At 59.1% G+C, this 55,095-nt stretch carries 55 protein-coding genes, 2 tRNA genes and 1 pseudogene (2 of these 58 running past the window's edge); 23 read left to right on the top strand and 35 right to left on the bottom strand.

Annotated elements, in window-relative coordinates:
* Positions 1–367 carry the 3' portion of a peptidoglycan-binding protein LysM gene (gene lysM / locus HU762_RS16875; protein WP_186638930.1) on the top strand. Its footprint begins 74 nt before the window's first position, so only the last 367 of its 441 coding nucleotides appear in the window; the start codon falls outside the window, past its left edge; the stop codon is at positions 365–367.
* Between the two features lie 47 nt (positions 368–414).
* Here lysM and yrfG read toward each other — a convergent pair whose 3' ends face one another.
* Positions 415–1,077, bottom strand: coding sequence for a GMP/IMP nucleotidase (gene yrfG, locus HU762_RS16870; protein ID WP_186638928.1), 663 nt, complete (start codon positions 1,075–1,077; stop codon positions 415–417).
* Between the two features lie 88 nt (positions 1,078–1,165).
* Between yrfG and nudE the strand changes: the two genes are divergently transcribed.
* Positions 1,166–1,732 (top strand): ADP compounds hydrolase NudE, encoded by a 567-nt coding sequence (gene nudE / locus HU762_RS16865; protein WP_186612611.1) that lies wholly within the window; start codon positions 1,166–1,168, stop codon positions 1,730–1,732.
* Complete coding sequence (gene cysQ / locus HU762_RS16860; RefSeq protein WP_186638926.1) at positions 1,729–2,556, top strand: 3'(2'),5'-bisphosphate nucleotidase CysQ; 828 nt, start codon at positions 1,729–1,731, stop codon at positions 2,554–2,556. The genes nudE and cysQ overlap by 4 nt, the downstream gene beginning before the upstream one ends.
* A gap of 51 nt (positions 2,557–2,607) precedes the next feature.
* Here cysQ and HU762_RS16855 read toward each other — a convergent pair whose 3' ends face one another.
* From HU762_RS16855 to rfbB, 7 genes are read right to left on the bottom strand one after another with little or no spacing between them, the layout of a single operon-like run.
* Positions 2,608–3,063: a YiiD C-terminal domain-containing protein gene (locus HU762_RS16855; protein ID WP_186638924.1), complete on the bottom strand. Its 456-nt coding sequence runs from the start codon at positions 3,061–3,063 to the stop codon at positions 2,608–2,610.
* Between the two features lie 36 nt (positions 3,064–3,099).
* Positions 3,100–4,491, bottom strand: a complete 1,392-nt coding sequence (locus HU762_RS16850; RefSeq protein WP_186638922.1) for a sigma-54 dependent transcriptional regulator — start codon at positions 4,489–4,491, stop codon at positions 3,100–3,102.
* On the bottom strand, positions 4,488–6,296 hold the full coding sequence (locus HU762_RS16845; RefSeq protein WP_186638920.1) for a cache domain-containing protein: 1,809 nt from the start codon (positions 6,294–6,296) through the stop codon (positions 4,488–4,490). The genes HU762_RS16850 and HU762_RS16845 overlap by 4 nt, the downstream gene beginning before the upstream one ends.
* A 36-nt stretch (positions 6,297–6,332) precedes the next feature.
* A complete protein-coding gene (rfbD, locus tag HU762_RS16840) occupies positions 6,333–7,214 on the bottom strand; it encodes a dTDP-4-dehydrorhamnose reductase (protein WP_186638918.1) in 882 nt (293 codons plus the stop codon).
* Positions 7,211–7,756 (bottom strand): dTDP-4-dehydrorhamnose 3,5-epimerase, encoded by a 546-nt coding sequence (rfbC, locus tag HU762_RS16835; protein ID WP_186638916.1) that lies wholly within the window; start codon positions 7,754–7,756, stop codon positions 7,211–7,213. Before rfbC ends, rfbD begins: the two co-directional genes overlap by 4 nt.
* Complete coding sequence (gene rfbA, locus HU762_RS16830) at positions 7,753–8,628, bottom strand: glucose-1-phosphate thymidylyltransferase RfbA (RefSeq protein ID WP_186638914.1); 876 nt, start codon at positions 8,626–8,628, stop codon at positions 7,753–7,755. The genes rfbC and rfbA overlap by 4 nt, the downstream gene beginning before the upstream one ends.
* The gene (gene rfbB, locus HU762_RS16825; protein WP_186638913.1) at positions 8,625–9,707 is read right to left on the bottom strand and encodes a dTDP-glucose 4,6-dehydratase; all 1,083 of its coding nucleotides are present in this window, start codon (positions 9,705–9,707) and stop codon (positions 8,625–8,627) included. Before rfbB ends, rfbA begins: the two co-directional genes overlap by 4 nt.
* A gap of 166 nt (positions 9,708–9,873) precedes the next feature.
* Between rfbB and HU762_RS16820 the strand changes: the two genes are divergently transcribed.
* Positions 9,874–12,786, top strand: coding sequence for an aminotransferase (locus HU762_RS16820; protein ID WP_186638911.1), 2,913 nt, complete (start codon positions 9,874–9,876; stop codon positions 12,784–12,786).
* Positions 12,787–12,803: 17 nt separating this feature from the next.
* Here the strand turns inward: HU762_RS16820 and HU762_RS16815 are convergent, their stop codons facing one another.
* On the bottom strand, positions 12,804–12,965 hold the full coding sequence (locus tag HU762_RS16815) for a hypothetical protein (protein ID WP_186638910.1): 162 nt from the start codon (positions 12,963–12,965) through the stop codon (positions 12,804–12,806).
* Between HU762_RS16815 and aguB the strand changes: the two genes are divergently transcribed.
* The 6 genes from aguB (at position 12,964) to HU762_RS16785 (ending at position 18,211) form a co-directional block, all read left to right on the top strand.
* On the top strand, positions 12,964–13,842 hold the full coding sequence (aguB, locus tag HU762_RS16810) for an N-carbamoylputrescine amidase (protein ID WP_186638908.1): 879 nt from the start codon (positions 12,964–12,966) through the stop codon (positions 13,840–13,842). The two genes, HU762_RS16815 and aguB, sit on opposite strands and share 2 nt — an antisense overlap.
* Positions 13,843–13,845: 3 nt before the next feature.
* Complete coding sequence (gene aguA, locus HU762_RS16805; RefSeq protein WP_186638906.1) at positions 13,846–14,952, top strand: agmatine deiminase; 1,107 nt, start codon at positions 13,846–13,848, stop codon at positions 14,950–14,952.
* 240 nt (positions 14,953–15,192) lie between these two features.
* Complete coding sequence (locus HU762_RS16800; protein ID WP_186612636.1) at positions 15,193–15,393, top strand: hypothetical protein; 201 nt, start codon at positions 15,193–15,195, stop codon at positions 15,391–15,393.
* Between the two features lie 194 nt (positions 15,394–15,587).
* Positions 15,588–16,262 carry a DsbA family protein gene (locus HU762_RS16795; RefSeq protein ID WP_186638904.1) on the top strand — a complete coding sequence of 225 codons (675 nt, stop codon included), beginning with the start codon at positions 15,588–15,590 and terminating at the stop codon, positions 16,260–16,262.
* 18 nt (positions 16,263–16,280) lie between these two features.
* Positions 16,281–16,676, top strand: a complete 396-nt coding sequence (locus HU762_RS16790) for a nuclear transport factor 2 family protein (protein WP_186638902.1) — start codon at positions 16,281–16,283, stop codon at positions 16,674–16,676.
* A gap of 248 nt (positions 16,677–16,924) precedes the next feature.
* Entirely contained in the window at positions 16,925–18,211 is a 1,287-nt protein-coding gene (locus HU762_RS16785) for an OprD family porin (RefSeq protein ID WP_186638900.1), read from the top strand.
* Positions 18,212–18,361: 150 nt separating this feature from the next.
* Here HU762_RS16785 and HU762_RS16780 read toward each other — a convergent pair whose 3' ends face one another.
* From HU762_RS16780 to HU762_RS16770, 3 genes are read right to left on the bottom strand one after another with little or no spacing between them, the layout of a single operon-like run.
* A complete protein-coding gene (locus tag HU762_RS16780) occupies positions 18,362–18,760 on the bottom strand; it encodes an Imm50 family immunity protein (protein ID WP_186638898.1) in 399 nt (132 codons plus the stop codon).
* 3 nt (positions 18,761–18,763) lie between these two features.
* On the bottom strand, positions 18,764–23,464 hold the full coding sequence (locus tag HU762_RS16775) for an RHS repeat-associated core domain-containing protein (RefSeq protein WP_186638896.1): 4,701 nt from the start codon (positions 23,462–23,464) through the stop codon (positions 18,764–18,766).
* Positions 23,464–24,210, bottom strand: a complete 747-nt coding sequence (locus tag HU762_RS16770; protein WP_186638894.1) for a DUF4123 domain-containing protein — start codon at positions 24,208–24,210, stop codon at positions 23,464–23,466. The genes HU762_RS16775 and HU762_RS16770 overlap by 1 nt, the downstream gene beginning before the upstream one ends.
* A 399-nt stretch (positions 24,211–24,609) precedes the next feature.
* Between HU762_RS16770 and HU762_RS16765 the strand changes: the two genes are divergently transcribed.
* From HU762_RS16765 to HU762_RS16750, 4 genes are read left to right on the top strand one after another with little or no spacing between them, the layout of a single operon-like run.
* A complete protein-coding gene (locus HU762_RS16765) occupies positions 24,610–25,356 on the top strand; it encodes a 2OG-Fe dioxygenase family protein (RefSeq protein ID WP_186613164.1) in 747 nt (248 codons plus the stop codon).
* Between the two features lie 13 nt (positions 25,357–25,369).
* Entirely contained in the window at positions 25,370–25,807 is a 438-nt protein-coding gene (locus HU762_RS16760) for a GNAT family N-acetyltransferase (RefSeq protein ID WP_186639053.1), read from the top strand.
* Positions 25,804–26,517 (top strand): AzlC family ABC transporter permease, encoded by a 714-nt coding sequence (locus tag HU762_RS16755; RefSeq protein ID WP_186638892.1) that lies wholly within the window; start codon positions 25,804–25,806, stop codon positions 26,515–26,517. The genes HU762_RS16760 and HU762_RS16755 overlap by 4 nt, the downstream gene beginning before the upstream one ends.
* Positions 26,496–26,813, top strand: coding sequence for an AzlD domain-containing protein (locus HU762_RS16750; protein ID WP_186613168.1), 318 nt, complete (start codon positions 26,496–26,498; stop codon positions 26,811–26,813). Before HU762_RS16755 ends, HU762_RS16750 begins: the two co-directional genes overlap by 22 nt.
* Here HU762_RS16750 and HU762_RS16745 read toward each other — a convergent pair.
* A complete protein-coding gene (locus tag HU762_RS16745) occupies positions 26,730–27,653 on the bottom strand; it encodes a LysR family transcriptional regulator (protein WP_186638890.1) in 924 nt (307 codons plus the stop codon). The two genes, HU762_RS16750 and HU762_RS16745, sit on opposite strands and share 84 nt — an antisense overlap.
* 339 nt (positions 27,654–27,992) lie before the next feature.
* On the opposite strand from HU762_RS16745, the gene HU762_RS16740 reads away from it, so the two are divergent.
* Positions 27,993–28,403, top strand: a complete 411-nt coding sequence (locus HU762_RS16740) for an MbcA/ParS/Xre antitoxin family protein (RefSeq protein ID WP_186613172.1) — start codon at positions 27,993–27,995, stop codon at positions 28,401–28,403.
* The gene (locus HU762_RS16735) at positions 28,403–29,080 is read left to right on the top strand and encodes an RES family NAD+ phosphorylase (RefSeq protein WP_186638888.1); all 678 of its coding nucleotides are present in this window, start codon (positions 28,403–28,405) and stop codon (positions 29,078–29,080) included. The genes HU762_RS16740 and HU762_RS16735 overlap by 1 nt, the downstream gene beginning before the upstream one ends.
* Before the next feature lie 39 nt (positions 29,081–29,119).
* Here the strand turns inward: HU762_RS16735 and HU762_RS16730 are convergent, their stop codons facing one another.
* The 5 genes from HU762_RS16730 to HU762_RS16710 form a co-directional block, all read right to left on the bottom strand.
* Positions 29,120–30,277: an AAA family ATPase gene (locus HU762_RS16730; protein WP_186638886.1), complete on the bottom strand. Its 1,158-nt coding sequence runs from the start codon at positions 30,275–30,277 to the stop codon at positions 29,120–29,122.
* A 171-nt stretch (positions 30,278–30,448) separates the two neighbouring features.
* Complete coding sequence (locus HU762_RS16725) at positions 30,449–32,056, bottom strand: methyl-accepting chemotaxis protein (RefSeq protein ID WP_186638884.1); 1,608 nt, start codon at positions 32,054–32,056, stop codon at positions 30,449–30,451.
* A 255-nt stretch (positions 32,057–32,311) separates the two neighbouring features.
* A complete protein-coding gene (locus HU762_RS16720) occupies positions 32,312–32,590 on the bottom strand; it encodes a DUF3077 domain-containing protein (protein ID WP_186638882.1) in 279 nt (92 codons plus the stop codon).
* A gap of 411 nt (positions 32,591–33,001) precedes the next feature.
* The gene (locus tag HU762_RS16715; RefSeq protein ID WP_186638880.1) at positions 33,002–33,148 is read right to left on the bottom strand and encodes a hypothetical protein; all 147 of its coding nucleotides are present in this window, start codon (positions 33,146–33,148) and stop codon (positions 33,002–33,004) included.
* Between the two features lie 235 nt (positions 33,149–33,383).
* Positions 33,384–34,166 carry a hypothetical protein gene (locus HU762_RS16710; RefSeq protein WP_186638878.1) on the bottom strand — a complete coding sequence of 261 codons (783 nt, stop codon included), beginning with the start codon at positions 34,164–34,166 and terminating at the stop codon, positions 33,384–33,386.
* Positions 34,167–34,618: 452 nt separating this feature from the next.
* Between HU762_RS16710 and HU762_RS16705 the strand changes: the two genes are divergently transcribed.
* Entirely contained in the window at positions 34,619–35,260 is a 642-nt protein-coding gene (locus tag HU762_RS16705; protein ID WP_186638876.1) for a BRCT domain-containing protein, read from the top strand.
* Positions 35,261–35,432: 172 nt separating this feature from the next.
* Here the strand turns inward: HU762_RS16705 and HU762_RS16700 are convergent.
* The 6 genes from HU762_RS16700 to HU762_RS16675 form a co-directional block, all read right to left on the bottom strand.
* Positions 35,433–35,508, bottom strand: a tRNA-Thr gene (locus HU762_RS16700).
* A gap of 384 nt (positions 35,509–35,892) precedes the next feature.
* Positions 35,893–37,146, bottom strand: coding sequence for a methyltransferase (locus tag HU762_RS16695; RefSeq protein ID WP_186638874.1), 1,254 nt, complete (start codon positions 37,144–37,146; stop codon positions 35,893–35,895).
* Positions 37,127–37,816 carry an ABC transporter permease gene (locus tag HU762_RS16690; RefSeq protein ID WP_186638872.1) on the bottom strand — a complete coding sequence of 230 codons (690 nt, stop codon included), beginning with the start codon at positions 37,814–37,816 and terminating at the stop codon, positions 37,127–37,129. Before HU762_RS16690 ends, HU762_RS16695 begins: the two co-directional genes overlap by 20 nt.
* Positions 37,813–38,508 (bottom strand): ABC transporter permease, encoded by a 696-nt coding sequence (locus HU762_RS16685; protein WP_186638870.1) that lies wholly within the window; start codon positions 38,506–38,508, stop codon positions 37,813–37,815. Before HU762_RS16685 ends, HU762_RS16690 begins: the two co-directional genes overlap by 4 nt.
* A 78-nt stretch (positions 38,509–38,586) precedes the next feature.
* Complete coding sequence (locus HU762_RS16680) at positions 38,587–39,339, bottom strand: ABC transporter substrate-binding protein (protein WP_186638868.1); 753 nt, start codon at positions 39,337–39,339, stop codon at positions 38,587–38,589.
* A gap of 13 nt (positions 39,340–39,352) precedes the next feature.
* Entirely contained in the window at positions 39,353–40,126 is a 774-nt protein-coding gene (locus tag HU762_RS16675; protein ID WP_186638866.1) for an ABC transporter ATP-binding protein, read from the bottom strand.
* A 371-nt stretch (positions 40,127–40,497) separates the two neighbouring features.
* Here HU762_RS16675 and HU762_RS16670 point away from each other — a divergent pair, with 371 nt between their 5' ends.
* On the top strand, positions 40,498–40,935 hold the full coding sequence (locus HU762_RS16670; RefSeq protein ID WP_186638864.1) for a carboxypeptidase regulatory-like domain-containing protein: 438 nt from the start codon (positions 40,498–40,500) through the stop codon (positions 40,933–40,935).
* Positions 40,936–40,944: 9 nt separating this feature from the next.
* Here HU762_RS16670 and HU762_RS16665 read toward each other — a convergent pair whose 3' ends face one another.
* The 11 genes and pseudogenes from HU762_RS16665 to panM form a co-directional block, all read right to left on the bottom strand.
* Entirely contained in the window at positions 40,945–41,391 is a 447-nt protein-coding gene (locus tag HU762_RS16665; RefSeq protein WP_186638862.1) for a hypothetical protein, read from the bottom strand.
* A gap of 40 nt (positions 41,392–41,431) precedes the next feature.
* On the bottom strand, positions 41,432–43,666 hold the full coding sequence (locus HU762_RS16660; protein WP_186638860.1) for an ATP-binding protein: 2,235 nt from the start codon (positions 43,664–43,666) through the stop codon (positions 41,432–41,434).
* Positions 43,663–44,271 (bottom strand): biliverdin-producing heme oxygenase, encoded by a 609-nt coding sequence (locus tag HU762_RS16655; RefSeq protein ID WP_186638858.1) that lies wholly within the window; start codon positions 44,269–44,271, stop codon positions 43,663–43,665. Before HU762_RS16655 ends, HU762_RS16660 begins: the two co-directional genes overlap by 4 nt.
* A 51-nt stretch (positions 44,272–44,322) precedes the next feature.
* The gene (locus tag HU762_RS16650) at positions 44,323–45,420 is read right to left on the bottom strand and encodes a PDDEXK nuclease domain-containing protein (RefSeq protein WP_186639051.1); all 1,098 of its coding nucleotides are present in this window, start codon (positions 45,418–45,420) and stop codon (positions 44,323–44,325) included.
* Positions 45,421–45,624: 204 nt separating this feature from the next.
* Positions 45,625–46,026: a hypothetical protein gene (locus HU762_RS16645; protein WP_186638856.1), complete on the bottom strand. Its 402-nt coding sequence runs from the start codon at positions 46,024–46,026 to the stop codon at positions 45,625–45,627.
* A 64-nt stretch (positions 46,027–46,090) separates the two neighbouring features.
* Positions 46,091–46,420 (bottom strand): DHCW motif cupin fold protein, encoded by a 330-nt coding sequence (locus tag HU762_RS16640; protein WP_186638854.1) that lies wholly within the window; start codon positions 46,418–46,420, stop codon positions 46,091–46,093.
* Positions 46,421–46,536: 116 nt separating this feature from the next.
* Positions 46,537–46,612, bottom strand: a tRNA-Phe gene (locus tag HU762_RS16635).
* A gap of 102 nt (positions 46,613–46,714) precedes the next feature.
* On the bottom strand, positions 46,715–46,987 hold the full coding sequence (locus tag HU762_RS16630; protein ID WP_030141485.1) for an oxidative damage protection protein: 273 nt from the start codon (positions 46,985–46,987) through the stop codon (positions 46,715–46,717).
* On the bottom strand, positions 46,984–48,051 hold the full coding sequence (gene mutY / locus HU762_RS16625; protein WP_186638852.1) for an A/G-specific adenine glycosylase: 1,068 nt from the start codon (positions 48,049–48,051) through the stop codon (positions 46,984–46,986). The genes HU762_RS16630 and mutY overlap by 4 nt, the downstream gene beginning before the upstream one ends.
* Positions 48,048–50,273 carry an AsmA family protein gene (locus tag HU762_RS16620; RefSeq protein WP_186638850.1) on the bottom strand — a complete coding sequence of 742 codons (2,226 nt, stop codon included), beginning with the start codon at positions 50,271–50,273 and terminating at the stop codon, positions 48,048–48,050. The genes mutY and HU762_RS16620 overlap by 4 nt, the downstream gene beginning before the upstream one ends.
* A 116-nt stretch (positions 50,274–50,389) precedes the next feature.
* Positions 50,390–50,782: pseudogene (gene panM, locus HU762_RS16615) on the bottom strand (aspartate 1-decarboxylase autocleavage activator PanM); the annotation flags it as partial.
* Between the two features lie 261 nt (positions 50,783–51,043).
* Here panM and HU762_RS16610 point away from each other — a divergent pair.
* From HU762_RS16610 to hisA, 5 genes are all read left to right on the top strand, one after another.
* Positions 51,044–52,705 carry an OFA family MFS transporter gene (locus HU762_RS16610; protein ID WP_186638839.1) on the top strand — a complete coding sequence of 554 codons (1,662 nt, stop codon included), beginning with the start codon at positions 51,044–51,046 and terminating at the stop codon, positions 52,703–52,705.
* A 276-nt stretch (positions 52,706–52,981) separates the two neighbouring features.
* On the top strand, positions 52,982–53,575 hold the full coding sequence (gene hisB, locus HU762_RS16605; protein ID WP_003186751.1) for an imidazoleglycerol-phosphate dehydratase HisB: 594 nt from the start codon (positions 52,982–52,984) through the stop codon (positions 53,573–53,575).
* Positions 53,575–54,213, top strand: coding sequence for an imidazole glycerol phosphate synthase subunit HisH (hisH, locus tag HU762_RS16600; RefSeq protein WP_186638837.1), 639 nt, complete (start codon positions 53,575–53,577; stop codon positions 54,211–54,213). The genes hisB and hisH overlap by 1 nt, the downstream gene beginning before the upstream one ends.
* Positions 54,213–54,467 (top strand): DUF2164 domain-containing protein, encoded by a 255-nt coding sequence (locus HU762_RS16595; protein WP_030141479.1) that lies wholly within the window; start codon positions 54,213–54,215, stop codon positions 54,465–54,467. Before hisH ends, HU762_RS16595 begins: the two co-directional genes overlap by 1 nt.
* Before the next feature lie 99 nt (positions 54,468–54,566).
* Positions 54,567–55,095, top strand: the 5' portion of a protein-coding gene (gene hisA / locus HU762_RS16590; protein WP_014336098.1) for a 1-(5-phosphoribosyl)-5-[(5-phosphoribosylamino)methylideneamino]imidazole-4-carboxamide isomerase. 209 nt of this gene lie beyond the right edge of the window; the window shows 529 of its 738 coding nt (coding positions 1–529); its start codon is at positions 54,567–54,569; the stop codon falls past the right edge of the window.

Genomic DNA, 55,095 nt, shown 5'->3' with positions numbered 1-55,095 from the left:
CAGCGAGCAGTTGAAGGAACACATCAGCAAGGTCGGGCTGGGCAATCCGAATGTGCAAGCGACGATAGACGGAGACAAAGTCACCCTGACCGGTGAAGTCGGTAGCCAGGAGGAGAAAGAAAAGATCCTGTTGACCGCGGGCAACATCGTCGGTGTCGGCAGCGTGGATGACCAGATCACCGTGACTGGGCCGGTGGCAAAGGCCGCGCGTTTCGTGACGGTGAAAAAAGGTGACACGCTCAGCGCCATATCCAAGGCCGAGTATGGTGACGCGAGCCAGTACAACAAGATTTTCGAAGCCAACAAACCGATGTTGTCGCATCCAGACAAGATCTACCCCGGGCAGTCACTGCGTATCCCTGAGTAACCCGTACCCCCGTGGCGAGGGAGTAAGTCCCTCGCCAAAGGCTTGCACTAGAGCCCTTGGATCAGCGTCCGATAATCCGTTACCGCGTCGAACTCCCCCGTATCCTTCGGCCCCTTGCGGCTGTCCGGCTCGCTGACCGCCAGCAGGTGCGCCACGCCGAAGTCCCGGGCGCTGCGCAGCACCGGCAAGGTGTCGTCGATAAACAGGCTGCGGGCTGGGTCGAAGCTCAGGTCGGCTTGCAGCGCGTCCCAAAACTGCGGGCTCTCCTTGGGGAAACCGTAGTCGTGGGAGCTGATCAAGCGTTCGAAGTAGGGTGCCAGTTCGATGCGTTCCAGCTTCAGCGACAGCGAATCCCGGTGGGCATTGGTAATCATCACGACCCGTTTTCCTGCGCGCTGGATGGCCGCGAGGAATGTATCCGCGTCTGGGCGCAGGGCAATCAAGTGGGCGGTTTCAAGTTTCAGTTCACGCACCGGCAGCTTCAGCTCGGCGCTCCAGAAATCCAGGCAGTACCACTGCAACTGACCGGCGTTGCGCTCGAACAGCGGCTGCAACTCCATCTCGGCCATCGCGCGGCTGACCCCATGCAGTTCGGCATAACGCTGGGGCAGGTGCTCCAGCCAGAAGTGGTTGTCGTAATGCAGGTCCAGCAGGGTGCCGTCCATGTCCAGCAGAACCGTATCGATCTCATGCCAGGGCAACAAGGCCATAAAACTTCTCCAGCGGTAAGCAGATATCCGACACAAACAATCAGAATAGGCCGGGTATAGTAGCCCGCTATCGCCCAGGGAGCCGTTTATGCGCCAGAAACCCACCATACTCGACCGACGGATCGTCGCCACCAGCCGCCTGTTTTGCGTGGAGGAACTGAAACTGCGCTTTTCCAACGGTGTTGAGCGCACCTACGAACGCCTGGCGGGCAAGGGCGCAGGCTACGGCGCGGTGATGATCGTCGCGATGCTTGATGCCGACCATGCCGTGCTGGTGGAAGAATATTGCGGCGGCACCGATGCCTACGAGCTCTCGCTGCCCAAGGGGCTGATCGAGCCGGGCGAAGATGTGCTGGCGGCGGCCGAGCGCGAGCTCAAGGAAGAGGCCGGTTTTGGCGCGCGTCAACTGGAGCATCTGACCGAACTGTCGTTGTCTCCCGGCTACATGAGCCAGAAGATCCAAGTGGTGCTGGCGACCGACCTGTATGAAGAGCGGCTGGAGGGCGACGAGCCCGAACCGATGCGTGTGGACAAGGTCAACCTGGGCGAATTGTCGGCCCTGGCCCAGAATCCCCAATTCACCGAAGGCCGAGCGTTGGCGGCGTTGTATCTGGCGCGTGACCTGCTGACCCAGCGCGGAGCCTACCTGCCATGAAATTCCCCCATCCCCTGATGGCGCCCGTCATCGAGCTGGCGCTTGAAGCTGGTGCGGCGATCCTGCCGTTCTGGCGAGCCAACGTAGAAGTTGCGCACAAAGCTGACGAATCACCAGTGACCGCTGCGGATATGGCTGCCCACGATGTCATCGTGGCTGGGCTGACCGCGCTGGCACCGGATATCCCGATCCTCTCGGAGGAGGACGCCAATATTGCCCGAAGCGTTCGCGCCGAATGGAAACGCTGGTGGTTGGTGGACCCGCTCGATGGGACCAAGGAATTCATTTCCGGCAGTGAGGAATTCACCGTCAACATTGCGTTGATCGAGGACGGTCGCGTGGTGTTCGGCGTGGTCTCGATGCCCACCAGTGGCCGCTTTTATGTTGGCGGAGCGGGACTGGGCGCCTGGCGTGCCGACAAGGACGCCGAGCCTTCGCCTATCGCAGCACGGCACGCGATGGCGCCCGGTGACGTGTTTACCGTAGTCGCCAGCCGTCGCCACACCAGCCCGGAGCAGGAGCGCCTGTTGAGCGGGTTAAGCGAAAGCCTGGGCCCCTTGCAGTTGACCAACATTGGCAGTTCGTTGAAGTTTTGCCTGCTGGCCGAGGGCGCGGCTGATTGTTATCCGCGGTTGGCGCCAACGTCCCAGTGGGATACCGCCGCCGCCCAGGGCGTATTGGAAGGCGCGGGTGGCGAAGTGTTGGACTTGAGCGGCCAGCCATTTTGTTATCCGGCGCGGGAGTCACTGTTGAACACTTCGTTCCTGGCGCTGCCGGCCAAAGCGGCATGGCGTGGAAAGTTGCTGGAGCTTGCTCGTTCTTAAACCCTGATCTTTGGCCAGGAAGCTTTTGTGGCGAGGGAGCTGTTGCGCCAATTAACGGTGCAACACGTACTGCCCCTCGAATTGCACCGCCACCTCTTCGCTGCCTGCATTCATCACTCGCGTCTGCAACGCCAGCCGCGCCCGGCCATAACGCCGATAGGTGGCCAGGAAGCGTTTCCAGGGTTTTTCCTCCGGTGCGTCACAAATGACAGTCGCATCGCCAGTGACGGGCAGCGGATAAGTGATCTGCCCTTCCTGAATCACGATGTGTCCATCCTCGATGCCTTCCTCGCGCAAGGCCAGGTGCAGCCAGCCCCAGCCGCCAAGTACCGCGCCGCAATACAGGCTGCCGCCGAACATGGTGCTTTTATGATTGACGTTGGCCGCAAGCGGCAGGAACAGGCGCAGTTGTCGCGCCTGCCAATCGAGCACTCTCAGGCCCATGTCCTGGGTCAACGGGATGTCCCGGTGCAGGGTCGTTTCCAGGTAACGGCTGTCGCGGTTCATGCAGGCCCTCTTGTTTGAAGGTGAGTTGGCAGGCGCTCAATCGGACTCATCGGCAGAGCCAGGGTTGCTGTCGCCAAATGTAAGCCCGTGCTTGCGCAGTTTGTCGTGCAAGGTCTTGCGCGGAATGCCCAACGCTTCGGCGAGGCTGCGTACCGAGCCGTGGGGGCGGGCCAGCTCGGCGGCAATCAGGGTCTTTTCGAAATTCTCCACCTGCTCGCTCAGGCCGCCGCTGATGATTTCCACCGGCGCGCCGGGGCCAGTGTCGGGTGCGCTGTTGTCCAGGGCCAGTTCCAAGCCCAAGGCGAAGCGTTCGGCGGCGTTCTGCAATTCGCGGACATTGCCCGGCCAGTCATGGCGCAACAGCAGCGCACGGTGGGCCGGCAGCAGTTCGTGGCGCGGCAGGCCGTGGCGCGCGCTGGCCTCATCAGCGAAATGCTGGAACAGCATCAGCACGTCCTCGCCCCGTTCGCGCAGCGGTGGGATGCGCAGCGGCGCGACGTTCAGGCGGTAGTACAAGTCGGCGCGAAAACGGCCCTGGTCGGCGGCTTGGCGCAGGTCTTCCTTGGTGGCGGCGATGACCCGGATGTCCAGGGGGATTTGCTGATTGCCCCCCAGGCGCTCCACCATGCGTTCTTGCAGCAGGCGAAGCAGCTTGACCTGTACGTCCAGGCTCATGCTTTCGATTTCATCGAGGAACAATGTGCCGCCGTTGGCGAACTCGAATTTTCCGATACGGCGCTTCTGCGCGCCAGTGAAGGCGCCAGGTTCATGGCCGAACAATTCGCTTTCCACCACGGACTCGGCCAACGCGCCGGCATTGATGGCCACGAACGGCCCGTTACGCCGGCCAGACAGGTCATGCAGTGCGCGGGCGACCACTTCCTTGCCGGCCCCCGTTTCGCCGAGGATCAGCACGTCGGCGCGGGTCGCGGCCAAGGCGCCGATCTGCTCGCGCAGGCGCAACATGGGGGCCGATTGTCCGACCAGCCGGGCGCTGAGTTCATGACGGTCACTGAGGGCCAGGCGCAGGCTGCGGTTATCCAGGACCAGGCGCCGCAAGGCCAGGGCCCGGCGTACGCTATCGAGCAACTGGTCACTGGCGAACGGTTTTTCGAGGAAGTCGTACGCCCCGGCGCGCATCGCCTGGACCGCCAGCGGTACATCGCCATGACCGGTGATCAGCAGCACCGGCAACTCCGGATCCTGGCTGTGCAATTGGCCCAGCAGTTCGAGGCCGTCCATGCCCGGCATGCGTATATCACTGACCACCACGCCCGGCCAATCGCGGGGCAATTGCCCGGCCAGGCCGTTGGCCTCGCCCAAGGGCAGAATCTTCAGTCCAGCCAGGTCGAGGGTCTGGCTCAGGGCCTGACGCAGATGGGGATCGTCGTCGATCAGCACCACCTCAATCTGGTTATCGATGGTCATACACTTCGGTCCTCGGACGGTTGCAGGCTCACCCCGGGCGCACCGGCGCGCAGCTTCAGGGTAATCAGGGCGCCGCCTTCCTTGTGGTTGGCGAACAACAGTTCGCCGCCGAAGGCACGCATCAGGGTGTCGCAGATCGCCAACCCGAGGCCAAGCCCCTGGGTGCGCGTCTTGGTGGTGTAGAACGGCTCGCCGGCGCGGCCCAGGGCTTCCATGCAGAATCCCGGGCCGTTATCGCGGATGTACAAGTTGACGCCGGTTTCCGTCGCCTGGGCACTGAGCCACAGTTTGCGCGGTGGTCCCTTTTCGGTCAGAGCATCAAGGGCGTTGGCCAGCAGGTTACCCAGCACCTGGCGCAGGCGCGTTTCGCCGGCCTCCACCCACAAGGCAGCCGCCGGCAGGTCGCGGATCAGCTCCACTTCCATGCTGCGCCGTCGTTTGGCGAGCAGCGCGAGGGCGTCGTCCAGCGCCGGTTGCAGGGCGACGCTTTCCGGGGCGTGGCGGTCCCGGCGGGCGAAGGCGCGCAGGTGGGCGATGATCGAGGCCATGCGCCCGGTCAGTTCGCTGATCAGCTTGAGATTGCCCCGAGCGTCTTCGGTGCGCTGGTGATCGAGCAATATCTCGGCGTTTTCGGCGTAACTCCGGATCGCCGCCAGCGGCTGATTGAGTTCATGGCTGATGCTGGCCGACATGGTGCCCAGGGCTGACAACTTGCCGGCCTGTACCAAATCATCCTGGGCGCGGACCAGTTCCTGTTGGGCCTGCTCGCGTTCAAGCACTTCCTGTTTCAGGCGACGGTTGAGTCCCTCCAGATCGCTGGTACGTTCCGCGACCCGGCCCTCCAGTTCGTGACGAGCCTTGGCCTCGAAGGCGATCCGGTCCAGATAATGCCGCCGGCGCTGCATCATCAACCCGAGCAACAGCATCAACACCAGCAGTGCTGCACCGCCGGTGGCCACCACCGTGCGCACTGGCCGGTCGATCAGCGTGCGCGGAGCGAGGATGCTCACGCTCCAACCGGTTTCTTCGATGGTCTGGGTTTGGGTCAGCCAGGCGTTGGTGTTCAGGTTCAACGGCTTGGGATCTCGGGTCGGATAAGGCTGCACCGCACTGATTGCCTTGCTTTCTTCCTCGCTCAAGGGGCGAGTCGCGCGAAATCTCCATTCCTGGCGCGAGGTCAGGATCACTACGCCGTTGTGGTCGGTAACCAGCAACTGCTCAGGTGTCTTGCCCCAGAGGCTTTCGGTGTGGTCGAGGTCAACCTTGACCACCAATACGCCGATGACTTTTTCGCGATCGCGTACCGCGGCGGCGAAAAAATAACCGCGCTTGCCTGACGTGGTGCCCAGGCCGAAGAAGCGCCCCAGGCGCCCGGCCATGGCTTCGATGTAGTAAGGGCGGAAGGCGAAATTGCGTCCGACGAAACTGTCGTGCTTGTCCCAGTTCGATGCCGCCAGAGTCTTGCCAGAGGCGTCCATCAGATACATGACTTCGGCGCCGGTCTGGGCGCTGATGTTTTTCAGCAACCGGTTGGCATTGCCCTGGGTGACCCCATCGTCCGGCGCCGACAGGGTCGCGCGCAGGGCCGGCAGTTCGCCGAGAATCTGCGGCAGCACTTCATAGCGGTGCAGGGTCCCGAGGAGGTTGGCCACGTAGAGGTCAAGCGTCTGGCGGTTTTGTCCAGCCAGTTCGCTGCGGTAATAACGCTCGGCCAAATGCTCTAGCGGCCATAGCAATGGCGCCAGGCACAGCGCAAGCAGGGCCAGGCTGCGCCAACGAGGTCTGCGGGGAAGGGTGGAATTCATGAGCATCGGGCGCCTGTGGTGACAAGCGCATTATGCCTAGGCTTGTCCGGCAAGACACTGCTGCAACGCGCTTCGCCAGTCTGGCTGGCTTACACCCCATTCCTGGGTCAGGCGCGTGCAGTCCAGCCGTGAATTGAGTGGACGCGGCGCCGGGGTCGGGTACGCGCTGGACGGGATAGGCTCGAGCACCGCGCAAGGCTTGTGGCGTTCGACGAGGTCTTCGCCGATGGCTTGGGCAAAGCCGAACCATGACGTCTGGCCCTGGGCTGTCAGGTGATAGGTACCCCAGGCGCCGCACCGCCCGGCCTGCCAGCGTTCGATCAGCTGCGCGGTGCTCTCGGCGATGGTGCCAGCCCAGGTCGGTGCGCCGACTTGATCAGCCACTACCCTAAGGTGAGGTTTTTCCTGCAGCAGGCGTTGCATGGTCAACAGGAAATTGCGTCCCGCCGAGGAATAGACCCAGCTGGTGCGCAAGATCAGGTGTTCTCCACCGGCCTGGTGGATGGCTTCTTCGCCAGCCAGTTTGCTGCGACCGTAGACGCTCAGCGGGTTGGGCGTGTCATCTTCGGTGTATGGCTCGGGCTTTCGACCATCGAAGACGTAGTCGGTGGAGTAATGGATCAGCGGAGCGTCCAGCTCAGCAGCAACCTGGGCAAGGATGCCCGGTGCGCTGGCGTTGATGGCGAACGCGCGCTGCGTTTCGCTCTCGGCCTGGTCCACGGCCGTGTGGGCGGCGGCGTTGATGATCAGGTCTGGCCGAACGGCCTCGACCGGCGGGCGGATTTGATCCGGCTGCGCCATGTCGAGCTGGTTGCTACCCAGCACAATCAGTTCGCCCATGCCGGCCAGGCGCGATTGAAGCGCCTGGGACACTTGGCCGTTCTGGCCGATGATCAGGATGCGCAGGGAAGCACTCATGGGAACAGGTCTGCCTCATGCAAGGCCTTGCCGGTCTGGTCCTTGGGCGACAGGATCGGCGCGCCTTGCAATTGCCAGTCAATCGCCAGTTGCGGATCGTCCCAGCGAATGCAGCGCTCGGCGGAGGGCGCGTAGAAGTCGGTGGTTTTGTATAGGAAATCGGCGGACTCGCTGAGCACGACGAAGCCGTGGGCAAATCCTGGCGGAATCCACAGCTGACGGTGGTTCTGCGCCGACAGGCGTACGCCGGTCCACTGGCCGAAAGTAGGCGAGCTGCGACGGATGTCCACCGCAACGTCCAGCACTTCGCCCGCCGTGACCCGCACGAGTTTCCCCTGGGCCTGTTCGATCTGATAGTGCAGGCCGCGAAGCACGCCCTTGGCCGAGCGCGAGTGATTGTCCTGGACGAACGGGAGCGTAGACCCCGTGGCATCGGCGAACGCTCGTGCATTGAAACTCTCATAAAAGAAACCGCGATCATCGCCAAACACCTTCGGCTCGATGATCAGCACGTCCGGCAGTCGTGTGGCGATGACGTTCAACGTGTTTCTCCAGCAATCTTGAACAGGTACTGGCCGTAGCCGGTCTTGCCGAAGTAACTCGCACGCTCGAGCACGTGTTCGCGGCTGACCCAGCCCTGCTGGTAGGCGATTTCTTCCAGGCACGCGACCTTCAGGCCTTGGCGATGCTCAATGGTCTGCACGTATTGCGAGGCCTCCAGCAGGCTGTCGTGGGTGCCGGTGTCCAGCCAGGCAAAACCGCGGCCGAAACGCTCGACATGCAAGTCCCCGCGTTGCAGATAGGCATTGTTGACGTCGGTAATTTCCAGTTCGCCACGTGCGGATGGCTTGATGGCCTTGGCGATCTCTATCACGTCGTTGTCATAGAAATACAGACCGGTCACCGCATAGCTGGACTTGGGGGCGGCAGGCTTCTCTTCGATGGAAACCGCGCACCCTTCTGAATCGAAGTCGATTACGCCGAAACGCTCCGGATCCTTGACCCAATAACCGAACACCGTTGCGCCACTTTGCCGGTTGACGGCGGTTTGCAGCTGCTCGCCGAAATGTTGGCCGTGGAAGATGTTGTCGCCCAGGATCAGGCACACCGGGTCCTTGCCAATGAATTGCTCGCCAATCAGGAATGCCTGGGCCAGGCCATCGGGAGCTGGCTGTTCGGCGTAGCTGAAATTCACGCCGAACTGGGCGCCATCGCCCAGCAGATTGCGATATTGAGGTAGATCCTGCGGGGTGGAAATGACCAGGATGTCCTTGATTCCGGCGAGCATGAGCACTGAGATCGGGTAGTAGATCATCGGCTTGTCATAGACCGGCAATAACTGTTTGGAAACGCCGAGGGTAATCGGATGCAGCCGTGTGCCGGAGCCGCCGGCCAGAACAATGCCTTTCATCATGCAATCGTATCCTTGTCGTCGAGCGAGCCCAGGCGCTCGCCCTGATAGCTGCCATCCTGGACGCGCCGGCACCACAGCAGGTTTTCGAGGTACCACTGCACCGTCTTGCGCAGACCGGTCTCGAAAGTTTCCCGAGGTGTCCAGCCCAGTTCCCGTTCGATCTTGCCGGCGTCAATGGCGTAGCGCAGGTCATGGCCGGGACGATCCTTGACGAAGGTGATCAGGTCAGCGTAGTGCTCGACCCCCTCGGGCTTGTGTGGTGCCAGTTCTTCAAGCAGGGCGCAGATGCTGCGTACTACGTCGATATTAGTTTGTTCATTGTGGCCGCCGATGTTGTAGGTCTCGCCGACCACGCCTTCGGTGACGACCTTGAGCAGGGCACGGGCATGGTCTTCGACGAATAGCCAATCGCGTACCTGCCGGCCATTGCCATACACCGGCAACGGTTTACCGGCCAGTGCGTTGAGGATTACCAGCGGGATCAGCTTTTCGGGGAAGTGGAACGGCCCGTAGTTGTTTGAGCAGTTGGTCAGCAGCACGGGCAAGCCGTAGGTGCGCTGCCAGGCCCGGACCAGATGGTCGGAGGCAGCCTTGCTGGCTGAGTAGGGCGAGCTCGGTGCATAGGGGGTGGTTTCGGTAAACAAATCATCCACGCCGTGCAGGTCGCCATACACTTCGTCGGTGGAAATATGGTGGAAACGAAACGCCCGTTTTTGCGCCTCGCTAAGTGTCTGCCAATAGGCGCGGGTGGCTTCCAGCAGGCTGTAGGTGCCGACGATGTTGGTCTGGATGAACTCCGCCGGGCCATCGATGGAACGGTCCACATGGGACTCTGCGGCCAGGTGCATGATGGCGTCAGGCTGAAATTGCGCGAGCACCGCACTGACGGCCGGTTGGTCGACGATGTCGGCCTGCACGAAGGCATAGCGGCTGTCGTGATCGATACTGCTCAGCGATTCCAGGTTGCCGGCATAGGTCAGCTTGTCGAGGTTCAGAACCTGGTGTTCGGTGTCCAGGATCAAATGCCGTATGAGCGCCGAGCCAATGAAGCCGGCACCGCCGGTAATGAGAATGCGCATCCGGTTAAGCCTTTTTCCAATAGGGCAATGACAATGGAGCATAGCTTGTCGGCATGACGAGGGCGGTGCAAGCGAATATCCCAGGGACAAGAGAGAGGGGGTTGCTAATCCCTCGACTCAGTGGCGTGATAGGCGCCCAAGACAAAACCTACTCAGGGGTCGTTGTATGCTGCTCGCTACGTTGGTTCATCGTGCCAGTTTGCCAAGCCCACAAATCAGCGCCGAGCAGGCGTCGGTACTGCTGCGCTCGAATTACGGACTCAGCGGTGACCTGCGACCCCTCGGCAGCCACCAGGACGTCAACTACCGCGTCGACAGCGAACGCGGGCGCTTCGTGTTGAAGATTTGCCATGGCAACTACGCCGTCCAGGAACTCCAGGCCCAGCATGCCGCCCTCAAGCTGCTGGCCGAGCATGGCGCGGTGAAGGTGCCGCGAGTCATTGCCGCCAGCAACGGCCAGGACCTGCTGACCTTGGAACTTGATGGGCAGTCTGTTCATGTGCGACTGCTGGAGTACATCGACGGCCAATCCCTCACTCAACTGTCGCACCTTACGCCCGACCTGGTGACAGGTCTGGGAAGATTGTGCGCGGACATGGACTTGGCCCTGGCCTCGTTCGACCATCCGGGCCTGGAGCGCACCCTGCAGTGGGACGCACGCCATGCGCCGGCCTTGATTGACCATCTATTGCCCGTGATCCAGGATGATCAGCGCCGGCAATTGATCGCCGAGGTCGCGCAGCAGGCCGAACGGCGCTTGCAGCCGCTCAAGGCGAGCCTGCCGGTGCAGGCGATCCACATGGACATCACGGACGACAACGTGGTTTGGCAACGCGATGCCCAGCGCCAATGGCAATTGCAAGGTGTGATCGATTTTGGCGACCTGGTCCGCACCTGGCGCATCACCGACTTGTCGGTAACCTGCGCGGCCCTGCTGCATCACGCCGACGGCGATCCGTTTTTCATCCTGCCGGCTATCAAGGCCTATCACGCGGCCAATCCGTTGCAGCGCGAAGAGCTTCTGGCGCTCTGGCCGTTGATCGTAGCTCGCGCCGCAGTGCTGGTGCTCAGCGGCGAGCAACAAGTCGCTGTCGATCCGGTGAATCAATACGCTCGCGACAATCTTGAGCATGAGTGGGAAATTTTCCGCGTCGCCCATTCCGTGCCGCCTGAGTTGATGGATGCGGCGATTCTTGCCGCCGCGGGTCACAGCCTGCCGTCCATTGCCAACGAGGGTTTCGCCCCCCTGCTGCCGACCTTGGTAGGGCGTGATTTTGCGCTGATCGACCTGGGCGTGCTCAGCCCACATTTCGAGGCCGGCAATTGGGAACAGGCTGGAGTCGACCAGCGTCTTCTGAGCGAAGGCGCCGCGCTGCACGGGTTGGCTGCCAGTCGCTACGGCCAGTACCGGCTGTCCCGCACCCGGCCGGACAGCGCCGTCGAGCCCGATACTTATCCGCTACACGTGGAATTGCACGTTCCTCAAGGGACGCCGCTGGAGTCGCCTTTCGCCGGGGTGGTGCACAAGGATGCCGAGGGCCTGTTGCGGCTCGACGGTCCGCAGTGGAGCGTGCGCTTGTGGGGCGTATCGTCGTCACTTCATTCCGGCGCCGCGCTGGTCAAGGGGCAGGTCTTGGGTGAAGTGGTTGGCCCGTTGCGGGTTCAACTGTGCCGAGGCGCGCATCTGATCCCACCATTGTTCTGCACGCCCTCCAGGGTGAAGGCCTGGCAGGCGCTTTGCCCGTCGCCTGCGACGCTGCTGGGGCTGGCTTGCGATGCCGAGTCGGAAATCGACCCTGAGGCGCTGCTGGCCCGTCGCGATGCGAGTTTTGCTCGTTCGCAGAAGCACTATTACGTTGACCCGCCGCACATCGAGCGTGGCTGGCGTAACCATTTGATCGACATGCAGGGCCGCTCTTACCTCGACATGCTCAACAATGTCGCGGTGCTGGGGCACGGGCATCCGCGCATGGCGGCGGTCGCGGCCCGGCAATGGTCGCTGCTCAATACCAACTCACGTTTTCACTATGCGGCGATCGCCGAGTTTTCCGAGCGCCTGTTGGCGCTGGCGCCATCGAACATGGATCGGGTGTTCCTGGTCAACAGCGGCACCGAGGCCAACGACTTGGCGATCCGCCTGGCCTGGGCCTACAGCAAGGGACGCGACATGCTCAGTGTCCTGGAGGCCTACCACGGCTGGTCGGTGGCGGCCGACGCCGTTTCGACGTCCATCGCCGACAACCCCCAAGCCCTCAGCAGTCGTCCGGATTGGGTGCATCCGGTGACCGCGCCGAACACTTATCGCGGCGAGTTCCGTGGCCCTGACAGTGCGCCAGACTACGTGCGTAGCGTCGAGCACAACCTGGCAAAAATCGCCGGGCAGAAACGCCAACTGGCCGGTTTCATCTGCGAGCCGGTCTACGGCAATGCCGGCGGGATCGCGCTGCCACCGGGGTATCTGAAGCAGGTCTATGCCTTGGTGCGCGAGCGCGGTGGCGTCTGCATCGCCGACGAGGTGCAAGTCGGTTACGGACGCATGGGTGAGTTTTTCTGGGGCTTCGAGGAGCAAGGCGTGGTGCCGGACATCATCACCATGGCCAAGGGCATGGGCAACGGCCAGCCGCTGGGAGCCGTCATCACCCGGCGAGAAATCGCCGAGGCGTTGGAAGCCGAGGGGTATTTCTTCTCTTCCGCCGGCGGCAGCCCGGTCAGTTGCCAGATCGGCATGGCCGTGCTGGATGTCATGGAAGAGGAGGACTTGTGGGAAAACGCCCGGGTGGTCGGAGCGCATTTCAAGGCGCGCCTGGAGGCCTTGATCGACCAATATCCGCTGGTCGGCGCGGTGCATGGCTCCGGGTTCTACTTGGGCGTGGAGCTGATTCGCAACCGCGCCACCCTCGAGCCGGCCACCGAAGAAACCACGGCGCTGTGCAATCGCCTGCGGGAGTTGGGCATCTTCATGCAACCGACCGGTGATTATCTAAACATCCTCAAGATCAAGCCACCGATGGTTACCACCCGTCAGAGCGTGGATTTCTTTGTCGATATGCTGGCGAAAGTGTTGGAGGAGGGGCTGTAGCCACCGGGAGTTGCCGGTCACCCTGCAGGCGTGGGGCCGCTCACGCCTGCAGGGTGCAATAAGCCGATTTTTGTCGGCTTTTTTAGCGGTTTTTTCTCACATATGATTTTTCTCCTCTTTCTAAGCCGATTTTTATCGGCTATAAAGTCGGCACTGCCATCGCCCAGGAGATGATTCATGACTCGTATCGTTACCGTCGCCGCCACTCAGATGGCCTGTTCTTGGGACCTCGAAGCCAATATCGAAACCGCCGATAAGCTGGTTCGCCAGGCTGCTGCCCAAGGCGCACAGGTGATTCTCATCCAGGAATTGTTCGAGACGCCGTACTTCTGCCAAAAGCCCAACCCGGACTATCTGCAACTGGCGACGTCGGTCGACGAGAACGTCGCCATCAAGCACTTCCAGAAAATTGCCGAGGAACTGCAGGTTGTGTTGCCGATCAGTTTTTTTGAACTGGCCGGACGGGCGCGTTTCAACAGTATTGCGATCATCGATGCTGACGGTCAGAACTTGGGCGTGTACCGCAAAAGCCACATCCCCGATGGGCCTGGCTACCATGAGAAGTACTATTTCAATCCGGGCGATACCGGCTTCAAGGTATGGAATACCCGCTACGCCAAAATCGGCGTAGGCATCTGCTGGGACCAGTGGTTTCCGGAATGCGCTCGCAGCATGGCGCTTCAAGGCGCGGAGATTCTGCTGTACCCAACGGCCATTGGCAGCGAGCCGCACGACAAGACCATTTCCTCGCGCGATCACTGGCAACGTGTGCAACAGGGTCATGCCGGCGCCAACCTGATGCCGCTGGTGGCCAGTAATCGTATCGGCAATGAAGAGCAGGATGGCTACGACATTACGTTCTATGGCTCCTCGTTCATCGCCGATCAGTTCGGTGAAAAAGTCCAGGAACTCGGCGAAACCGAAGAAGGCGTGCTGGTACACAGTTTCGACCTCGACGAGCTGGAACACATTCGCAGTGCCTGGGGCACTTTCCGAGATCGGCGCCCGAACCTGTACGGCGCGATCAGAACCCTCGACGGCTCACTGGAGTCCTGATTCATGACAACTTTGCACAGCACTCCGCGCGCGGACGGTTTTCACATGCCTGCCGAGTGGGCGCCCCAGACGCAGGTCTGGATGGTCTGGCCCGAGCGCCCCGATAACTGGCGCCTGGGCGGCAAGCCCGCGCAAGCCGCCCATGTGGCGGTCGCCAAGGCCATCGCCCGTTTCGAACCGGTGACCGTGGCCGTGTCCGCCGCCCAGTTCGAGAACGCCAAGGCGCGCCTCGATGTGCCGAATATCCGCTTGGTCGAGATGTCTAGCGATGACGCTTGGGTCCGGGACACCGGCCCGACGTTTGTAATCAATGACAACGGCGAAGTGCGTGGCGTCGACTGGGATTTCAACGCCTGGGGCGGGTTTGACGGTGGTTTGTATTCGCCATGGAACCGGGACTCGCAAGTGGCCGCAAAGATTCTGGAAATCGAGCGCAGCCCGCGTTATCGCACCGAAGGCTTTGTGCTTGAAGGCGGCTCGATCCATGTCGATGGCGAAGGCACCCTGATCACTACCGAGGAATGCCTGCTCAACCGCAATCGCAACCCGCATATGAGCCGTGAAGAAATCGAGGCAGTGCTCAGCGCCCAACTGGCGGTAGACAAGATCATCTGGTTGCCGGACGGCCTGTTCAATGATGAAACCGACGGCCATGTGGATAACTTCTGTTGCTACGTGCGTCCCGGCGAAGTGCTGCTCGCTTGGACCGACGACCCACAGGACCCCAACTACTCCCGCTGTCATGCGGCGATGGATGTGTTGCAAAACAGCACCGACGCCAAGGGACGCTCGTTCACAGTGCATAAGATGCCTATTCCCGGGCCGTTGTACGCCACTGAAGACGAATGCGCGGGCGTAGACGCGGTTGAAGGTTCCCAGGAACGCAATCCGAGCGTCCGCTTGGCCGGCTCGTACGTGAACTTCCTGATCGTCAACGGGGGCATCATTGCCCCAAGTTTCGACGATCCACTGGACGGCCCGGCAAGAGAATTGCTGCAAAGTCTTTTCCCGGAGCACGAAGTGGTGATGGTGCCAGGCCGGGAACTGTTACTGGGGGGCGGGAATATCCACTGCCTTACCCAACAGCAACCTGCGCCGTGGGTAAAATGAGTGGCGATGTAACAGCCCGGTAAGGTCAGTCGAAACGGCTCTGCGCCGGACTTTTGGATCCATCCTGGCAAGCCCGCGTCCCGGTTGGGGCGCGGGGTTTTTTGTGTCTGGTTTGTTAGCGACCTGCGACGTTGGCATAGCTCTTGTATCGCCATCCAGGCAGTTCCGGAAAGCGGGGCTGCGTTGTTTTGTCATAAACCTCGGATAGATTGGCCGCTCATCAACCAGGAGGGCGCTGGAATGAACATGATAAGCGAGCGCACATGCCATCCTTTGGCTGTTAATGGTGAGTCGCTCCAAGCCTTGGCGCAGTGGTTGAAATCCAACGGAACGCGTCAGATCAGGGAGCCTGATCCGCGGCGGATGATCATGGAGCGCTACCCCGTTGGCCTGTTCAGCGAGGCGGAGCTGGAAGCGTTGTGGGATGTGATGCAAGGATAGAATTCGAAGGATTGATACGAAGCGCTGGCCGCGATGGCAGCGCTTTTTTTATGGCCGGGAATCACCGCGAACGTGTGTCAACGGACTGCATTCGACCGATCCATGAAACAAACTGAGCACTGTTGCGGTGTTTTTCCATCGCGCTTCGAAGACTAACCTGTCGCTACTGAACCCTAAGCGCCAGCGGAGTTTTCATGGCCATTCTTCATTACATCTACGACCCACTGTGTGGCTGGTGTTACGGCGCCAAGCCATTGATACAGGCCGCCCGGACGGTGCTGCCGGTCGTCGCTCATGGCGGCGGCATGATGACGGGCGCCAATCGCCAGCCAGTCTCCGCCCAGCTGCGCAACTATGTGATGCCCCACGACCAGCGAATCGCCGAATACACCGGGCAACCGTTTGGCGAGGCGTACTTCGACGGCCTGTTGCGCGATCACAGCGCGGTCTTCGATTCCACGCCGCCGACGGCCGCGGTGCTGGCGGCCGAGCAGCTTGGCGGTCTAGGCCTGGAGCTGTTGGAGCGTCTGCAAACCGGACATTACGTTGAAGGCCGGCGCATCGCTGACCACACCGTGCTGTTGGAACTGGCCCAGTCCGTTGGGCTCGAAAGCCAGGCGTTCCAGGCGACGATGCTGACAGTCGATGTCCAGGCGCATGTCCAGGACAGCCGCGCCTTGCTGGCTCGCGTGGGCGGCCAGGGTTTCCCGACCCTGGCGCTGGAGCAAGACGGCCAGTACAGGGTAATCGACATCGGCCCCTGGCTCGGCAAGCCTCAGGCATTTGTCGATTGGTTGAAGCAAATCGCGCCGGCGGCAGCGTCCGGACAGTCGTTCGAAGCCTGTGGCCTGGATGGCTGTTCCCTTTAAGAAGTCCCGGAGACCACCATGGATAACCTGAGCTTGATCAAAAGCACTTACGAAGGTGCCGACTCCCAGGAAAATGCCCGCAACACCGCGGCGGCCCTGGCTGAGGATGCACGCTGGACCGAAGCCGCCGGTTTTCCTTACGCCGGCACATATGTTGGTTTTGATGCTGTGCTGGAGAACGTCTTCAAGCGCCTCGCCACCGAATGGGACGGCTTCCAGTTCCAGGTCGAAGATTACGTCGCGCAGGGCGACAAAGTGTTCGCCTATGGCACTTACAGCGGCGTCTACAAAGCCACCGGCCTATCCATGAAGGCTCGCGTCGCCCATTTGTGGACGCTGGCCGATGGCAAGGTGACCCACTTCGAACAGTTCGTTGACAGCCATACCGTACAGCAAGCGCTGCAGAACACTTAGGTCTTAGACGTTTTTCGCCTAATCACAGACGATTCACGAAATTGACACAGGCTTCGGGGCGCGACTAGGATTCGCCCACGCCTGTGGCCAACAGCCATGACTCTTAAATAATAAAAAGGCCCGACACGGTAAAGTCGTGGGCGGGCCTTTTCATTATTTCCAGGAGCAAGAGTCTGAAAAAGAGCGCGAAAAGCGCCATTTCGGTTGCCGGTTGCAGTGCGTATCAACTTCGTACAAGGAAAATAATCATGTTGAACACGCGCATCAGTTTGATCGCACTGGGGATATTGAGCTGCACACACGCCATGGCCAACGACCAAGCGCAGTCCAAGGGATTCGTTGAAGACAGCAGCCTGAAAGTGCTGCTGCGCAACGCCTACATCAACCGCGACTACAAGGACGGCAACCAGGACAAGGCCGAATGGGGCCAGGCGGCCATCGGTACGTTCTCGTCCGGGTTCACCCAAGGCACCGTGGGCGTCGGCGTAGATGCGTTCGGCCTGTATGCATTGCGCCTGGACGGCGGTAAAGGACGCACCGGTGCACAGGGCATCGATTTTTTCAAAAAGGGTGATAGCGGCAACGCGGCCGACGACTTGTCCAAGTTCGGCGCCGCGGTGAAATTCCGTGTATCCAACACCGTGCTGGCTTACGGTGACCAAATGCCGGCCCTGCCGGTCTTGAACTATGACAATTCCCGCCTGCTGCCGGAAAGCTATACCGGCACGCTGATCACTTCCAAAGAGATCAAGGGACTGGAACTGAATGCCGGCCGTTTTACCGCCGAGTCGCGCAAGAGCGCCGAGGGCCGTGACAGCGGCGGTTTGAAGTCGATCAACGTGTTGGGCGGCAGCTATCAGTTCACCGAACAGTTCAAGGCTTCGCTCTACGCCTCGGATGTCGAGGACGTACTGAAGAAGCAGTACGTGAACGCCAACTACGTGTTCCCGCTGGCCAAGGATCAGTCGCTGACCCTGGACTTCAACGGCTACCGCACCAAGCTGGACAACAGCTACGTTCGCGAAAACAACGTCACTGGCGACGACAACAAGATCTGGAGCCTGGCAGCCACCTTCGCCACCGGCCCGCACAGCTTCACCCTCGCTCACCAGCGCAGCACGGGCGACAGCAACCTGGGCTACGCCTACGGCGGCTATCAACGCGGGCAGAATCGTGTCGGCGATGGCGGCAACACCATCTACCTGGCCAACTCCTACTGGTCGGACTTCAACGCCGAAGACGAACGCAGCTGGCAATTGGGCTATGGCCTGGACTTCACCACCTTCGGCGTACCGGGCCTGACCTATAACGTGGCGTACGTGCGCGGCGACAACATCACAACCTCCACCAGCGAGGGCGGTACCGAGCGCGAAATCTTCAACCAGTTCAAATACGTGGTCCAGGGCGGCCCGGCCAAGGATTTGAGCGTACGGTTGCGCAGCTCGGTATTGCGCGTGTCGCAGAAGTCCAGTGAGTACAACGTCAGCGGGAATGAGCTGCGGGTGTTTGTGGATTACCCGATTAATGTTTTTTGAGGGTTGATTGGGTGACACGCGGTTGATGAAAGCCCTCGATCTGCGGGTCGGGGGTTTTAAGGTAAAAACCGTTATCCCGTTCGTACATATTAGGCTGATGCGCGAAGTAGTCATCGCGATCCGAATCTGCGAGGTTGTGTCGCCAATATACTAAGTCCACTCTGTCGCGTTTCTATATGCCGAAGGGCCGCATAGTAGTAGGTGACTGGTTTCAAACTCGATTAGTGATGTGTCGTTTGAGGCATGGACTGAAAATTTACTCTCGTTTTGCGTTATTTGAAGGATTAGTTTTTCCTTCGTTGGGATGTTCGTGATCTTTAAGTTTTTTGGGGGGCTGCAGTTCAGTCCTATTCTGCAGGTGTTAAATCCTGATTGCTTCCATTTTTCTGGAGGCGCTTCGGGATATTCCGCGATGTCGAATTCAAATACGATTGTAGAGTTGTCATTGTCTACGGCTAGTGAAAATAATCTAATTTCCCCGATGGGGACGGAAGATAAAAAAATCTTATTGAAAAAAGTGCTTCCGTCGAGATCGTTCCAGAACTTCATTTTTCACTCCTTAAAGTAGTAGTGTTCTTTGGTGTTGCTAATTTTTCCAGTTCTTCTGTTCTCAATGGGGCGCAAATTAAAGTGCGCTTTCTGGTCGCCCCTGTTATTTGGTTGTTTAAATTGATGTCCGGCAGAGTGGTCTTGGATTATAACTTTAGAATCGTCAGGGCGTGTGAATTGATATTCGCGAGCCAAGATTGGTTTTCCTTCGCTGTTTAAAACGCTCTCGCCGGAACTATTCGTCATTCTTGCATAACTATATTGGTGTGTTTTTCCTGTGGTGGCGTCGTAAACAAGGTCTGGTTGCTGAGCCTTTGGTATGCCGGCGTCTAATTTTGCGCCCCTAAATGCGCCGTGGCGAGAAAGTTTAGGCAGCGAAGGCTCGTTTTTTGGTTCGCGTTCAACTCGCTCATCTTTACTTCCTGGGCAGCGAGCATTCAACCCCAACGGATCCACCCACCCCGTCGGGTTCAGGGTATACCGATACCCGTTGAGCCCACCCGCCAGCTTTATCGGATCCGCCGTCAGGTACCGTCCCGTCTCCGGATTGTAGTAGCGATACCGGTTGTAGTGCAGGCCGCTTTCCAGGTCGTGGTATTGCCCTTGGAAACGTAGCGGTTGGTGCAGTCGGGGGCCGTCGCCGTGCCTTAGTTCGGTGAGTTTGCCATAGCCGTTGTAGCGCGCCGCCCAGACCACTTCGCCTTGGTGGCTAGTGAGTTCCTGGGGCGTGCCGAGGTGGTCGTTGTGGTAGTAGAACGGCGTGGCTTTTTCTGGGCCTTCGCCTTCGAGCAGGGCGAGGGGGCGGAAGGTTCCGGGTTCGTAGATGTAGCTTTGGTAATGTTGGTCGCTGCTTTCAGCGATGACCTGGTCGCCTTGCCAGATAAATTCGGTGGTCTGGTCGTCCACGGTCTTGCTGATGCGTCGGCCGAAGGCGTCGTAGCGGTAGGACGTTTCGCTGCCGTCCGGGCCGGTGACGCCGATGAGGCGGTGTTGGCTGTCGTAGCGGTATTCGGTGACCAGGCATTGGGCCGTGCCGCGGCGTTCGCGGACGAGGTTGCCGTAGGCGTCGTAGTCGTAGTGGCGGTCGCCCTCCATCAATAGGCGGTTGCCCTTGAGGGTGGTCGGGCCGGGGCGGTCCTGCATCAGCAGGTTGCCGGCCGGGTCGTGGGCGAAGCGTTCCGGGGCTTGGCTGTGGGCATAGTCGATGCGCAGCAGGCGATCTTGCTTGTCGTATTGGTAGCTGCGGCGGTTTCGTGTGTCGGACAGCGCGGCGAGGTTGCCGCCCGCGTCGTAGGAATAGTCGCGCCAGAACAGCTGTTGCTGTTGGGTTTGCCACACGGTCTGGGCCTTGAGGCGGCCTTGTTCGTCGTAGCTGTAGTCGCTGAGCAGCAGGCCCTGTTGGCGTTGGGTTTCGCGTCCGCCTTTGAAACGGTGCTCGGTCAGGCACGTGCCGTTGAGGTCGATGGCGATCAGCGCGCCACCCGGGAGGTGGCGATAGTCGAGGGTGCTGCGATCCGGCAGGCGGCAATGGATCAAGCGACCGGTGTTGTCGTATCGATAACGCAGGGTGGCCCAGCCCTGGTGTTCGGCGACGAGGCGGTCTTGCGCGTCGTATTCGTAGGCCAGCGGCCAATGGCCGTCGTCGACGCTGACCAGGCGCCCTAGGGCGTCGTAGCGGTAATCGACGGTCGTGCCGTCGGGCAAGGTCTTGCGCAGCAGGCGTCCGGCAGCATCACGCTGGTAGGCGGTGACCTGTTGGCTGCCATCGGCACCAAACTCGGTCTTTTCCAGCAGGTGGCCGTTGAGGTCGTAGGCGTAGCCGGTGCGCTGGCCGTCGAAGCCGGTTTCCTGTCGGATCAGTCCGTTGGGCGTGTAGTCCAGCTGATATTTTTCACCGGACTCGTTCTCGATTTCCGTCAGCAACAGCCGCGCCGAGTCGTAGCGGTATTTCAGTTCGCTGCCGTCGGGGTTGAGGCGGCGGCTGATCAGGTGCAGGTCGTCGGCGTATTCGTAGCGGGTGATGCGCCCCAGTTCGTCGCGTTCAGCGGTGACCTTGCCGTAGGCGTTGTAGCTCCAGGCGCGGGTCGCGCCGGTGGGCAAGGTGGTTTGCAGCAAGCGGCCGACGGCGTCCCATTGGTAATGGGTGATGGCGCCGTGTTCGTCTTGACGACTGACCTGTCGGCCGAGCTCATCGTAGGTGTATTGAAGCAGGCTGTCGTCGGGCAGGCATTCCTCAACCAATTGGCCGAGCTTGTTCCAGGCCAATGAATGGAGGCTACCGTCGGGGTGGGCAATGTGGATCAGGCGACCTTGGTCGCTGTAATGGTAGTCAGTGATGTTTCCATCTGGATCGGTCTGCTGGGTGATGTCACCTTGTTGATTGCGGCGATATTTCCAGCTGGCTTCGCCACGGTGGACGTCACTTACGAATCCATTGATGTGCTCGTAAATCACCGCCTCTTCTTCTGGCGGAATGACCGCTATCAGCAAGCCGTCTTCGTCGTAGCGATATTCGGTCACGGCGCCCAGCGGGTCTTGCTCCGCGATCAACTGACCCTTTTCGTTATAGGCCTTGCGATGCTGCGCACCGTCCGGATCGGTCTTGCTGGTCAGCCGCGCCTTGTCGTCGTGTGTATAGGTCTCCTTGCTGCCGTCCGCATTGGTTACGGTGACGCTACCTTTATCGTCCCAGGCATAACGCGCTTGCATCTGGGAAAAACTGGCCCAGTGACGAGTGCAGCGGGCCAGCTTGCCTTCGTTCTCCCAGTCCCAGAAAAAACTCGCACCGCCGGCCAGTTGTCGCTCAACGATGACGTGTTGCTCGTTGTAGCGGTAACGCTCGGTTTCCCCAGCGGCATTGGTCGCCTCGACCAGACGGTGCTGGGCGTCATACTTGTATGAAACCAACGTCTGGACAGTCGTCCAGCACTGTTCCAGGGTGTCCGCCGGCTGGAACCGTTGGTAGTCGAGCGCGATGATGCGACGGTCGTCGTAACGCAAGAGCAGGCAGCGGCTTGCGCCGTTTTCCAGGCGTCTGATCTGCCCGCGACCATCGCGGGTAATGTGCAACCGATTGCCGTAGCTGTCGCTGATGGCAACCAGGGGCGCTCCATCGTTGCGAAGCTGGAAATGGTAAAAGGAGGGGCGCTGACCTGCTTGAGCAACGATCAGTTCGTTGGGATCGCTACCGAGGTAAATAGCTGCACGGGAGAGGCTGTTGGTAATCGTAGGACGCTGCTTGCTAGGACGGGGGAAGGGCGTCGACCGATTTTCGTGATCGGTCCAGATGACCTCGTTACCCTTGATTTCGAGCCGATGGGCCAGCGCATGGCTCCAGCCGTAGCCTAGGCCGCAGTCGACTTCCACCGCGCTGGTTCGGTACAGGCGTGTCCACTCGAAAGGCAGCAGACCGTCGAGTTGGCCATCGTTGAGCGTCAATAACTCTTCGCCGGTCACCATCGAGACCGGGCATTTGTCGGTGCAGGTACGGGCGGCGGGCTCGGCGCTGTTGCCGGTCGGTGTCGTTGCCTGCTTGGAGGCATCGTCGCCCGTTTTGCCAGCGACTAACCTGGCGTTTTTCTTGGCATCGATGCGTAGCTCGACCGCGCCTTTTTTCATCGGCGCGGCCATGCCCCGCACCGCCACCGGAATGTACTTGGCGACATAGCCCATGAAGCCATTGATGATGGCGAATACGGACTCTACGAAGCCTATTACCGCCTTGAAGATGATTTCCCCGTATTTCTTTACTCGCGCCGCGAGATAGATGACCCCGGATCCCTCGGCAACCAGTGTCAGGACAATCGCCACCACAATATCGATTACGACGCCCATGGCTGCGGCGGTGGTCATCCTTGCGTAATCTTCGGCCGTTTGCATCGGCGGCAGGCTCGCCAGCCAGATCAGCGCGCAGCGCATCATCAGGAAAAGCGCGGCCTCGTCGCTGGCCAACAGCATGGCCTTCTTCATGACCTCGGGTGTTTGTTTGGCCACCTCGATGAGACGAAGGGCCCCTTCGCCCAATTCATCTCCGAATTTCGCCGGGTTCTTCAGGATTTCAAAGACCAGGCTGATGCCATCCCACACGCCTTTGATAGCTTCCCAGCCACCCTCGAGAATGCCGCTGCCCACCGCCAGGGCGGTACCGGACAAAGACAGGCTTGACCACTGCTGCCGGTATCCCGCTGGGCCTTCCCATTTGTTGCGCAGGAATTTTTCCAGCTCGCCTGTCAGCCCGTCATAACTACTGAACAGCGCATCGATCTGAGCCGGGGTGACCTTGCTGTGCACGCGTATCTGGTAGTACTTGCCGGGAACACCGTCAGCCCAGCGGGCCTTTCCTTGAGCGTCCAGCTTGACGGTGCTGGTTGCCCCAGTGTCGACATCGACGATATCTACATCGATATCGCCAATCGGGATGTCGTAGACCGACTCGAACTTGCTTTCGATCAACAAGGGCCCTTTCATAGGGCACCGCGCTACGTTCGAGTTGAAATCGCCGTCAGTCATGCCCACCGATTTCTGGCTGTCACCGATCTTGATGACGCGCTCCATGCCCGTGAGGGAAGGCAGGTCCCTGAGTCGGCTGAAGTCATCGGCGCGTTGTGCATACCAGGCTTGGGTCTGCTCTTGATAACGCTTCAAACTGTCCTTGAATGTCGCCAGTTCCTCGTCGACGAAAGCAATGTGAGCCTTTGCTGACATCAACCTTGCTCCTGAATCAAATCATTCAGCAGCGCTTCCCGAAGATTGTCCCGAGCACCCGCTTGCCGTACGTAGCGGCTGACTTTCAGTCGGAGATTGCTTTTGGGCCAAGCGGTAAACAGATACAGGTGTTCCTCTTCCAGCCACTGCATCAGGCCGTCCAGTGACACTGATGGGTTCTGCTTCGCCAATGCGTCAGACAAGTCCCTCGGCATCTCCCACCATGGCCAATCCCTCGCCGCCGGCACTTTCCTGGGCGATGTCTCCAAGGGTTTGCCATTGATCAGATACCGCTCAAAGACCGGCAGCAGGTTTCCGGCTTCGGCGCCCAGGCCTTCAAGGATTTGCTGGAGGTATCGCCCATCCCAAAACCGGAAGAACACTTCATTGCCGTCCGGCATCTTTACTTGCGTAAGGCTGCGCAGGTGCGCCAGCACCGTTTCCGGCTCACAGCGGGATACCGCCAGCCAGCCCCAATCGAGGGCCTCGGTTTGTGCGATCCATGGCAAGAGCGCCGAGTCGGGTTCGAGCTGGGCGACATAGGGCATCACTGGTTGCCAAGTGGCATAAGGTGTGTCGCCCCAGATGGGAAGCAATGGATGAGCGGGGCCGGACAGGCGAAAGGCTTTCATCGCATCTGATTCGCTCGCCGCGCTGATCACCAGATAAAGGTGCTCGTTTTCCTGCAGCGGCTGTTGGGCCAGCCATGCCACAGGATCGAGGGACATGAATGCCTGTGTTGCCATTGAGGCTTTCCTTCGAAGGGGGGGAGGTCCGGGCTTTCACCCGGCGAAGACGACACTCAATCAAGGATCAAGCCAGGTTCTGCGAGGGCCCGTGAACCGGCGTTTCCGTGCGGTTTCAGACAGTTGAAGGCGGGGCGGCAGGGGATTCGGGCAAAAAATTGCCTGACAACTTGCGTAGTACTGCGTCAGATCTTGCGCATCTTGGTATGAGGAGGTTTCTTGCGGCGGTTTGCCTTGAATATCGGCGTTGCACAGACTGTTCTGCTGGCGAAAAGTCGTACTAGTGAAACTTTTTGCCCCGTTTCAATCTGGGCTTTAAATGCCTCAAATACTTTTTCATGGACGCAAATCCTGCACCTAATAGATTAGTCCGCTCAATGCAGTGGAGACCTATGAAAAATGATCGTTCTGAACAGGGAAGTGGGCGAAGCGCTAAGGCGTGACAAATACGTCAACGTCCGCGGTGGAGACTTCAACCTCTACGGTCATTTCGGCGACTTTGTCCGGCTGACCAAAAGCTGGGAAAACATGGAGCCCGACAGCTATTACGGCCAGGCCGAGTCAGGCATGCGTTTCCGCCGCTACAGCGATTTCGAATACAACCCCACGACCCGCGAACTCAAGCAGCTTGAACACCGCGCCTATGTCCAGTCCAAAGCCAATAACAGCTACGTCGGCGGGCTGGAGCGACACTTCGAGGATTTCTCCAACGAAGTGATCAATTCGCCCGTGATGCGCAGCCTGATCGACACGGACTTCGACGTATACAAAAACGTTCTGCCGCAGGAACTGCATGATGAAATCTGGCAGTGCCAGATCCATCAGATCCGTATCGAGATCAAGCCGGGCAAGCAATTGGAGATCACTCCCGAAGGCATCCATTGCGATGGGTACCCTTTCAGTGGTGTGCATTTCTGGGGTCGCAATAACGTCGCTGGCGCGGAAAGCCGTCTCTACAGCGCCCAGGAAGAACAATTGGCGGCGACCACTTACGAGGACATCCTCGATACGACCTTTTTCCTTGATCGGGACATGCGCCACTATGTGACCCCCGCCCGCAACACCCACAGCCATGAAATGGCGTTCAGGCAAATCCTGGCGATTTCGTTTTCGCGGCCCGGGACCGCTTTTGACATTGTTCGCTGAACAGCTCGAACCCATGGAGGACTCGGTGCCGCAGATCCTGTTGCGCCGAGCCATGGTCAGGGACGCCGAACGATTGGAGCAATTTTTTCGCGGTTTTGCCGAGGTGTCGTTCTGTGAATGGCAGGATGCGCGGTTCTTGCGTGGCGTGCTGTTGCAGGAAACCACCACCGCCTACATGGCTTTCGATGCGACGGGTGACGTCGTAGGCGCGGTCATCGGCGGTATGCTGGGCACTCGCGGGACAATCAATCACTTGGCAGTCAGCTCGAGGCATCGCACCCAAGGCCTGGGCCAGCGCCTGGTGGAAGCGGCATCCGCTGACATGAAACGGGTCGGCGTGCTGCGCATGTTCCTGTTTGTCGACGAGACCAATCTGGCCGGCAAGCGCTTCTGGGCTGCCCAAGGGTTCTGTGAACCTCGGGGCGAAATCACTTTCGAGAGGGATCTATGAACAAGACTTCCAGCCAGCCGCTGGCAGTCGAACCACAAGCCTCGCGAACCTTTGCTGAAGCCAGTCCGGTAGTAGCGGGTTATTTCACGGTTTCGTTTGTGTTCGGTCTGATGGCGGTCAACGCCGGGTTGCCATTGTGGCTCCCGGTGGCGATGTGCCTGTTCGTTTATGCAGGCGCCTCACAATTCGCGGCGTTGGCATTGATCTCCAGCGGGGCGTCGTTGACTACTATTGTGCTCACCACGTTCCTGATCAATGCGCGCCACATGCTCATGTCGGTCTACATGGCCAAGGCCTTGCGGGCGTTGGGACTCAGTCGTTTCGAGCGCTGGTGCTACGCGGCGGGGCTCACGGATGAGTCGTTCGCCTTCCACAGCGTCAAGCTGGGCACCGGGGCGCCGGTCAGTGTGCGCTACCTGATCGGTTTCAACCTCTTTTGCCACACGTCCTGGGTGCTGGGCGGCTTGTTGGGAGCCGTTTGTGCGCAATACGCGGCACACCTGATCAAGTATCAACTCGACTACGCCTTGACTGCCATGATGCTCTACGTGCTGGTTTCGTTGTGCAACACGCGCAACAAGCTTATCGCGGCGCTGGCGGCAGTTATCTGCATGGGCGCGCTGAGCCTGATGGGCAGCTCGCCATTCAACGTATTCATCGCCACGTTCGTTGGCTGCGGGGTGGGCGTATGCCTGACCAAACGTTCCTGATCCTCGTCGTTGCCTTGATGATGGCCGTGACCTTCCTGCCCCGCGCCTTGCCGCTGCAGGTCAATACGGACAACTGGCCGCCGTTTGTCGCCCGTGCGCTGGAATACCTGCCGGTGGCGATCGTCGCCGCCATCAGCCTGACTCCGCTACTGATCAAGGACCAGCAGATACAGCTCGACCGTCCGGAGTTCTATGCCGCGATTCCGACGCTGTTATGTGCGTATTTCAGCCGCAACCTGTTTCTCAGTGTGGCGGTGGGCACGGCGGCGTACATCGCGCTCGGTTCGTTCCTGTAGGGTCAGGTCGACGACATCGTGCAGCGCCTGGTCGGACAGCTCGGGATTGTTCACCGCCAGGCGTACTTCCAGGAAGTCCTCGAAGTCCGGGAATATCGCCAGTCCGTTGCGCATCGCCGCGTCCCGGGAGACAAGCCCCAAGCCGTCGAGCTGAGTGATCAAAGACAACGTCAGCGTTTCGCTGCAGGAGTAGATCATTCGCTGGCTCGGTCCGTACTCGCCGAGGCCCGCATCGAGGAAGCGCAGGAAACTGTGGGAATACGGACATTCTTCTGCCGGACGTACCTGGAATTTGTCGCCAAGCAGGCCAAGGGAATCGTCCTTGTCACCACAATGGGCGCCGACGACCTGCACCTGCACGCCCGGCATGGGGATGCTGGTAAAGCCATTTTGCTGCCCGATCAGGATCGCCAGGTCAAAATGCTCGTTCTTGAGCTTGCTCAGGTTCTCCATCGACTCGGCGTAACTGAACTCCAGTTGGTACTGGGGAAAAACCGCGATCAGGCGATCAATTATCCGCCGGTTGAAATCCGCCGTCAGCGTGGTATTGAGCGCCACCTTCAGGCTGCGCTGCCTGGGCGTCTTGAGCGCCGCGACTTTTTCTTCCAGCTGTCGCGTGGCCGCCAGAACCTGATCCATGAACGGCGTCAGTTCAGAGCCTTGGCTCGTCAACGTCAGGCCTTTGTTCGAGCGTCGGAACAACCGAAACCCGAACTGCTCCTCGACCTTGTTCAATTGCGCCGCCAGTGCCTGCACCGTGAGGCACGACTGTTCCGCTGCGGCCGACAACGAGCCGGTCTGCATGATGCGCATGAGGTTGCGTAAGGTTCTGCTATCCATGAGGTAATGCCCTCTGCTTAAGTGGGCTCGCTGTTATTTATGCACCCGGCCCCGGCCTGGCGGGGCGATGGTCGCTATCATCAAGCACCTTGCCACGGTTGTCGCGGTTTTGTAGCGAAAAGCGCCGGCAGGCGATGATTGGAGCTTAAGTGGGATTTTCGGTTTCTGCTGGTTCGGCTTGTCTGTTGATACCGTTAATACAACGACAAGATGTTCCGTTGCAGCGAACCGGTCGGAAAATTATGGTTGCAGCTGTTCGCTTGCGAATTAAAACTTAAATTTTATACATATATGTACTACTCTCTACGCATCACCCAGTAACAAAGGAGCCCAAAGCTCATGGCGACTTCCTCCATCAACCTCAGCGCCCAGCAACAACTGGATTCCCCGGATGCGGGTCGAGTCGCGTTGAAGTTTTTCTTCAATCTCATGGAGCTGTGGGGCTGCAGTGTCGAGCAGCAGCGCACGTTGTTGGGCAAAGTCGGAAATACGACCTTCTACAAATACAAACAATTGCCTGAAAACGTCAGGCTGCCGCGGGACACCCTCGAGCGTATTTCCTACCTCATGGGTATTCACAAGGCGCTGAGCATCATCTTCAGTAACAGCCGAGACCGCGTATATCAATGGGTCAGCAGCCCGAACACGGCGGCACCTTTCAACGGCCAGTCGGCGCTGTCGTACATGCTGGTGGGGCGGGTGGTAGACATTGCCGATGTGCGGCGATACCTCGACGGAGTGCGCGGTTGATGACGCCACCGCTGGCGGACCCGAAATGGAAGCGGGCCTATAGGATCGTCAACAGCAGCTTTCCGCCAATCACGCTGTTCGAAGATGTGCTTGACCCGGATGACCTGGCCACCGCCTACGCCCTGGAAGCCCTGACCAATGACCGGCTCATGGAAGAAGCCGGCGTGCTGTCCCGGGTACGCTCTGAAGATCGGGTCTCCGGTCCAGGTTCCTCGCCTGTGATGGCGGCGTTTACCCACATCGGTAAAAGCAGTCGCTTCAGCGATGGCACGTTCGGTGTCTATTACGCCGCCAGCAGCCAGGAAGCGGCCATTGCCGAGACGTGTTACCACCAGGCTCGGTTCTTGAATGCGACCAACGAGCCTGACCTGGAATTGACCATGCGCACCTACGTCAACCGCGTCGTCAAACCCTTGCACGACATCCGCCACGATTATCCACACCTGCACAATCCAGACCCCACGGCCTACGGCCCGTCCCAGGTGTTCGCCCGGGAACTGCGCGCGACATTGTCGTGGGGGCTTTTGTACAACAGCGTTCGGTTGCCCGGTCATGAGTGCGTCGCCGCTTTTCGACCGCCAGCGGTATCGATTCCGGTGCAAGGCAAACATATCCGCTACGTCTGGAGTGCCCAGAAGCGGGAGATTTCGTTTGTGTTCGAGGTGAATCGAGTGTGAGGCTGAACGCAGAAAGTCTTGTTGTTCACGGCTTATGAATCAAGTTGCCGCGATCAGCGCTTGTTCTTCCAGCCATAATTCCTGAACGAACGGATCAGTAATCGCGTAGATTCCATGCCCCCGACGCATGATGATATTTTCGGCCACCAAGGCAATCACTACGGGTTGGATTTCTTCAATACGCACATCCCGACCTACGGCTTGAGAATATTCTGCTGCAGCGTCAACGGAAAAAATCCCGCGTGCATCCCCTGTCGTCGAGGCAATTTTGTTGAAGATAGCCTGAGCCAAACTGCCCAGTTGCTCTACCTTCTCAAGTTCAATATTTGCCGCGGCGGAACGCAAGGTACTGGCGATGACGGGCAAGAACAAATCCGGATCGCCCTCTTGCTGCAATACCTGTCTAAGGGCTTTAAGCATCTCTTCCGGGCGGTTGCCAAGTGTAGCGAATGCCTGGGTAGCGATATCAAGGGACGGCAATTTTTGCTGACTGACAGTCATCGCCAGGCGGTTTAGCAGGTACTCGACATAATCGCCCTTCAAGACTGGATACGCCGTAGAAGTAGCTCCGGAGAAAGCCTGGTTACGTTTCGCTGTGAGTTCGCTGACCTGCGCTCGGTGAGAGCCGGTGCCGATGAACAGAAAGTAGCCCGGGGTATCGGGGCGGGGATTGATGGCGTCACGAGCGGCTTTCAGCGCGAGCAACATTTGATTGCCGTCTTCAGAGGCGATCGCGTGTTGAACCTCATCGACGATAAGCACCAAATCAGTCTTGGTTTGATCAACCACTTCGGTGAATGCTTGCGCAAGCGTCGTGCCCCCGACGTCACCGACTCCTTCAAGTTTGAACCCGAACTTGAACCCTGCCGCACCGATGTCGACGCCGCCGACCCGCTTGAATGTTTTAAGCAGGCCAGACGTAGGCGTTTGTAATTCCTTTAATGTCTTGCGAACGGCGTCGTGCAGTAAGGTGGCCGGATTGGCGAGGGTATCGCTCCAAAGGTCGACGTAAATGACGAGCGCACCTTCCTTTTCCAGCGCCGGAATCAGGTCACTTCGCAAAAACGTGGTTTTACCGGTTCTGCGCAACCCGGACAGAAACAACCCGGAACGCAAGCCTTCGTCAAGAACCCCCGGATTGAGAAGCTGATTGGCCATGCTTTCAGCCAGTTCCGGACGCTGGAAAATGCTACTCATGCAATTATCCTGTTTTATGGATTAGCCATAATTATTGCTGAGCCATAATCTAGCATAAGGTTCATCTCAGATAGGAGGCGAAACGTTTGCATGTTGACCAGGACGATTGGAAGGGCTGCAACGCAGCCGACAGAGGCGAACTCCCGTACCAATGGGCGCAGGCGCAACTGATCAAATCTTGAACTGCTGCACCGAAGATTGCATTGACCCCGCGGCGTCATTCAACTCGTCTGCCGTGTGTTGCAGGTTGTGAATGGACAAAGTGTTGTCCCTGGATTGCGCTGCAATCGCTTCCACCCGCTGAGCCATTTCATCACTGGCCTTGGATTGCTCGGCGATGGTGTGGGAAATTTCCTCGACCACTTCCGCAGCATGCCGCGCACCGGTACGGATTTCGCTGATGGACACTCCGGCCTGCTGGGCCAGGTTCACGCCTTCGTCCACGCGGCTGACGCATGCTTGCATGTTCGCCACTGCATCCCGGGCGCTGGTCTGGATGCGTCCGATCATCGTAGTGATTTCCTGGGTGGATTGCGTGGTGCGGGCCGCCAGGTTGCGTACTTCATCGGCCACCACCGCAAAGCCGCGCCCGGCCTCACCGGCGCGGGCCGCTTCAATGGCGGCGTTCAGCGCCAGCAGGTTGGTTTGCTCGGCGATGCTCTTGATCACTTGGATGATCGAGTGAATGTCCTCGGAAGACGCATCCAGTGCGGTGATTTTGCCGGAGGACTGGTTGACCACCTCAGCGATCCGGTTCATGCCTTCCACCACGCCGAGAATCACCTGGCCGCCGCTGCTCGCCAGTTGCTCGGACTGCGCCGAAATCGTCCGGGCGCTGTCGGCATGCTGATTGATCTGGCTGATGTTGGCGATCATCTGCTCCATGCTCGCCGCCATGCTGGTGGCGCTGTGGGCTTGCTGGTCGGCGCTGGACACAATTTGCCGCGCGGTATCGCCCAACGTGCGAGAGGTGCCATGCAAGCCATCGCTCTGACTGCGGATCGTCGCGATCATCTGCCGCAAGTTGGATTGCATCTGCTCGATCACACTTTGCAGTTGCCCCAGCTCATCATCGCCATGAGCGCCCATTGAATGCTGCAAATCGCCTTGGGAAATCGCCTGGGTGTTGAGGATGATTTTATTCAGCGGCGTGAGCACGGCTTTAAGCAGGCTCCACGACAACAGCGCCAGCGCCACGCAGGTCGCCAGCAACGTGACGATCAGCCAGCGTTCAGAAGTATGAATGCTGTGGTCCTGATGCTCGCGAGACGACTTCGCCTGGTCTTCGATCAGCTCGCTGACCGCCTCGTTGCGCTCCTCCAGGGCCTCAAAGGCCTTGTCGAACTCGGCCCGCAACGCCCGGCCATCCTGAGCGCCGCTCAGCGCCTTGCCAATCACCTGCTTGGCTGAAGCGATATAAGCGTCGGCCTGAGGCTTCAACTCGGCAATCGTCTGGGAAATCGTCCCCGGCAAACGAGCCTCGGCGTTCTCGGCGATCACCTTGCGCATCCGCTCCGAATGCTCATCGAATGCCTCGGTCACTTCCTTCGCGCCGGCGGCATCGCCTGGCGCAACCAGCAAAGCAGCCAACACATCGCCACGAATGGCGTCATGCATCATGTCCGCCTCCATGTGCTTGCGCATGGCTGAGATACTGGTCTCGTTCTGTGCCAAGGCGTCGATCATGGCGTTATAACCCCACAGCCCGATACCGCCCAGCAACAGGGCAAAAAACAGACTGACCAACCCCGAACCTACAATCTTGGTGCGGATTTTCATCGTTTGCTGCTCCTGGAGCGGGGATTCTGGGCAAGTGTAGTTGAGCGCCAGCGGAGCCTTTGGACAGGCCATGCTCTTATTTGAGGGTATCGGCGGGGGAAAAAATTAGATGAATATCCACAAGCTCGGTGGACCATGAAACATGGTCAGCCCGTGGCGAGGGGCTTAGCGAAACGTCGCCACGGGGTGTCCTTCCGTGCCTGCAGACGAAACTCAATGCTGCCGCGCTCAGCAAGGCAGCATTGCGCCAGCCGCTTAAGCCGGATTATTCCCCGGAGCTTCCAGCACCTTAACCACGTCATCAATGACGGCCTTGCTCATATCCTGCAAATAACACGACGCCCAGGCATACCGATCCGCACCGCGAATCATCGCCGCGTCCTCGGCTAACAGCTTGGCAATGTGGAGCAGGTCGGAAGCGTGGGATAGGGCTTCGCCGAGGGGGATGCCGCTGTTGACGCGGAATAGCGGGCGGTCGGAATGGTAGGAGAAGGGGGTTAGGCCTGGGGTTTTTAGGTCTTGCGGATTTGGCATTGTCTGGCTCCTTGACTGTAAGAGCCGCAACCGTCCTTTCCTACGGGATTGGGTCAGCAATCGTGGCGCGATGCTGGCAGCGTCCTTTCAGATCCCGGAAAATCAAAGCCAGGCATCTAGGCATTGGGAGTCCCATTGCCCCAGAAACAACAAAGCCCTCGCATTTCTGCGAGGGCTTTGTTTTGTATGGTGCCGGCACCAGACAGACGGTTTCTTGCTGCAAGGGTATGGGATTCGCGGGGCTGGAATTTGATGGATTTTCGGGCGTACCTCAAAGGGTCGCATAAATAAATCAGCTAGTTATGGCGTTTGGTGGAATCGAATCGGGAAGTATCTAAACCGGGTGGCCTTATAGCGCACCAAAAATCGAGAAGGAGGCCGAAGCGGCCTCCCCCCTTTTCCCTCTACCTCTCAGAAGTCAAAGGACAACTGTCCCGGCGGGCTACGGAAGTGATCGGTAACGTCTTCCCAGCGGCCGAAGCGGAAGCGCGGATAGCGACGGACGTAGACCGATTTGACGCGATTTGCCGGCGAGCGGCGGTATTGTCTGGATGCCATAGTGGCAGATCTCCTGTAGCTGTGTGGTGGCTGGAGAACTGCTCTTGGCTGGCCGGCTACGACAAGCTTCCTTGCCACAGGCTGACACAGCTGATAGATTTCGAGCGCTAACCTGAAATCTGCAGAGCAGAGCAATGGCGCCAACCATCGCTTTTGTTTTTGTGTAAGGCCACTGAAGCGCCAACTTCAGTGGCCTTTTTCATTCGGGGTTACCCCTCGGGCTTAGTCATCCCCTCTATTCATCTTCAACTGCAAGCCGCTTTTCGACTTTTCTGAGCATCGCTTTCACGATGAGAAGGTCTTCCTCTTCGTTGATGACGATGAGCGAGTCCATCCCTGGACCCTTTATCCGTACTGTGAATTTCCCCTCGAGCTCCGGCTCACTGTGCCGATTATGTTCGAGGATCGGCTGGTTATTGACTGCTGGAGCGGAGCGGGTGGCCGATGTGGCGCTTGGCAGCGCTACTGTTTTTTCGATGGGCGCTGACTGTTCGCTGTCATCACCATTTTTTCCATTTTCGATCACTTCATTTGCTGCGTTTGGATGGGAACTGGACAGGACATTGTCCTCTCCCAGTAGGCCGCATTGTTTCGCACCTTCGAGAAAGTAGCCTTCAACTCGAGAGGCGAACTGGTCAGGTACCCCAAACTCTCTGATCAAGAGCTTCTCGAAATGGGCCACGGGGAGCGTTTTGCTCTGGAATCGATCGTGAATAGCTCTGAAGAGTGGAGGCGAGAGAAAGGCCTTCATTCGGGCCTGCTTACCCTCGTCCTCGTCATATGCAAGCGCTATATCACGAAAAAGTTGCGTAACCTTCAGTTGCCCCAATTTGTTGGTAATCAGTGAATACTTAACTGCGGCTCCAATTAAGCCTTTGAACGCTCCACTTGTATGCTGCTTGTTAAGCTTGTCTCCCGCCAAAGCTGAACTGCATTCGCCCCCAAGGTCGTTTACGGCTTGGGCGACTGCCAAACAGCTTTTCAGAGACGCCCTAGGGTAATCAATTTGCTTAGGCATGACCTGAGCCTCCTCTAGTGATGGCTGGATGGTAATTGAGCGGCCTTGGTTGCGCAAGAACTAGGAGTGCTAGATTTTGTGCTTTTATTTCTATCGGCGTGGCTTTTGACCTTTCGCTGCTTGCGGGTCCTGATCGCGAGGGGAGTCTGCGGATTTTTGAGGGGCTGGTAGTTGACGTCGCCGGCAAACTAAAGGCCCGTAGGCGCAAGGCGAAGGAACCTTAAGAGCCCCAATATGGACGATGTCGGAGCCCGCCTATGTGCTAAGCGCACATTAAACGACTGCCGCACCTGCGCGGAAAAAAGGGGACCGGAAAAAAGCGAAAAAAGGGGACGGATTTATTTTCTTATCAAAAAACGGGGTTCTGCGCGCAGGAATGCTAGGTTTGAACACACCATTCCTCAGGCAGCACCGCTTCAATGCCGGGCCAACACACCCGAAGGAGCCCCGTAATGGACCTACACAACGAGTTCGAAAACAGCAAATTCTTTCACAACGCTCGTATTGATCGACGTGCTGCCGATGCCTTGGTCGGGCTGGCCGCTGGGATTACGGCCGACGGTGTCGTGAACGTCAACGAAGCGGTTTTTCTAAAGCAATGGTTGGAAAACAATCTCGCACATCTGAATGACCCGGTGATCAATCTGCTCTATTCGCGTTTGGCCTCCATGCTTCAGGACGATGCTCTGGACCCTGACGAAGCTCTTGAGCTGCTTAACATCCTGCGTAGTTTTTCTGGAGTAGGCATTGAGAAGTCGCAGGTCGGCGGAGCTATGGCTGTTGCTCCTACGGACCTTCCATTCAATTCACCGGCTCCTGACTTGATGTGGGACGGCCGGTTGTTTGTATTTACAGGCGTAATGGCTTTTGGCCCGCGCAAAGATTGTCAGGCATTGGTCGAGGAGCGTGGCGGTTTGATTGGTGGTGGTGTGAGCAAGAAGGTGCATTACCTGGTGGTCGGCAGCGTTGGTAATGAGCAGTGGCGCCACAGTACTTACGGAACGAAGATTATGAAGGCAGTGGAGCTGCGGGAGGCGGGGGCTTCGATTGCGATTGTGGGTGAGGACCACTGGCAAAAGATGCTGTTTGGTTGAGATTGCTTCCGTCGTGGTGTTCTAAAAGATTGCCCATCTTGGCCGAAAGATTTTCGGTGGGTTGACGGCCTCATCGCGAGCAAGCTTGTTCCCGCAGGTTTCAGCATGGGGTAAAAGTGGACGGTCCAGAAACAACAAAGCCCTCGCATCTCTGCGAGGGCTTTGTTTTGTATGGTGCCGGCACCAGGAGTCGAACCCGGGACCTACTGATTACAAGTCAGTTGCTCTACCAACTGAGCTATACCGGCGTGTGGGCGACGATTATAGCGATTGGGTGGTTTCTGTAAACCCCTGAATTCTGACTATTTTTAAGTAAGCCGCTGATCCTGGATGCAATTGCGGATGGGCGGTGTCTGCGGGGTGCGAAAAGTACGGCTGCTCGGTGCTAGCGATAAAGCGGAAAACTCACGTTCCGTTCCAATAAAACGCGCCTTTATATCGGTTTGTCCCGGCGCTTATGCACAATCGACACAACCCCGCCGGCCGCAATTTTCAATTTTGTGACAGCCTTCTCGTCCAGCCGCAAATACCTGTTTTCATGGTTTTTTATCCATGTGAACAAAAAATGAACAGCTTGGAAACGGTCAGGAAATTACGGTTTCGTTGGATCCAGGGCTATTTCATCAACAGAGTTATCCACAGGCGGTTTGGTGTGGGTGCCGCTCCGCCAGCAGCATTATATTTCTCGGGGTGAGGGGTGTGTCGCAGAAGGTGCCCAGGCGAACTTCATAACCCTTTTGCACGAGGAAGAGCGCCCGATCCAGCGCCAGCCAAAGCTCCAGCGGCCGTCGGAAAAGGCTTCGCACCAGTTCAAGGTTGCGCACCTGCGCCAAACGCTGGTAACCCGCGGCCTCCAGTGCTTGCCAATCAGGCGAGCCGGCTGTGGATAAATGCTTGAGGGCCGCGAGATCGATGCAGTATTGGGCGAAGGTTTTTTCCAGCCAGGCGCTGGGGAGCGAGGGCGTGGGTAAGTACTCGTCGCGCCCCGTGATCTGCCGTTGCAGCTGGTCGAAAGCCAGGCGCCGGGCCATGGATGTGTCTCGTTGACGTCGGACGCGCTCGCCCGCGGTGACGGTTTCGGTCTGCGGCAGGCTGAGATCATCGAGCGATAGTTGTAGGGCAGAGCCTTTGGCTGCGTCGGACAGCGGCTGATACTCCGAAGCGCTGATACGGTTGTAGCAGCACGGGGCGATCGCCATGTTTACGCAACCGCTGGTGCTCGCCAATTGCATGAGTCGCACGTGCAAGTCACCGCAGGCGTGCAGCGCTACGGGTGTGTATTCGGGCTGAATCGCTTGGGCTGCATCCGCCGCCAGCACGTCTTGCTGCCGATGCGTGGCGGGCACGTGGTGGCGTTGGCTCAGTTGCTGGCCGCTGGCGACCAGGGCCGGATCGTATTCCAGGCAGGTCAGTTGCTGGTTGCCCTGCAGCAGGCGTCGACCCAGGTGACCTTTACCGGCGCACCAGTCCAGCCAGTGAGTCGGTTGCGCGGCGAAGTGCAGGCGACTGGCGAAGGCTTCTATCTGTTGCCATTTGCGGCCAGGTACATCGACGTTGAGGCGGTGGATTGACGCTTGCAGCTTCTTGGTCGGCAATTCCGGAACGGCGCTCAAGGTGCAGGAAATGGCCGCCAGCTCAGGGAACGGGGCTGGTGCATCTTCGATCAGCCAAGGTTGGTGATGGTCTGCTTCTGCATTCTCCAGCGAACGCTGGCGTAGCCATCGGGCCAATTCGGGGTGAGACGTTTCCCAAGCCAATTGCAGATGGGTGAATGGGCGCGGTTTCCAAAGGGCTTGGTGCGCCGTAAGAAAAGCATCCAGGGCCATGAAACGGGCGAGCAACGCCTCGCCCGTCAGCACACCCGCGTCAGCGTCCCTGGCAAGCATCGACGCGTAACCAGCGTTCCAACTGCTTGAAGCCTTGCACCAGGATGAAGGCCATTAGCAGATAGAACATGCCTGCCGCGAAAAAAATCTCTACCGGCATGTAGGTCCGGGCAATGATGGTGCGCGCCATGCCGGTGAGTTCCAGCAGGGTCACGGTGCTGGCCAGGGCGCTGGCCTTGAGCATCAGGATCACTTCGTTGCTGTAGGCCGGCAGGCCGATGCGCGCGGCGCGCGGCAGGATGATGTAGAGCAATGCCTTGGGACGCGACATGCCCAAGGCCCGCGCGGCTTCGATCTCGCCCCGGGGGATGGCCTGGATCGCGCCGCGCAGGATCTCGGCAATGTAGGCGGCGGTGTGCAGGGTCATGGTGACCGTGGCGCACCAGAACGGGTCCCGCAGGTATGGCCACAACGCGCTGCTGCGTACGGCATCGAACTGCGCCAGGCCGTAGTAGACCAGGAACAGCTGAACCAGCAACGGAGTACCGCGGAAAAAGAAAATGTAGGCGTAAGGCAATGCCCGCACGTACCACAAACGCGATGAGCGGGCGATGCCCAGCGGAATCGCCAGTAACAGGCCGGCGATCACGGCGATCGCTACCAGTTCAAGGGTCAATGTGGCGCCCTGGGCCAGTTTCGGCAGCCACTTGATGATGACGTCCCAGTTCATTGGGCGCTCCTGGTAAATCCACGGGCGGCGCGTCGTTCCAGCAAGTGCATGCCGATCATGGCGAGCACGGTCAGGCCCAGGTACATGAGCGCGGCGACCATGTAGAAGGTGAAGGGCTGCTTGGAGATGGTCACGCCGATTTGCGCATGACGCATGATTTCTTCCAGGCCGATCACCGAGACCAGCGCGGTGTCCTTCATCAGGATCATGAACAGGTTGCCCAGGCCGGGCAGGGCGATGCGCCACATCTGCGGCAGGATCAGCTTGGTGAAGATCCGCCATTTCGACAGGCCCAAAGCGACGCCGGCCTCGCGATGGCCCTTGGGAATCGTCAGGATCGCGCCACGAAACACCTCCGTGGCATAGGCGCCGAAGCATAGGCCCAGGGCAATGACGCCAGCGGCGAAGGCGTTGAGGGCAAGGTCGGGATTGCCGAAGTACTCACCCAAGGCACGCATCAGGTTGACGGTGCCGAAATAGATCAACAGCACCCAGAGCAATTCCGGGATGCCGCGAACCAGTGTTGAATAAGTGCCGCCCAGCCATTGCAGCGGCTTGTATGGCGAAGTCTTGGCCAGGGCACCGAGCAGGCCGAGCACCAGCCCCAGGCAGAGGGCCGTGAGAGCCAACTTGACGGTCATCAGCGCGCCAGCGGCGAGCGCCGGGCCGAATCCGTAGAGATCGATCATCATGGGTAAGAATTCATATCGCGGCAGGCTTTGCTAAGGGTCGGCGCTGCCAGATGGCTGCGCCGGCCAGGCACGTCAGGATCAATAGATGCTGAACGGGAAGTACTTGTCGTTGATCTTTTTATAAGTGCCGTCGGCAATGATTTCCTTGAGCGCGGCGTTCAGCTTGTTGCGCAGTTCATCGTTACCCTTGTGCACTGCGATGGCGATCTTGTCGCCCTCAACCACCGGATCACCCTTGAATTCGTAAGTACGGCCAGCTTCGGTTTTCAGCCAGTCGTAGTTCGCGTATTTGTCTGCCAGGATCCCATCGAGACGGCCGGAGGTCAGGTCCAGGTAGGCGTTTTCCTGGGTGTCGTAGAGTTTCAGTTCGACGCCCTCCATGTTGTCTTCCATCCAGGTGCCGGCGAGCGTGGAGCGCTGTACCCCGATGACCTTACCCTGGAGAGACTCTTTATCGACTTTGAAATCAACGTTTTTCGGCGCAATGAATTGCAGTTTGTTTGAGTAGTACGGGTCGGTGAAGTCCACAGCTTGCTTGCGCTCTTCGTTGATCGACAACGAAGAGATCAGGAAATCGAACTTCTTGGCCATCAGGGCCGGAATGATGCCGTCCCAGTCGGAAGTGACCACTTCGCACTCGACTTTCATCTTGGCGCACAGGGCGTCGCCGATGTCTTTGTCGAAACCCACGACTTGGCCACTGGCGTCCTTGTTGTTGAACGGTGGGTAGGCTGCTTCGATGCCCATTTTCAGTTTGTCGGCGGCCATGGCGCTGGCCGAGAAAACCAGGCTGGCAGCAGCGGCCAAGAGAACTTTCCTGTATGTCTGCATATGTACTGCTCCGTTAGCGGTTGCTGGACATGAATTGTTTGCAGCGCGCCGAAAGCGGGTTTTCGAAGACCTGCTGTGGCGATCCTTGCTCCTCGACCAAGCCCTGATGAAGAAACACGACTTCGCTGGATACCTGACGAGCAAAACCCATTTCGTGGGTGACCAGCAGCATGGTGCGGCCTTCTTCGGCCAGGGCGCGGATCACACTAAGTACTTCCTGGACCATTTCCGGGTCAAGGGCGGAAGTGGGCTCGTCAAACAGAATCACCTTGGGCTGCATCGCCAATGTACGGGCAATGGCAGCGCGTTGCTGCTGGCCGCCGGACAATTCGGCAGGGTAGGCGTGGCGCTTGTCGGCGATACCGACCTTGGCCAGCAGGGCTTCGGCGACTTCGATGGCTTCGGCCTTGCTCTGGCCGAGCACCCGGCGCGGGGCTTCGATGATGTTGTCCAACACGCTCATGTGCGGCCAAAGATTAAAGTTTTGAAATACAAAACCAATCTCGCTGCGAACGCGGTTGATCTGCTTGCCGTCGGCGGCTATCAGCTCACCATTTTTTGCGGCCTTGAGTTTGAGCTCTTCACCTGCCACCAGGATCTGGCCCTGATTGGGGTTTTCCAGCAGGTTTATGCAGCGCAGGAAAGTGGACTTGCCGGAGCCGGAGGAGCCCAGGATCGAGATCACGTCGCCGTCGCGAGCGGTCAGCGAGACGCCTTTGAGCACCTCCAGCTGTCCGTAGCGTTTGTGCAAGTTGCGGATTTCAAGCGCGGGCGTGGCCTGGGCCATGTGCGGTCCTCATGATATGTGCTCCCTTGCTGTTGGCAGCCTTCCTGGCGAGGCGGCCAAGCTAGCATGCGCCCCAATGGCAGCCAACAGCGCTTCAGACGGTAAGCCGGCGTTGTGTGGCAGGTTGTCGCATCGGCGCAGCAGACTGTCGCGCCATCAACAACCTAACGGCCGTTTGAACCTGGTTTGCCGGTGAAAAGTCCGGGGGGTCGCGTAAAAAAAGGCGCGATGGTGCCAGCTTTGGGCGGGGGTTGGAAGGGTTAATCGGATGAGCGTATTCCGATCCGCAGTCAACTCAACTTCCAATCGATCTAAACCCCGCGTCCGTGGACCCATCAAATGAGGGCATCCCGGAATTAGGAGTGGTTGCCATGAACTCGTTATACCGCCTCATCGTTTTAGGCGCGCTGTTAATCCCCTCCATGCTCAACGCCACCAACCTCGCGCCCATAGACAATACAGGCGTCCAGGTCCAGCCAACGCAGCAGAACGGCGTCACTTATCTGTCCGGCGGTATCGGCGAGGACGAAGCCCGGGCCATCGGTCAGGCTCAGGGTTACAACCTGCATATGACCTTCGCGATCGGTCCGGAGAACAAATACGTCCCGGATGTAGACGTGACCGTTCAGAAGACTTCAGGACAGACATTGCTGACGCTCAGTGACGCCGGGCCGCTGGTTTATGTGCAACTGCCACCGGGCAAATACACAGTGGTGGCAATTCGCAACGGCGAGGAGCGACGCGACACCGCCGAGGTAGGCAGCGGGGCCGCACGCAAGCTGGTTTTTCACTGGAACAATAGCGAGTAGCGAGTTGACTCACTCGCCCGCGGCTTCTTCCATCGATTGGCGGTAACGGTCCAGTGCTTCGCTGAAGTCCTTGATGAACTCCGGGGTGCTGAGCCAGCGCTGCGCCGCCTCGCGGTCCATGTCGTCGGCCCACATGCGGTAGTCCACCAGCATATCGGCCGCCAGGTTGGTGGCGGCCATGCTTTCGTTTTCTGCGCTCTTCAGGTCCAACAGGCCCGGGCGCTCGATGATCATTTCGCTGACGTTCGCCAGCAGCGTGTCGAGCATCTCGCTGCGGCTTATGGCCTCGGCTTCGCGCAGTTTGGCGAACAGCTCCAGCACGTAGACCGGCGGCTGGGCGGTGGCATGCGCCGGATCGCCGTACATGGGGGTGGATTTACGTCCGGTCATGCGCAGCTGCTTGGCTTTGTCTTTGGCGCGCTTGGCGCGTTTTTGCTGTTTGTTCAGGGAGGCCATTGGGCTTCGGTTTCCAGTTCGTTAGGGGACGGTGCCCGGCTCAATTGATTTTTGGCACGGTGAAGCGGAATTCGCTGCCCTTGCCTGGTTGGCTTTCGGCGAGCAGTTTACCGCCATGGGCCTGCACAATCCCCTTGGAAATGTACAACCCAAGGCCGGTACCGTTCGGGTTGCCTTCCTTGTTGGTCCAGTATCGATCGAACACATGGGGCAATTGCTCTGGTGCGATACCTTCGCCGGTGTCCCGGACGCAAAATACAATTTCATCGCCCACGGACATTGCGCTGATGCCCACGAACCCTTGATGCGGCGTGAATTTGATGGCATTGCCGATCAAATTGGACAGCACCTGGAATATCCGCTCGGGATCGGCGTTGATTCTCAGGTTGGGTTCGGCGTGGAAAGAGATATCGATAGTCTTGGCAGAGGCCAGCGGCGTCAGCAGCGAGCACGCGTCCTCGAATATCTGGCTGACGTCCATCGGCTGGGGATGGATGGTGTAGCGCCCAGCGTCGATGCGCGAAGTATCCAGCAGGTCTTCCAATAGCGCGTTCATCCGGCTGGCGGCCTGTTGCATGGTGTCGATGGCTGAGGCAATTCGCTTTGAACTGTGGGAGCCGTCGGAGCTGAAGGCCTTTTGCATCATGCCGCAAAGCATGGAAATGACCGTCATCGGATTGCGCAAGTCATGGGATACGACCGCCACCAGTTCATCGCGCGCCTGCACCGCCTGGCGTTCCTTGCTTACTTGCCGGGCGAGATCATTTTCCAAGGCTGAGCGACGCAGGTCATTGGCGGCGAACAGGTCGCCATGGCTCCATTTGGCGCTGATGCCGGCCATCTCGACTTTCCAGATTTCGAACGATGTGCGTGGTTGCAGGCGTAGCCCGGTCTCGCTGTTTTCCAGGTCGAGGGGTTTTTGTGGGTCGCCGCTCCAATGTATGGTCTGCTTCACTTCGGGACGAAACCACAGCACGCCGTTGTCCACAGGTTTGGGCAGGTGGATCGCCAGCACACCGCTCGCGACGTCTTGATAAGCCTTGGCCGGGGCGTAAACGTTGCCCAGGTTGTGGTGAGAAAATACCGGTTGGCCTGTCTCCATTATCCACTTGTGCAATTCACGGATCTGTTCAGGTTCCGGGCATTGGCCGTGGCGATGCAGTTTATTGTTTTCGAAGATCGCGACGCCGTGGGCGCCGGTGAGACCTATCAGTCGTTGCGGCTCGCGAGACAAACCGTCGAAGACGTTGTCGCTGGATTCGGCCATGACAGCAGCAAGGGCCTGGAGATCTTCCAACTTGGCGTCCCGTTGGCGGGACAGCTCAAGGGCTTCCATCGCGCTGATCTGCAGTGACAAGATCTGGCCGATGTTCTGGCAGGCCATGCGCATTTCGTGCGGCACATGCAGCGGCTGGCGATTGCCGCAACTGATCAGCCCCCACAGTCGTTCACCTTCCATCAGCGAAATGCTCATGGACGACAATACGCCCATGTTCTTCATGTATTGGCGATGGATCGGCGAGACGCTGCGCAGCGTGGAAAAACTCAGGTCCAGCGGCGCCTGGGTATCGGGGCGCAACTCGGGCACTAGCGGTATCGGCGCATAGTCGGCGTTAGGAATGATGCGCAGCCAGTTGGTGCGATAGAGCTCACGCGCCTGCTCGGGAATGTCCGACGCGGGAAAGAACAGACCCTTATAGAGTTCCATCGATGGCGCGCTGGCCTCGGCAATGACCTGCCCGTGACCTTCTTCCTCGAAGCGATAGATCAGGACACGGTCGTAGCCGGTCATGGCCTGGATTTCCCGCACGCTGATTTCGTACAGGGCTTGAAGTGTCTCCGCGCTTTGCAGGCGCTGCAGCATACGGCCCAGGTTGGCCTCGCCGCTGACGCCTTCGGGACGGTAATCGCTCAGGTGTTGTTCCAATTCAACGATCAAGGCGCCTTGATGACGGTGGATCAGCGCGTCGAAGCGCTGCTGGTTTACGACGACTTCAAGGGGGACATTGTCCGTTTCGGCGTCGGTGCGACAAGCGTCCAGAAGGATTGCAGCCTGTTCTTGCCCAAACAGTGCGTCCAATGTCTGTCCCAGTAACCCGTGGGGCGCGTGCCCCATCAATAGCTCTGCGTTGGCACTGACCTGTCGGATCACGAAGTCAGGTTCGGACAGCATCAGCAACACACCATGAGGCTGAATGGCGCCGGGGAAGCGAATCGGCTCGTCGGCACAATTGGCCAGCAACTCTTCGAAGGCTTCTTGGTTTCCCGGGTTCATAACAGGACCTCCTGACTGTCCAGCCAGCGTTCAAAGCAGATAAAAGTCGCCTTGGCGGCGTGTGTGGCTTCGAGCATCTGGCTGTCGCCGAGGTTCCGGTCGGCCAGGTATTGAAGGAAATCTTTCCAACGCCGGCCGGTGAGGTCGCCATAAACGTTTAGGAACGCTGCGCCGCTGGATGCGTCCAGGCCAAGCTGCTCGGCCACTCTGCGCCGCAGAATCTGCCCACCCAGCGTTGCGCCTTCCAGAACGTAGGAAACGCCGAGTGCCGCCGCCGGTGAGTTGATCTGCGGCAGGAGTTCGCAGGTGGGCAATGTATCGACCGTCGCTTCGTCCAGGCCTAACGCCATGAGATCTGCCCGCAACACCGGCAGCTTGATGCGTAGGGATTGATCCAGCCCGGTCGGCGTGTGCGCCAGAACGTGAAGCAGCTGTTCCAACGGCTTATAAAAGCCGTGATAGGCCGCCATCAACCGTCGGTACCACTCAAGATCCAGGCGCTCGGAAAAAAATGGCAGGCGTTTCTCCAATGCAACGTGCAGCTCCGCGGTTTCGGTCCGCAGGGCCTGGATAAGCGAGGAAGGGCGAGCGGCCGATGAAAACATGCAGGATAGAGCTCTTCGAATGAAGCGTTGCAGAAAAAAAGCGCATCAATCTTACACAGATTTCTTGGGCGGACGGTCGCCAATTGCTGGCTTTGTCGCGTCAGTTGTCTGGCTTGGTTGCCGCTCTTCAAGCCGTGCGCGCTCGCGATCCAGCGCCTTGCGCAGCTCTTCTTCGGTGGGAAGTACTAGTTTGTACTGGCTGGCGAACAGTTGTTCATTGCCCTGCAACACCGAATAACGCACCACCGACTCATCCTTCTGGGCGCAGAGAATGATGCCCACGGTGGGTTTGTCGTCGGGGCCGCGCGTGAGGTCATCGTAGAGGCGCACGTACATGTCCATCTGGCCGATGTCCTGGTGACTCAGCTCACCGCGCTTTAGGTCGACAATGACAAAGCACTTGAGCACATAGTTATAGAAAACCAGGTCGAGGTAGAAGTCCTTGCTTTCGGTGCTGATACGCTGCTGGCGGGCTATGAAGGCGAAGCCTTTCCCCAACTCAAGGAGGAAGCCCTGCAGTTGATTGATCAGGGCTTGTTCAAGGTCGGTTTCCTGCAGTATGCCGGCGTTTGGCAGCCCTAGAAACTCAAGGACCACCGGGTCCCTGACTATGTCTCTAGGACCAAGATCAAGTTTTTCAATATTGGTAAAAGCCTCCTGCTCCACGGCAGGCCGGTCGCGGCTTGCCAGGAGGCGTTCGTAATAGAAGGTGCCGATTTGACGTTCCAGTGCTCGGGTCGACCAGTTTTGGGCGGTGGCTTCGTTCATGTACCAATGGCGTGCATTCGCATTTTCGACGCGAAGCAGCGTTCGATAGTGAGTCCAGCTCAATTCGTGACGCAGTGCGTCACAGATCGGAAACGCCTGATAAAACAGGCGCATGTAGCGCAGATTCGAAGCGTCAAACCCTTTCCCAAACCGCGCCGTCAGCACCTTCGCCAGCGACGGTAGCAGCCTTGCGCCATACGCCGCCCGATCGGCGCCTCCCTGCTCGAATTCAATGATGTGCCGACCGATCTGCCAACAGGTTTGTACCTGGAGCGTATCAACGGCACGCAGAACTTTCTGGCGTGCCTGGCGGATCAACTCGCCCAGGTCATTGATCAAGGGGGCGAGCTGTGGATCATCTTGGGGCAGCGTTGGCGTCATCGAAATGTCCGGTCGTGGAAGGGAGTAGACCAGAGCATGCTGCAAAGGAAGTTTCGATGATGCCGGACGGCGCTGATAGGTTGGAGGGAAAAATACCTGGTTTATGCAGGATGGGTATGACGCCGTTGCATGTTGGTTGACCTTGGCTTGTAGGAACTCTCCCCCCAAGCTGTCAGCCATCGCAAGCCCGACGTGACGTCAGGCTTATCCTTGCGCCAGCGCCTGGGATGCAGCCACATAATCAGCCTGGAACTGCTTGCTCTCGACCCAGTCCAGTGCGGTCTGCTCGTCGACACCCTTGGTCATCTGGCGATACTCGATCAGGGCCGTAATGATGAAGTCAGTGGCGGCTTCCTCGCCTTCCTGTTCCAGCACCAACTCCAGCAGCGGATGCCCCAGGAAGGCCGTGCACATGGCCTGCTGGCTGATTTTTTCCGCAGCGCTCATGAGTTGGAACAGGTCCGATAAATCCACGGTTTCCAGATCGATGCGGTCATCGTTCGGGTCGAGGAAGTGCTCAGGCGTAGCGGCGCGTTGAATCCTGTTCTGCTTGGCTTTCGCCTTGGCACGCTGGTTTCGCTTCTGTTGTTTGTTGACCGATGCCATGGGTCGGTTCCTTGCTGGAAAATAAGGCCATCTATCCTACAGCTTCAAGGTGATCGCTTCGATCTCAATCCACCACGAACAAGGTGGCGCCAAGAGAGGTTGAAGAACGATGGGGCTCGGCCTTGTCAGCCACCTGATAGCTCATGCCTGGCTTGAGCAAGAATTGTCGGCCGTCTTCGAGTTCGGTGTTCAATTCACCCTTGAGGCAAAACAGGATGTGGCCCTTGGTGCACCAATGGTCAGCCAGATAACCCGCCGTATATTCCACCATCCGCACCCGAATGTTGCCGAATCGCTGGGTGCGCCAATAAGCGGTTCCGGTGACGCCTTTGTGTTCGGTGGGCTCGATGCTTGACCAATCGGTGGTGCCGAAGGGGATGCCGGTGATATCCATGGCGACTCGCTTGCAGGAGAGGGAGCGAACGAATGTAGCTGAGTCGACGAGGCCCGGGAAGAAAATCCCAGGCAATAAAAAACCCGATCAATTTCTTGATCGGGTTTTTCGGTATTTGGTGCCCAGAGACGGAATCGAACCGCCGACACGGGGATTTTCAATCCCCTGCTCTACCGACTGAGCTATCTGGGCAACGGGGCGCATTAAACGGGTTTTTCAGGGGGGCGTCAAGCAAGTTATCAAAAAATATTTAACTATTACCGTCGCTTACGATCCGCTCCCGCTCCGGACAGCTTATTCGGACGGCGGCACGTAGCCTTCGGCCTTGGCGTATTCTTCGCCCGAAAAGAACTTTTCCATTTCGCCCTGGAGATATTTTCGGTCCTCGGCGTTCATCATGTTCAAGCGTTTTTCATTGATCAGCAGCGTCTGGTGTTTTTGCCAGTCGCCCCAGGCCTTGGCCGATACATTGTCGTAGATGTCCTGGCCTTTGGCGCCGGGAAATGGGGCGCGTTCCAGGCCTTCCAGTTGTTCTTTGTACTTGCGGCACATGATGGTGCGGGTCATTGCAACTCTCCTGCGTTCAATACGGCGGCCGCGCGTGCGAGCAAGGTTTTCACTGGAGCAGCGAGGCCCAGGCGCGGCGGGGTGGCGAGGTTATACCAGAGCCAGTCGGCCTCGGCCACGTGATGGCCGGTATCCCGGACCCGGACCAGCCAGGGTTCGATTGCCAACTGGAAGTGGCTGAAGGTGTGTATCAGGCTTGGCATTTGCTGTTGCTGGCCTAGCTCTAGTGAATGTTGCAGGGCCAGGTGTTGCAGATCATCGAGGTCATCGAGTTCCGGCAGGCTCCACAAGCCGCCCCATAAACCGATGGAAGGGCGGCGGTAAAGCAAGATGGCGCCTTCGCGATTGGCCAGCATGGGCATCAAGGTGCGCTTCTTCGGCACTTCCTTGCGTGGCTTGGGAATCGGATAACGTGTCTCCAGGCCCAGCATGTGGGCCTCGCAGCCTTTTTCCAGCGGGCAGACCAGGCAACTGGGTTTGCTGCGGGTACAGAGCGTGGCGCCCAGGTCCATCATCGCCTGGGTGTAGGCGTTGACTCTATCCTGAGGGGTGAAGCGCTCGGCAGTGGCCCAAAGCTGTTTCGCCACCTTGGGTTCGCCCGGGTACCCCTCTTGAGCGGTAAAGCGCGCCAGCACCCGTTTGACATTGCCGTCGAGGATCGGCGCCCGCAGGCCCATGCTGATGCTAGCAATTGCACCTGCGGTCGAAAGACCGATCCCGGGCAGTTCGGTAAGCTTCTCAACGTCCCGGGGAAATTCGCCGCCATATTGCTCGACGACGATCTTCGCGGTTTTCTGCAGATTGCGCGCGCGGGTGTAGTAACCCAGTCCCGTCCACAGGTGCAGTACTTCATCCTCCGGCGCGGCCGCGAGAGCCTGGACGGTGGGCAGGGACGCCATGAACCGGTCGAAATAATTGAGCACGGTGCTCACTTGGGTCTGTTGCAACATGATTTCCGAAACCCACACCCGATAAGGGTTGATGCCCTGTTGCCAGGGCAAGTCGTGGCGTCCGTGGCGGTCGAACCAGTCCAGTACCGCGGTGGAGAATTGCTCGGATGTCATCGCTTGAACAGCCCCTTGAGCGCGTCTTTCAGCTCGGGGCTGACCTTGTCGCCCAGCTTCTCGTCAAGTTTGTCGCCGAGGCGGTCGCCGGCCAGTTTCGCCGCGACCTTGCCCAGGCCATCGTTGTCCAGGCGGCAGGCTTTCGCGCCCAATTCCAGCGGACCTCGGCAGCGCAACGGCCATTCGACATCGACGTAGCGTTCGTTGACCTGGCAGGCCGGATCGGGCATGTCGCTCTTGTCGCCTTCGACGATGACGCCGACGCGGTAATCCATACCCAGTACGCGCAAGTCGATGTCGCCGTTGCCATTGACCGTCATCCCGGGAATGCGCACTTTCAGGTCCGGGTTGCTGGCAACGCCGTTGTTGAAAGTGAGATTGCCGTTGAGCTGCTGGAATGGCGTGTCCTTGCCTCGCGGTTCGCCACTGAGGGACTTGCGGTTCAGCGTGGCGATGCCTTTGCACAATTGCTGTTCAAGGTTGGCGTTGAGCAGCATGCCATCGTTGATGACGAACCCGGCGTTGCCATTCAGGCTGTCGATCAGGGCTTTCTGGCTGTTGCCGCTGGCGGTCACGGCGCTGTTGAGCGTCACCAGGCCCTTGACGGGAGGATTCTTACCCTGGCTTTCGATGATTTTTTCCACCGGCACGCGATTGATGCGGGTTTGCAGGCTCAGCTGCGGCGTGGGCTGGCGTACATCCAGGGTGCCCTTGGCTTCGAAGTTACCGTTGTACAGATCGCCACGCAGGTTCTCCAAGGTCAGCAGGCCGCCTTGGCCGTTGGCCTTGAGGGAGGCATTCTGGATGGGCAGCTTGTCGAGGGTCAGCTGGCCGAAAGTCACGTCGGCATCGACGTCCAGCTTGCTCAGGCGCTCCACCGGAAAGAGCCGGTCGTTGCTCCAGGCGCCTTGGGTCGGGGCGCTTGGCAACGGTGTGCTGCCGGCGCCGGCCATGGCGCTGGCCTCGGTGTTGCTGACCTCGGCCTCGCGGGCGGCCCTGGAGCTGTCGGCTTCGGCGGATTTTGGCGGCAGGTAGCGATCGACATTGAACGTGTCGGCCTTGAGCTGGACACGCAGGGATTGCTTGGCGATATCCTCCACGGCAACGCGACCGCTGAAATTGCTGTCGTCGATTTTGAAGTTGATGTCGTTGAGCTCGATGGTTGCTGGCGTGGCTGCAATGCGGCTTGCCAGTTCGACTTTGCTCAGGCTGCCTTCCGCCATGGCCGGAAGTGTCTGGCCGATGCTGTCGACGAACTTCGCCAAGTCGAACTGGGCGATCGAAATTCCACCGTTCAGTTGCGGTGTTTTGTCGAGGTCGTTGACTTTCAACTCGCCCAAGGCACGCAATTGATTGACGGACAGCTTGATGCCGGTCCATTCGGCGACGTTTGCAGCTTTATCCAGGAAGAGTTGCCCTTGTGCCGCGAAGCTCACGGTCTTGCCCTGCAGTGGATCGCCAGTGGCTTCGCCGGAAAGCTTCAGGTCTTCGAATCTATAGCGCTGCAAGGCACGTTCGAAGCGCAGCTCGCCAGTGGCCTCGGTGCGCACGCGAACGGCAGGCTGGTTGCTGGACAGGAACGCCGTGAGGGTAACCGGGATGTTGGTGGAGTCGTGGATCGGGCCGGTGCTCAGCTGGATGCTTTCGGCGGTGAACTGCTTGCCGGTCTGCTCGTCGGTGTATTCCACCCGCGCGTTGTTCACGGTCAGGCTGTCGATGTCCAGGCGAGTTGGCTGGGCCGGTTTTTCCGCCGGTGTGCTGGCAGGCGGGGAAGGTTGCTCGACGGGAGCCGGCGTGTCCGTGGTCGATGCGACCGCTGGAGCCTTGCCGATGTCTTCCCAATTGCCGTGGCCGCTCTTGTCGCGGTTGAGCCGCAGATTCAAGCCTTCGACGCGGACATCGCTCATCTGCACTTCGCGGCGCAGCAGCGGCATGACCCGGACTGACAGTCCAAGCATCTGCAGGTCGGCGAAAGGTTGCGTGGGGTTGGCCAGGGTGGCGACGCTGGCTTCGTGCAGTTCAAGACCCAGCCACGGAAACAGGCTCCAGCCAATGTCCCCATTGAGGGTCAGCTCGATGTGGGCCTTGTCGCGGGCTATCTGGCGGATCTCTTCCTTATAGTCGTTGGGATCGAAGAGGTGGGTCAGGGCAAAGCCCAGGGCCACAATGATCAGCAACAGCCCGAGAAGTACCAGACCCAGGATTTTGCCGAACGCTTTCATGGGCGAATCCTTGTAGGTTGAGTTCAAATTTTGCCCGGGAGTATAACGTCCCGGGTCGATGGAGCGTTGGGTGATCTGTCTTGCCGCAGACTTGCCGGGCATAGACCTGGCTGGCCAACATCCAAGGGCAACTTGAGCTTCGCCGCCAATGCCTGGGCCTCCAGGTGCCCGGCCGGTGCAGAGAGCCGAAGCTCGACATGATCGTGCCGGGCCATCCTCAGCGCTTCGCTCACCAGCCGCTCGGCCACGCCACGGCGGCGTGTGATCTTTCGCACGCACATCTGTGACAAGTGCCAGGCGTCCTGGTGCCGTTGAAGGCGTGCCGCACCGAGCAGCCGATCATTGAAACGGGCCGCGATCAGCGAGCCTTCTGCCAGGCAAACGCTGATCAATTGCGCTGCATCGCAGAACGGCTCCAACAGCCAGGTTGGCGCGTCCTGGTAGATTTTCTGCAGGTCCTGCTGATCCTGACCAGTGGCGTCATTCAGGTGCTCGACAACGATAGGCATGGAAAATCCTGAAAAATAAACGAATTAACCCCTACAGAAAGCGGGCGAAGGCGCGATAAGACGAGTGACAGGAAAAAGGTGATATCACTTTGGTTTTTCTGTCACGAGCAAATGTTAACCTTTGTCAGTTCGCCCGTCCTTCTGTGACGTGATGTCGCACTAAAATGGAGCTTCACCACAAAATACAGCCGTGCCTGCGTGCAATGGAGGCTGAGGGTGATGCATGGCTGGCGAACCATTCCAATAACTGGGGGATACACAATGAGCACGAGCATCACGGCAGGCGGCATTGCCGACCAGCCAGCGTTCCTCTCCAAGGAACGCATCATCGCCAAGCCCGGGTTCAACCGGTGGCTGGTTCCACCGGCCGCATTGGCCATTCACCTCTGCATCGGCATGGCCTACGGCTTTTCGGTGTTCTGGTTGCCACTGTCCAAGGCCTTGGGTGTCACCAAGCCAGTGGCCTGTGCACCGGACATGAGCTTCATCGCGCAAATCTTCTCGTCCCAATGCGACTGGCCGATCTCGATGCTCGGCTGGATCTACACGCTGTTCTTCATCTTCCTGGGTTGCTCGGCAGCCATCTGGGGTGGCTGGCTTGAACACGCCGGGCCACGCAAGGCTGGCGTTGTATCGGCCTTGTGCTGGTGCGGTGGCTTGCTGATTTCCGCGTTGGGTATCTATACCCACCAGATCTGGCTGATGTGGGTCGGCTCTGGTGTCATCGGCGGTATCGGCCTGGGCCTGGGCTACATATCCCCGGTCTCGACCCTGATCAAGTGGTTCCCGGACAAGCGCGGCATGGCGACCGGCATGGCGATCATGGGCTTTGGCGGTGGCGCGATGGTGGGTGCTCCACTGGCTGCGGCGCTGATGAGCCATTTCGCTTCGCCAACTGAAGTGGGCGTATGGCAGAGCTTCCTGGTCATGGCCGCGATCTACTTCGTGTTCATGATCGGTGGCGCCCTGTCGTACCGCGTTCCGCCGACCGGCTGGAAGCCTGAAGGCTGGGCGCCGGCGCCGAAAAAAGCCGCGAACGCAATGATCACCCATCGCCACGTTCACGTGAACACTGCCTGGAAAACCCCGCAGTTCCGTCTGGTATGGCTGGTGCTGTGCCTGAACGTATCTGCCGGTATCGGCATCATCGGCATGGCATCGCCACTGTTGCAGGAAGTGTTCGGCGGCAAATTGCTCGGCAATGACCTACCTTTCGGTCAGCTGGACGCTGCGCAACTGGGCCAGATCGCGGCCATCGCGGCCGGTTTCACTGGCCTGCTGAGCCTGTTCAACATCGGCGGCCGGTTCTTCTGGGCATCCTGCTCGGATTACCTGGGCCGTAAAAACACCTATTTCGTGTTCTTCGCCCTGGGCTTTGCCCTGTACGCGCTGATCCCGAACCTCGGTCACCTGGGCAGCGTCGCGCTGTTCGTGGCGGCGTTCTGCATCATCCTGTCGATGTACGGCGGCGGTTTCGCCACTGTGCCGGCCTACCTGGCGGACCTGTTCGGTACGCAAATGGTCGGCGCGATCCACGGTCGCCTGCTGACCGCGTGGGCTGCGGCGGGCGTGCTGGGTCCGGTACTGGTGAACTACCTGCGTGAATATCAGTTGAGCATCGGCGTTGAACGTGCCGCGGCCTATGACATCACCCTGTATATCCTCGCCGGCCTGCTGGTACTGGGCTTCCTGTGCAACCTGATGGTTCGCCCGGTCGCCGACAAGTACTTCATGACCGACGCCGAACTGGCCGCCGAACAGGCGCTGGGCCATGACAAGGGCGCCGACAGCACCACTTCGCTGGAATGGAAAGCCGCACCGGGCACCAAGCCCCTGGCGATCGCCGCCTGGCTGGTGGTGGGCATTCCGTTGGCGTGGGGTGTGTGGGTGACCTTGCAAAAGACGGCGGTGTTGTTCCGCTAAGACAGCTGCCCTGACCATTGCGTCAGGGCGACCCTTGTGGGGGCGGGCTTGCTCGCGATAGTGGAGTTCAGTCGACATCAGTCTGCTGGCCTCCGCTATCGGGAGCGAGCTCCGCTCCCACAGTCGTTTTGGGCGATGGCAAAGAGTTGTATGGACATGTCTAACGCCGACGGCACCGAATTCAACCCGTCATCGATGTCACCTCTTTGTTTCTGTTTGCCGCTCGCGCCCCTATAATGGCTGCCTTTTTCGCCCAATGATTTTGCGGAGCTGGTGATGGCCGAACGTAAGGCGTCTGTCGAGCGCGACACTCTGGAAACCCAGATCAAAGCCTCGATCAACCTGGATGGCACCGGAAAGGCCCGATTTGATATCGGCGTGCCTTTTCTTGAGCACATGCTCGACCAGATCGCCCGTCACGGGCTGATCGACCTGGACATCGTCAGCAAGGGCGACCTGCATATCGACGACCACCACACGGTGGAAGATGTCGGTATCACTTTGGGCCAGGCCTTTACCAAGGCCATCGGCGACAAGAAGGGCATCCGTCGCTATGGCCATGCCTACGTGCCGCTCGATGAGGCGCTGTCGCGCGTGGTCATCGACTTCTCCGGCCGTCCTGGCCTGCAGATGCACGTGCCGTACACCCGTGCCACCGTTGGCGGCTTCGACGTTGACCTGTTCCAGGAATTCTTCCAGGGCTTCGTCAACCACGCCAACGTGACCCTGCACATCGACAACCTGCGCGGGCACAACACCCACCACCAGATCGAAACCGTGTTCAAGGCGTTCGGCCGCGCGCTGCGCATGGCCGTCGAGCTCGATGACCGTATGGCCGGCCAGATGCCTTCCACCAAGGGCGTCCTGTAATGCAGACGGTCGCGGTTATCGACTACGGCATGGGCAACCTGCACTCGGTGGCCAAGGCCCTCGAACACGTGGGCGCCGGCAAGGTGCTGATCACCAGCGATGCCGACGTGATTCGTGAAGCCGACCGGGTGGTGTTCCCCGGCGTCGGCGCGATTCGCGATTGCATGGCCGAGATTCGTCGCTTGGGTTTCGACAAACTGGTGCACGAAGTCAGTCAGGACCGCCCGTTTCTAGGCATCTGTGTCGGCATGCAAGCCTTGCTCGAGCGCAGCGAAGAGAACGACGGTGTCGATTGCATCTCCCTGTTCCCAGGCCAGGTAAAGTTCTTTGGCAAGGGCCTGCATGAAGACGGCGAGCACTTGAAAGTCCCGCACATGGGCTGGAACGAAGTGAAGCAGACGGTGAATCACCCGCTGTGGCACGACATCCCGGACCTGGCGCGCTTCTACTTCGTGCACAGCTATTACATCGCCGCCGGCAATGCCCGGCAGGTGGTGGGTGGTGGCCACTATGGCGTCGATTTCGCCGCGGCCCTGGCCGACGGCTCGCGCTTCGCCGTGCAGTTCCACCCGGAGAAGAGCCATACCCATGGCCTGCAACTGTTGCAGAACTTCGCGGCATGGGACGGGCGCTGGTAATGGCGCGCAAGAAACCGCCGATCCTCACCCTCACGCCCGAGCAGGAGAGTGAAGCGAACCGCAAGATCCAGCGGTTCATGGAGGAGCGTTTCGAGCTGGACCTGGGGTCGTTCGAAGCGGCGGAAATTCTTGACCTGTTTACCCGCGAAATTGCTCCGCACTATTACAACAGGGCGATTTTCGATGTGCAGGCGCACCTTAAAGAAAGGTTCGAAAGCATTGAAAGCGACTTGTGGGCGCTTGAGAAGAATTAGAGCAGCGGCAAGCTTCAAGCTTGAAGCTGCAAGTATTGAAATGCGTGCCTGCTTGCAGCTTATGGCTTGCAGCTTGCAGCTCTTTGACGAAGGAAAAGCATGCTAATTATCCCCGCTATCGATCTCAAGGACGGCGCTTGCGTACGTCTGCGCCAGGGCCGCATGGAAGACTCCACGGTGTTTTCCGATGACCCGGTGAGCATGGCCGCCAAGTGGGTAGAGGGCGGTTGCCGTCGCCTGCATCTGGTCGACCTGAACGGCGCCTTCGAAGGCCAGCCGGTCAATGGCGAAGTGGTCACGGCCATTGCCAAGCGCTACCCGAACCTGCCGATCCAGATCGGCGGTGGCATTCGCTCGCTGGAAACCATCGAGCACTACGTCAAGGCCGGCGTCAGTTACGTGATCATTGGCACCAAGGCCGTGAAAGACCCGGCTTTCGTCGCCGAAGCCTGCCGCGCGTTCCCTGGCAAAATCATCGTCGGCCTGGATGCCAAAGACGGTTTCGTCGCAACCGATGGCTGGGCTGAAATCAGCACCGTGCAAGTCATCGATCTGGCCAAGCAGTTTGAAGCCGACGGCGTGTCCTCGATCGTTTATACCGACATTGCCAAAGACGGCATGATGCAGG

Origin of the sequence: Pseudomonas sp. SWRI92, from assembly GCF_014268685.1 — a bacterium.
GTDB lineage: Bacteria > Pseudomonadota > Gammaproteobacteria > Pseudomonadales > Pseudomonadaceae > Aquipseudomonas > Aquipseudomonas marvdashtae.
The sequence above is the reverse complement of the archived record's forward strand: the minus strand, read 5'-3'. Positions and strand labels throughout refer to the sequence as shown.

Coding starts and splice junctions, on each gene's coding strand:
- rfbA (WP_186638914.1), bottom strand. CDS start 8,628: ATGATGAAAGGCATTGTTCTGGCCGGCGGCTCCGGCACACGGCTGCAT.
- HU762_RS16855 (WP_186638924.1), bottom strand. CDS start 3,063: ATGAACCGCGACAGCCGTTACCTGGAAACGACCCTGCACCGGGACATC.
- HU762_RS16725 (WP_186638884.1), bottom strand. CDS start 32,056: ATGAAAATCCGCACCAAGATTGTAGGTTCGGGGTTGGTCAGTCTGTTT.
- rfbB (WP_186638913.1), bottom strand. CDS start 9,707: ATGCGCATTCTCATTACCGGCGGTGCCGGCTTCATTGGCTCGGCGCTC.
- HU762_RS16675 (WP_186638866.1), bottom strand. CDS start 40,126: ATGGCCCAGGCCACGCCCGCGCTTGAAATCCGCAACTTGCACAAACGC.
- aguA (WP_186638906.1), top strand. CDS start 13,846: ATGACAACTTTGCACAGCACTCCGCGCGCGGACGGTTTTCACATGCCT.
- HU762_RS16850 (WP_186638922.1), bottom strand. CDS start 4,491: ATGACCATCGATAACCAGATTGAGGTGGTGCTGATCGACGACGATCCC.
- HU762_RS16685 (WP_186638870.1), bottom strand. CDS start 38,508: ATGATGATCGATCTCTACGGATTCGGCCCGGCGCTCGCCGCTGGCGCG.
- HU762_RS16620 (WP_186638850.1), bottom strand. CDS start 50,273: ATGAAAGCGTTCGGCAAAATCCTGGGTCTGGTACTTCTCGGGCTGTTG.
- hisH (WP_186638837.1), top strand. CDS start 53,575: ATGCAGACGGTCGCGGTTATCGACTACGGCATGGGCAACCTGCACTCG.
- HU762_RS16845 (WP_186638920.1), bottom strand. CDS start 6,296: ATGAATTCCACCCTTCCCCGCAGACCTCGTTGGCGCAGCCTGGCCCTG.
- mutY (WP_186638852.1), bottom strand. CDS start 48,051: ATGACATCCGAGCAATTCTCCACCGCGGTACTGGACTGGTTCGACCGC.
- HU762_RS16730 (WP_186638886.1), bottom strand. CDS start 30,277: ATGAGTAGCATTTTCCAGCGTCCGGAACTGGCTGAAAGCATGGCCAAT.
- HU762_RS16655 (WP_186638858.1), bottom strand. CDS start 44,271: ATGTTTTCATCGGCCGCTCGCCCTTCCTCGCTTATCCAGGCCCTGCGG.
- HU762_RS16670 (WP_186638864.1), top strand. CDS start 40,498: ATGAACTCGTTATACCGCCTCATCGTTTTAGGCGCGCTGTTAATCCCC.
- HU762_RS16595 (WP_030141479.1), top strand. CDS start 54,213: ATGGCGCGCAAGAAACCGCCGATCCTCACCCTCACGCCCGAGCAGGAG.
- HU762_RS16695 (WP_186638874.1), bottom strand. CDS start 37,146: ATGCTTGCCAGGGACGCTGACGCGGGTGTGCTGACGGGCGAGGCGTTG.
- hisB (WP_003186751.1), top strand. CDS start 52,982: ATGGCCGAACGTAAGGCGTCTGTCGAGCGCGACACTCTGGAAACCCAG.
- HU762_RS16745 (WP_186638890.1), bottom strand. CDS start 27,653: ATGGATAGCAGAACCTTACGCAACCTCATGCGCATCATGCAGACCGGC.
- HU762_RS16750 (WP_186613168.1), top strand. CDS start 26,496: ATGCCTGACCAAACGTTCCTGATCCTCGTCGTTGCCTTGATGATGGCC.
- HU762_RS16645 (WP_186638856.1), bottom strand. CDS start 46,026: ATGGCATCGGTCAACAAACAACAGAAGCGAAACCAGCGTGCCAAGGCG.
- rfbD (WP_186638918.1), bottom strand. CDS start 7,214: ATGAGTGCTTCCCTGCGCATCCTGATCATCGGCCAGAACGGCCAAGTG.
- HU762_RS16790 (WP_186638902.1), top strand. CDS start 16,281: ATGGATAACCTGAGCTTGATCAAAAGCACTTACGAAGGTGCCGACTCC.
- HU762_RS16740 (WP_186613172.1), top strand. CDS start 27,993: ATGGCGACTTCCTCCATCAACCTCAGCGCCCAGCAACAACTGGATTCC.
- HU762_RS16680 (WP_186638868.1), bottom strand. CDS start 39,339: ATGCAGACATACAGGAAAGTTCTCTTGGCCGCTGCTGCCAGCCTGGTT.
- HU762_RS16760 (WP_186639053.1), top strand. CDS start 25,370: ATGGAGGACTCGGTGCCGCAGATCCTGTTGCGCCGAGCCATGGTCAGG.
- HU762_RS16815 (WP_186638910.1), bottom strand. CDS start 12,965: ATGAATCATCTCCTGGGCGATGGCAGTGCCGACTTTATAGCCGATAAA.
- cysQ (WP_186638926.1), top strand. CDS start 1,729: ATGAAATTCCCCCATCCCCTGATGGCGCCCGTCATCGAGCTGGCGCTT.
- HU762_RS16820 (WP_186638911.1), top strand. CDS start 9,874: ATGCTGCTCGCTACGTTGGTTCATCGTGCCAGTTTGCCAAGCCCACAA.
- HU762_RS16660 (WP_186638860.1), bottom strand. CDS start 43,666: ATGAACCCGGGAAACCAAGAAGCCTTCGAAGAGTTGCTGGCCAATTGT.
- HU762_RS16755 (WP_186638892.1), top strand. CDS start 25,804: ATGAACAAGACTTCCAGCCAGCCGCTGGCAGTCGAACCACAAGCCTCG.
- HU762_RS16665 (WP_186638862.1), bottom strand. CDS start 41,391: ATGGCCTCCCTGAACAAACAGCAAAAACGCGCCAAGCGCGCCAAAGAC.
- HU762_RS16630 (WP_030141485.1), bottom strand. CDS start 46,987: ATGACCCGCACCATCATGTGCCGCAAGTACAAAGAACAACTGGAAGGC.
- yrfG (WP_186638928.1), bottom strand. CDS start 1,077: ATGGCCTTGTTGCCCTGGCATGAGATCGATACGGTTCTGCTGGACATG.
- HU762_RS16610 (WP_186638839.1), top strand. CDS start 51,044: ATGAGCACGAGCATCACGGCAGGCGGCATTGCCGACCAGCCAGCGTTC.
- HU762_RS16795 (WP_186638904.1), top strand. CDS start 15,588: ATGGCCATTCTTCATTACATCTACGACCCACTGTGTGGCTGGTGTTAC.
- HU762_RS16720 (WP_186638882.1), bottom strand. CDS start 32,590: ATGCCAAATCCGCAAGACCTAAAAACCCCAGGCCTAACCCCCTTCTCC.
- nudE (WP_186612611.1), top strand. CDS start 1,166: ATGCGCCAGAAACCCACCATACTCGACCGACGGATCGTCGCCACCAGC.
- HU762_RS16780 (WP_186638898.1), bottom strand. CDS start 18,760: ATGAAGTTCTGGAACGATCTCGACGGAAGCACTTTTTTCAATAAGATT.
- aguB (WP_186638908.1), top strand. CDS start 12,964: ATGACTCGTATCGTTACCGTCGCCGCCACTCAGATGGCCTGTTCTTGG.
- HU762_RS16640 (WP_186638854.1), bottom strand. CDS start 46,420: ATGGATATCACCGGCATCCCCTTCGGCACCACCGATTGGTCAAGCATC.
- HU762_RS16800 (WP_186612636.1), top strand. CDS start 15,193: ATGAACATGATAAGCGAGCGCACATGCCATCCTTTGGCTGTTAATGGT.
- HU762_RS16705 (WP_186638876.1), top strand. CDS start 34,619: ATGGACCTACACAACGAGTTCGAAAACAGCAAATTCTTTCACAACGCT.
- HU762_RS16785 (WP_186638900.1), top strand. CDS start 16,925: ATGTTGAACACGCGCATCAGTTTGATCGCACTGGGGATATTGAGCTGC.
- HU762_RS16735 (WP_186638888.1), top strand. CDS start 28,403: ATGACGCCACCGCTGGCGGACCCGAAATGGAAGCGGGCCTATAGGATC.
- HU762_RS16715 (WP_186638880.1), bottom strand. CDS start 33,148: ATGGCATCCAGACAATACCGCCGCTCGCCGGCAAATCGCGTCAAATCG.
- HU762_RS16690 (WP_186638872.1), bottom strand. CDS start 37,816: ATGAACTGGGACGTCATCATCAAGTGGCTGCCGAAACTGGCCCAGGGC.
- HU762_RS16770 (WP_186638894.1), bottom strand. CDS start 24,210: ATGGCAACACAGGCATTCATGTCCCTCGATCCTGTGGCATGGCTGGCC.
- HU762_RS16650 (WP_186639051.1), bottom strand. CDS start 45,420: ATGACGCCAACGCTGCCCCAAGATGATCCACAGCTCGCCCCCTTGATC.
- HU762_RS16775 (WP_186638896.1), bottom strand. CDS start 23,464: ATGTCAGCAAAGGCTCACATTGCTTTCGTCGACGAGGAACTGGCGACA.
- HU762_RS16710 (WP_186638878.1), bottom strand. CDS start 34,166: ATGCCTAAGCAAATTGATTACCCTAGGGCGTCTCTGAAAAGCTGTTTG.
- HU762_RS16765 (WP_186613164.1), top strand. CDS start 24,610: ATGATCGTTCTGAACAGGGAAGTGGGCGAAGCGCTAAGGCGTGACAAA.